General features: G+C 72.7%; 57 protein-coding genes and 1 pseudogene (2 of these 58 running past the window's edge). 19 read left to right on the forward strand and 39 right to left on the reverse strand.

What is annotated here, in order from left to right; all coding sequences use genetic code 11:
• Nucleotides 1–502 carry the 5' portion of a helix-turn-helix transcriptional regulator gene (locus K7472_RS12830; protein WP_222977289.1) on the reverse strand. 404 nt of this gene lie to the left of the window's left edge, so the window shows 502 of its 906 coding nt (coding positions 1–502); its start codon is at nt 500–502; its stop codon lies beyond the left edge, outside the window.
• A 158-nt stretch (nt 503–660) separates the two neighbouring features.
• Between K7472_RS12830 and K7472_RS12835 the strand changes: the two genes are divergently transcribed.
• Genes K7472_RS12835 through K7472_RS12845 form a run of 3 tightly spaced genes read left to right on the forward strand, consistent with a single transcriptional unit; the run spans nt 661 to nt 2656 of the window.
• Nucleotides 661–1443, forward strand: coding sequence for an SDR family oxidoreductase (locus K7472_RS12835; RefSeq protein ID WP_222977290.1), 783 nt, complete (start codon nt 661–663; stop codon nt 1441–1443).
• Between the two features lie 41 nt (nt 1444–1484).
• Nucleotides 1485–2396 carry an SDR family NAD(P)-dependent oxidoreductase gene (locus K7472_RS12840; RefSeq protein ID WP_222977291.1) on the forward strand — a complete coding sequence of 304 codons (912 nt, stop codon included), beginning with the start codon at nt 1485–1487 and terminating at the stop codon, nt 2394–2396.
• A 29-nt stretch (nt 2397–2425) separates the two neighbouring features.
• The gene (locus K7472_RS12845; protein WP_222977293.1) at nt 2426–2656 is read left to right on the forward strand and encodes a tautomerase family protein; all 231 of its coding nucleotides are present in this window, start codon (nt 2426–2428) and stop codon (nt 2654–2656) included.
• A gap of 149 nt (nt 2657–2805) precedes the next feature.
• Here the strand turns inward: K7472_RS12845 and K7472_RS12850 are convergent, their stop codons facing one another.
• The 6 genes from K7472_RS12850 to K7472_RS12875 form a co-directional block, all read right to left on the reverse strand.
• Entirely contained in the window at nt 2806–3579 is a 774-nt protein-coding gene (locus K7472_RS12850) for an aminoacyl-tRNA hydrolase (protein WP_222977294.1), read from the reverse strand.
• 92 nt (nt 3580–3671) lie between these two features.
• Nucleotides 3672–4148, reverse strand: coding sequence for a hypothetical protein (locus K7472_RS12855; protein WP_308013886.1), 477 nt, complete (start codon nt 4146–4148; stop codon nt 3672–3674).
• A gap of 198 nt (nt 4149–4346) precedes the next feature.
• Nucleotides 4347–4754: a peptide-methionine (R)-S-oxide reductase MsrB gene (gene msrB, locus K7472_RS12860; RefSeq protein WP_222977296.1), complete on the reverse strand. Its 408-nt coding sequence runs from the start codon at nt 4752–4754 to the stop codon at nt 4347–4349.
• A gap of 10 nt (nt 4755–4764) precedes the next feature.
• A complete protein-coding gene (gene murC / locus K7472_RS12865) occupies nt 4765–6162 on the reverse strand; it encodes a UDP-N-acetylmuramate--L-alanine ligase (protein WP_222977298.1) in 1398 nt (465 codons plus the stop codon).
• A 73-nt stretch (nt 6163–6235) separates the two neighbouring features.
• Nucleotides 6236–6868 (reverse strand): response regulator, encoded by a 633-nt coding sequence (locus K7472_RS12870; protein ID WP_222977300.1) that lies wholly within the window; start codon nt 6866–6868, stop codon nt 6236–6238.
• Nucleotides 6865–8100 (reverse strand): sensor histidine kinase, encoded by a 1236-nt coding sequence (locus K7472_RS12875; protein ID WP_372457955.1) that lies wholly within the window; start codon nt 8098–8100, stop codon nt 6865–6867. Before K7472_RS12875 ends, K7472_RS12870 begins: the two co-directional genes overlap by 4 nt.
• Before the next feature lie 171 nt (nt 8101–8271).
• On the opposite strand from K7472_RS12875, the gene K7472_RS12880 reads away from it, so the two are divergent.
• Both K7472_RS12880 and K7472_RS12885 read left to right on the forward strand, forming a co-directional pair.
• Nucleotides 8272–9330 carry an ABC transporter permease gene (locus tag K7472_RS12880; RefSeq protein ID WP_222977302.1) on the forward strand — a complete coding sequence of 353 codons (1059 nt, stop codon included), beginning with the start codon at nt 8272–8274 and terminating at the stop codon, nt 9328–9330.
• 118 nt (nt 9331–9448) lie between these two features.
• Nucleotides 9449–10132 (forward strand): ABC transporter ATP-binding protein, encoded by a 684-nt coding sequence (locus tag K7472_RS12885; protein ID WP_222977304.1) that lies wholly within the window; start codon nt 9449–9451, stop codon nt 10130–10132.
• Nucleotides 10133–10135: 3 nt separating this feature from the next.
• On the opposite strand, the gene K7472_RS12890 is transcribed toward K7472_RS12885, so the two are convergent.
• Nucleotides 10136–10603 (reverse strand): indole-3-glycerol phosphate synthase, encoded by a 468-nt coding sequence (locus tag K7472_RS12890; RefSeq protein ID WP_222977306.1) that lies wholly within the window; start codon nt 10601–10603, stop codon nt 10136–10138.
• Nucleotides 10604–10827: 224 nt separating this feature from the next.
• The gene (locus K7472_RS12895; protein WP_222977308.1) at nt 10828–11616 is read right to left on the reverse strand and encodes a pyrimidine reductase family protein; all 789 of its coding nucleotides are present in this window, start codon (nt 11614–11616) and stop codon (nt 10828–10830) included.
• Here K7472_RS12895 and zapE point away from each other — a divergent pair.
• Nucleotides 11615–12763: a cell division protein ZapE gene (gene zapE, locus K7472_RS12900; protein ID WP_222977310.1), complete on the forward strand. Its 1149-nt coding sequence runs from the start codon at nt 11615–11617 to the stop codon at nt 12761–12763. The two genes, K7472_RS12895 and zapE, sit on opposite strands and share 2 nt — an antisense overlap.
• A gap of 61 nt (nt 12764–12824) precedes the next feature.
• Here zapE and treZ read toward each other — a convergent pair whose 3' ends face one another.
• The 3 genes from treZ to K7472_RS12915 form a co-directional block, all read right to left on the reverse strand.
• A complete protein-coding gene (treZ, locus tag K7472_RS12905; protein ID WP_372457956.1) occupies nt 12825–14636 on the reverse strand; it encodes a malto-oligosyltrehalose trehalohydrolase in 1812 nt (603 codons plus the stop codon).
• A 76-nt stretch (nt 14637–14712) separates the two neighbouring features.
• The gene (locus K7472_RS12910) at nt 14713–16254 is read right to left on the reverse strand and encodes an ABC transporter substrate-binding protein (protein WP_308013887.1); all 1542 of its coding nucleotides are present in this window, start codon (nt 16252–16254) and stop codon (nt 14713–14715) included.
• Nucleotides 16255–16314: 60 nt separating this feature from the next.
• Nucleotides 16315–18402 (reverse strand): hypothetical protein, encoded by a 2088-nt coding sequence (locus tag K7472_RS12915; RefSeq protein WP_308013888.1) that lies wholly within the window; start codon nt 18400–18402, stop codon nt 16315–16317.
• 208 nt (nt 18403–18610) lie between these two features.
• Here K7472_RS12915 and K7472_RS12920 point away from each other — a divergent pair, with 208 nt between their 5' ends.
• Nucleotides 18611–19174 carry an FHA domain-containing protein gene (locus tag K7472_RS12920; RefSeq protein ID WP_222977653.1) on the forward strand — a complete coding sequence of 188 codons (564 nt, stop codon included), beginning with the start codon at nt 18611–18613 and terminating at the stop codon, nt 19172–19174.
• A gap of 3 nt (nt 19175–19177) precedes the next feature.
• On the opposite strand, the gene K7472_RS12925 is transcribed toward K7472_RS12920, so the two are convergent.
• A complete protein-coding gene (locus K7472_RS12925) occupies nt 19178–19693 on the reverse strand; it encodes a DUF402 domain-containing protein (RefSeq protein ID WP_222977314.1) in 516 nt (171 codons plus the stop codon).
• A gap of 301 nt (nt 19694–19994) precedes the next feature.
• On the opposite strand from K7472_RS12925, the gene K7472_RS12930 reads away from it, so the two are divergent.
• A complete protein-coding gene (locus K7472_RS12930) occupies nt 19995–20828 on the forward strand; it encodes a PIG-L family deacetylase (protein ID WP_222977315.1) in 834 nt (277 codons plus the stop codon).
• A gap of 332 nt (nt 20829–21160) precedes the next feature.
• Here K7472_RS12930 and K7472_RS12935 read toward each other — a convergent pair whose 3' ends face one another.
• From K7472_RS12935 to K7472_RS12945, 3 genes are all read right to left on the reverse strand, one after another.
• On the reverse strand, nt 21161–21445 hold the full coding sequence (locus K7472_RS12935) for a hypothetical protein (RefSeq protein WP_222977316.1): 285 nt from the start codon (nt 21443–21445) through the stop codon (nt 21161–21163).
• Between the two features lie 29 nt (nt 21446–21474).
• A complete protein-coding gene (locus K7472_RS12940) occupies nt 21475–22194 on the reverse strand; it encodes a polymorphic toxin-type HINT domain-containing protein (protein WP_222977317.1) in 720 nt (239 codons plus the stop codon).
• 130 nt (nt 22195–22324) lie between these two features.
• A complete protein-coding gene (locus tag K7472_RS12945; RefSeq protein ID WP_222977321.1) occupies nt 22325–23230 on the reverse strand; it encodes a LysR family transcriptional regulator in 906 nt (301 codons plus the stop codon).
• Between the two features lie 304 nt (nt 23231–23534).
• Here K7472_RS12945 and K7472_RS12950 point away from each other — a divergent pair, with 304 nt between their 5' ends.
• Nucleotides 23535–24593, forward strand: coding sequence for a YncE family protein (locus tag K7472_RS12950; protein WP_222977323.1), 1059 nt, complete (start codon nt 23535–23537; stop codon nt 24591–24593).
• A gap of 102 nt (nt 24594–24695) precedes the next feature.
• On the opposite strand, the gene K7472_RS12955 is transcribed toward K7472_RS12950, so the two are convergent.
• A complete protein-coding gene (locus K7472_RS12955) occupies nt 24696–25439 on the reverse strand; it encodes an SDR family oxidoreductase (protein WP_222977325.1) in 744 nt (247 codons plus the stop codon).
• Between the two features lie 135 nt (nt 25440–25574).
• Here K7472_RS12955 and K7472_RS12960 point away from each other — a divergent pair, with 135 nt between their 5' ends.
• Nucleotides 25575–26510 (forward strand): LysR family transcriptional regulator, encoded by a 936-nt coding sequence (locus K7472_RS12960; protein ID WP_222977326.1) that lies wholly within the window; start codon nt 25575–25577, stop codon nt 26508–26510.
• On the opposite strand, the gene K7472_RS12965 is transcribed toward K7472_RS12960, so the two are convergent.
• The gene (locus tag K7472_RS12965) at nt 26507–27379 is read right to left on the reverse strand and encodes an aldo/keto reductase family oxidoreductase (RefSeq protein WP_222977327.1); all 873 of its coding nucleotides are present in this window, start codon (nt 27377–27379) and stop codon (nt 26507–26509) included. The two genes, K7472_RS12960 and K7472_RS12965, sit on opposite strands and share 4 nt — an antisense overlap.
• A 178-nt stretch (nt 27380–27557) precedes the next feature.
• Here K7472_RS12965 and K7472_RS12970 point away from each other — a divergent pair, with 178 nt between their 5' ends.
• The 3 genes from K7472_RS12970 (at nt 27558) to K7472_RS12980 (ending at nt 29648) form a co-directional block, all read left to right on the forward strand.
• Nucleotides 27558–28013 (forward strand): winged helix-turn-helix transcriptional regulator, encoded by a 456-nt coding sequence (locus K7472_RS12970; protein ID WP_222977328.1) that lies wholly within the window; start codon nt 27558–27560, stop codon nt 28011–28013.
• A 172-nt stretch (nt 28014–28185) separates the two neighbouring features.
• Nucleotides 28186–29034, forward strand: coding sequence for an oxidoreductase (locus K7472_RS12975; RefSeq protein WP_222977329.1), 849 nt, complete (start codon nt 28186–28188; stop codon nt 29032–29034).
• Nucleotides 29031–29648, forward strand: a complete 618-nt coding sequence (locus K7472_RS12980) for a TetR/AcrR family transcriptional regulator (protein ID WP_222977330.1) — start codon at nt 29031–29033, stop codon at nt 29646–29648. Before K7472_RS12975 ends, K7472_RS12980 begins: the two co-directional genes overlap by 4 nt.
• 37 nt (nt 29649–29685) lie before the next feature.
• Here K7472_RS12980 and K7472_RS12985 read toward each other — a convergent pair whose 3' ends face one another.
• Complete coding sequence (locus K7472_RS12985; protein ID WP_308013889.1) at nt 29686–30252, reverse strand: TetR/AcrR family transcriptional regulator; 567 nt, start codon at nt 30250–30252, stop codon at nt 29686–29688.
• Between the two features lie 102 nt (nt 30253–30354).
• Here K7472_RS12985 and K7472_RS12990 point away from each other — a divergent pair, with 102 nt between their 5' ends.
• Nucleotides 30355–30747: a nuclear transport factor 2 family protein gene (locus K7472_RS12990; protein WP_222977334.1), complete on the forward strand. Its 393-nt coding sequence runs from the start codon at nt 30355–30357 to the stop codon at nt 30745–30747.
• A 47-nt stretch (nt 30748–30794) separates the two neighbouring features.
• Here the strand turns inward: K7472_RS12990 and K7472_RS12995 are convergent, their stop codons facing one another.
• From K7472_RS12995 to K7472_RS13005, 3 genes are read right to left on the reverse strand one after another with little or no spacing between them, the layout of a single operon-like run.
• Entirely contained in the window at nt 30795–31025 is a 231-nt protein-coding gene (locus K7472_RS12995) for a DUF397 domain-containing protein (protein ID WP_222977336.1), read from the reverse strand.
• Nucleotides 31026–31040: 15 nt separating this feature from the next.
• On the reverse strand, nt 31041–31262 hold the full coding sequence (locus tag K7472_RS13000) for a DUF397 domain-containing protein (RefSeq protein ID WP_222977338.1): 222 nt from the start codon (nt 31260–31262) through the stop codon (nt 31041–31043).
• Nucleotides 31259–32089 carry a helix-turn-helix domain-containing protein gene (locus K7472_RS13005; RefSeq protein ID WP_222977339.1) on the reverse strand — a complete coding sequence of 277 codons (831 nt, stop codon included), beginning with the start codon at nt 32087–32089 and terminating at the stop codon, nt 31259–31261. The genes K7472_RS13000 and K7472_RS13005 overlap by 4 nt, the downstream gene beginning before the upstream one ends.
• Nucleotides 32090–32254: 165 nt before the next feature.
• On the opposite strand from K7472_RS13005, the gene K7472_RS13010 reads away from it, so the two are divergent.
• The gene (locus K7472_RS13010; RefSeq protein WP_222977340.1) at nt 32255–32509 is read left to right on the forward strand and encodes a hypothetical protein; all 255 of its coding nucleotides are present in this window, start codon (nt 32255–32257) and stop codon (nt 32507–32509) included.
• Nucleotides 32506–32685, forward strand: coding sequence for a hypothetical protein (locus tag K7472_RS13015; RefSeq protein WP_222977341.1), 180 nt, complete (start codon nt 32506–32508; stop codon nt 32683–32685). The genes K7472_RS13010 and K7472_RS13015 overlap by 4 nt, the downstream gene beginning before the upstream one ends.
• Before the next feature lie 54 nt (nt 32686–32739).
• Here K7472_RS13015 and K7472_RS13020 read toward each other — a convergent pair whose 3' ends face one another.
• A complete protein-coding gene (locus K7472_RS13020; protein WP_222977342.1) occupies nt 32740–33138 on the reverse strand; it encodes a hypothetical protein in 399 nt (132 codons plus the stop codon).
• A 444-nt stretch (nt 33139–33582) separates the two neighbouring features.
• Here K7472_RS13020 and K7472_RS13025 point away from each other — a divergent pair.
• Nucleotides 33583–35844: pseudogene (locus K7472_RS13025) on the forward strand (ATP-binding protein); the annotation flags it as partial.
• 109 nt (nt 35845–35953) lie between these two features.
• Here K7472_RS13025 and treY read toward each other — a convergent pair.
• Together treY and glgX are read right to left on the reverse strand one after the other, a co-directional pair.
• Nucleotides 35954–38317 (reverse strand): malto-oligosyltrehalose synthase, encoded by a 2364-nt coding sequence (gene treY / locus K7472_RS32625; RefSeq protein WP_252395531.1) that lies wholly within the window; start codon nt 38315–38317, stop codon nt 35954–35956.
• Nucleotides 38318–38442: 125 nt separating this feature from the next.
• Nucleotides 38443–40575 (reverse strand): glycogen debranching protein GlgX, encoded by a 2133-nt coding sequence (gene glgX / locus K7472_RS13030; RefSeq protein WP_222977344.1) that lies wholly within the window; start codon nt 40573–40575, stop codon nt 38443–38445.
• 299 nt (nt 40576–40874) lie between these two features.
• Between glgX and K7472_RS13035 the strand changes: the two genes are divergently transcribed.
• A complete protein-coding gene (locus K7472_RS13035) occupies nt 40875–42131 on the forward strand; it encodes a DUF5919 domain-containing protein (RefSeq protein ID WP_372457961.1) in 1257 nt (418 codons plus the stop codon).
• A gap of 66 nt (nt 42132–42197) precedes the next feature.
• On the opposite strand, the gene K7472_RS13040 is transcribed toward K7472_RS13035, so the two are convergent.
• The 13 genes from K7472_RS13040 to K7472_RS13095 form a co-directional block, all read right to left on the reverse strand.
• Entirely contained in the window at nt 42198–43076 is an 879-nt protein-coding gene (locus tag K7472_RS13040) for a phosphotransferase enzyme family protein (protein WP_222977346.1), read from the reverse strand.
• A 187-nt stretch (nt 43077–43263) separates the two neighbouring features.
• Nucleotides 43264–44013, reverse strand: a complete 750-nt coding sequence (locus K7472_RS13045; RefSeq protein WP_222977348.1) for a sirohydrochlorin chelatase — start codon at nt 44011–44013, stop codon at nt 43264–43266.
• On the reverse strand, nt 44013–45005 hold the full coding sequence (locus tag K7472_RS13050; RefSeq protein ID WP_222977350.1) for an ABC transporter permease: 993 nt from the start codon (nt 45003–45005) through the stop codon (nt 44013–44015). Before K7472_RS13050 ends, K7472_RS13045 begins: the two co-directional genes overlap by 1 nt.
• On the reverse strand, nt 44992–45786 hold the full coding sequence (locus K7472_RS13055; protein ID WP_222977352.1) for an ABC transporter ATP-binding protein: 795 nt from the start codon (nt 45784–45786) through the stop codon (nt 44992–44994). Before K7472_RS13055 ends, K7472_RS13050 begins: the two co-directional genes overlap by 14 nt.
• Before the next feature lie 28 nt (nt 45787–45814).
• Nucleotides 45815–46939, reverse strand: coding sequence for an aliphatic sulfonate ABC transporter substrate-binding protein (locus K7472_RS13060; protein WP_222977353.1), 1125 nt, complete (start codon nt 46937–46939; stop codon nt 45815–45817).
• Nucleotides 46940–47235: 296 nt separating this feature from the next.
• Nucleotides 47236–48585: a sulfate adenylyltransferase subunit 1 gene (locus tag K7472_RS13065; RefSeq protein WP_222977354.1), complete on the reverse strand. Its 1350-nt coding sequence runs from the start codon at nt 48583–48585 to the stop codon at nt 47236–47238.
• Nucleotides 48586–48587: 2 nt separating this feature from the next.
• Nucleotides 48588–49523 carry a sulfate adenylyltransferase subunit CysD gene (gene cysD, locus K7472_RS13070; RefSeq protein WP_222977355.1) on the reverse strand — a complete coding sequence of 312 codons (936 nt, stop codon included), beginning with the start codon at nt 49521–49523 and terminating at the stop codon, nt 48588–48590.
• The gene (gene cysC / locus K7472_RS13075) at nt 49520–50122 is read right to left on the reverse strand and encodes an adenylyl-sulfate kinase (protein ID WP_372457957.1); all 603 of its coding nucleotides are present in this window, start codon (nt 50120–50122) and stop codon (nt 49520–49522) included. The genes cysD and cysC overlap by 4 nt, the downstream gene beginning before the upstream one ends.
• Nucleotides 50122–50850 carry a phosphoadenylyl-sulfate reductase gene (locus tag K7472_RS13080; RefSeq protein ID WP_222977357.1) on the reverse strand — a complete coding sequence of 243 codons (729 nt, stop codon included), beginning with the start codon at nt 50848–50850 and terminating at the stop codon, nt 50122–50124. Before K7472_RS13080 ends, cysC begins: the two co-directional genes overlap by 1 nt.
• Entirely contained in the window at nt 50847–51029 is a 183-nt protein-coding gene (locus tag K7472_RS13085; RefSeq protein WP_222977358.1) for a hypothetical protein, read from the reverse strand. Before K7472_RS13085 ends, K7472_RS13080 begins: the two co-directional genes overlap by 4 nt.
• Nucleotides 51026–52723: a nitrite/sulfite reductase gene (locus K7472_RS13090; protein ID WP_222977366.1), complete on the reverse strand. Its 1698-nt coding sequence runs from the start codon at nt 52721–52723 to the stop codon at nt 51026–51028. Before K7472_RS13090 ends, K7472_RS13085 begins: the two co-directional genes overlap by 4 nt.
• A 134-nt stretch (nt 52724–52857) precedes the next feature.
• Nucleotides 52858–52941 (reverse strand): putative leader peptide, encoded by an 84-nt coding sequence (locus tag K7472_RS33695; protein WP_342673503.1) that lies wholly within the window; start codon nt 52939–52941, stop codon nt 52858–52860.
• A 93-nt stretch (nt 52942–53034) separates the two neighbouring features.
• Nucleotides 53035–53634 (reverse strand): GNAT family N-acetyltransferase, encoded by a 600-nt coding sequence (locus tag K7472_RS13095; protein ID WP_222977368.1) that lies wholly within the window; start codon nt 53632–53634, stop codon nt 53035–53037.
• Between the two features lie 237 nt (nt 53635–53871).
• Between K7472_RS13095 and K7472_RS13100 the strand changes: the two genes are divergently transcribed.
• On the forward strand, nt 53872–55335 hold the full coding sequence (locus K7472_RS13100) for a carbohydrate binding domain-containing protein (RefSeq protein ID WP_222977370.1): 1464 nt from the start codon (nt 53872–53874) through the stop codon (nt 55333–55335).
• A gap of 10 nt (nt 55336–55345) precedes the next feature.
• Here K7472_RS13100 and K7472_RS13105 read toward each other — a convergent pair whose 3' ends face one another.
• Nucleotides 55346–55665 carry the final stretch of a GAF domain-containing protein gene (locus K7472_RS13105; protein ID WP_308013890.1) on the reverse strand. 985 nt of this gene lie beyond the right edge of the window, so 320 of the gene's 1305 nt are visible here — the last part of the coding sequence; the start codon falls outside the window, past its right edge; the stop codon is at nt 55346–55348.

Here is a 55665-nt window from a genome sequence, read left to right on the forward strand (position 1 = left end):
TCTCGCGCGCCCGCGGGTCGGTGAACCAGCGGTACACGAAGCTCGCCGCCGGGCCACGATGCGCCGGTGACGCGCCGAGCAGGGTCAGGGCCAGGTCGTTCTCCACCAGGGTTTCGTGCAGGTCGGTGATGACGCGCGCGGGGGTGTTGGACAGCCGGTCCAGGAGCCCGAGGAGCGCGGGCTGCACGTGTGCCGACGGCCCGTGCGCCGACGGGGGGACCGGTCGTTCGGCCAGGTGGAACAGGTGGTCGCGCTCGTCGCCGTTCAGGCGCAGGGCCCGGGCGAGGGCGGCCAGGGTCTGGGTGGAGGGCTGCACGCCGTTCTTCGCGCTGCCGCGTTCCAGCTCGGTGTAGTAGTCGGCCGACAGCCCTGCCAGCTGCGCGACCTCCTCACGGCGCAGCCCGGGGACGCGCCGGCGCGGGCCGTGGGGGAGACCGACCTCGGCAGGGCGGATGCGGTCGCGGCGTGTCCTGAGGAAGGCACCGAGTTCTGGAAGGTTCACCCCTTCATGGTCGCTCGCACGGCCAAGGCGTAGCCAGGGGGTGGCATCCCCTGGGTGGACACAGCCCTGGCTAGGGGTGAGAGACCGGCCGATCGTGGAGGACGCAGCAGGGCAACGGCCAGGCCGCAGCCCGACGCCCATCCACCACAGGAGCCAGCATGCCCATTCCCACACCCCTCGACGGGCCCACTGCCACGGCCCAGCCCTCCGCCTCACCCCGTGTCGTGGTCGTCACCGGCGGCTCGCGCGGCATCGGCCGCCGGACCGTCGGCCGGCTGGCCGCCGACGGGTACGCCGTCGTGGTCGGCTACGCCGGCAACCAGGCCGAGGCCGAGGCCGCCGTGCGGGAGGCCGTGGACGGCGGCGGCCGGGCGATCGCGGTACGCGCCGACGTCGCCGACGAACAGGCGGTCGCAGCCCTGTTCGATGCGGCCGAGGCAGAGTTCGGCGGCGTCGACGTCGTCGTGCACGCGGCCGGGCGGATGCACCTGGCGCCGATCGCCGAGCTGGACCTGGCCGCCCTGGACGACCTGCACCGCACCAACATCCGCGGCACGTTCGTCGTCGTCCAGCAGGCCGTACGCCGTGCGCGCCCCGGGGGCGCGATCGTGACGTTCTCCACGTCCGTGGTGGGGCTGGCCTTCCCGGGCTACGGCGCGTACAGCGCCAGCAAGGGCGCGGTCGAGGCGCTGACGCTGATCCTGGCCCGGGAGCTGCGGGGCCGGGACGTCACCGCTAACACCGTCGCGCCCGGCCCCACGGCCACCGACCTGTTCCTGGACGGCAAGGACGAGGAGACCATCGCCCGCCTGGCCGCCCAGCCCCCGCTGGAGCGCCTCGGGACCCCGGCCGACATCGCCGAGGTCGTCGCTTTCCTCGCCTCCCCGGCCGGTCACTGGATCAACGGACAGGTCGTCCGCGCCAACGGCGGAATCGTCTGAACCGTCCCCGGCCACCCCATCGAGCAACGAAAGGCCCTGTCATGAGGAACGACGAAACAGGGAAGGTCATCCTCGTCACCGGGGCTTCCAGCGGCATCGGGGCGCTGTCCGTGCGTGCTCTGGCTCTCGCCGGTCACACCGTGTACGCGGGCATCCGCCGGATCGCGACCCGCAACGCGACCGCGGTGGCCGACCTGACACGCTATGGCGCCGACCACCAGGTCGACGTGCACGCCGTCGAGCTGGACGTCACCTCCCAGGACTCCGCCGACACCGCGGTCGACCGGATCCTCGGCGAGCGCGGCCGGCTGGACGTGGTCGTGCACAACGCCGGGCACATGGTCCTGGGCCCCGCCGAGGCCTTCACCGCCGAACAGTTCGCGGACCTGTACGACGTCAACGTCCTGGGCACCCAGCGCGTCAACCGCGCCGCCCTGCCGAAGCTGCGTGAGCAGGGCTCGGGGCTGCTGGTGTGGATCGGCAGCTCCAGCACCCGCGGCGGCTGCCCCCCGTTCCTGGCCCCGTACTTCGCCGCCAAGGCCGCGATGGACGCCCTGGCCGTCAGCTACGCCGCCGAGGTGCTCCCGTTCGGCATCGACACCGCGATCGTGGTGCCCGGCGCGTTCACCTCCGGCACCAACCACTTCGCCAACGCGGGTGCCCCCGCCGACATCGCGTGTGCGGAAGCCTACGACCAGCGCCACCGATCCCTGACGGGTGATCTGGGCCAGCGCCTGGCCGCGCTCATCCCTTCGGACGCCGATGTGACCGAGGTCGCCGACGCCGTCGCGCGCCTGGTCGCGATGGCGCACGGCACTCGGCCTCTGCGCACTCACATAGACCCCAGCCGGGACGGCAGCGAAGTCGCCTCCGCGGTCTCCGACCGCCTCCGCGCCGACTTCTTCCGCCGCATCGGACTGGACAGCCTGCTCACCGCGGGCAGCTCCCTGTAACACCCCCCTGAGAAAAGGAACAACCAGTCATGCCTTTCGCCAACTTCAAGGTCCCCGAGAAGACCCTCACCCCGAAGCAGAAGGAAGAGATCGTCACCCGCACCACGGAGCTGTACGTCGAGATCTACGGCGAGCGGGCCCGCGACAACACCATGGTTCTGGTCGAAGAGGTCGCCGACGGCGGCTGGGGCATCTCCGGCAACGTGCTCACCCTCGCCATGCTCGGCGAGGCGACACCGACCGACACCAGCGGCGCCTGACCGCACCGGCTGTCATCCGGCCGGGACAGCACCGTGAAACCGAGGGCCGCCGGTTCGCGCGTGTCCCCCGCACCCCGGCGGTCCGCCGGGGTGCGGGGACGGAGCACGGCCGCGGTCAACCCCGGGTCGAGCCGCTTGACGTGGTGCGTTCACGGGCGTCGTAGGCCCGGGAGGGAGCAGTAGCGTTCGCCCCCTTCGACTGCGACGGTCAGCCCGGGGGCGATCTCCGTGAAGCCCGCGTCTCGTACCACCGGCAGCCCGCCGGCCACCAGTTCGGGCCAACGGTCCGTGTCGGCCGTGCGTACCGACAGCGTGAAGCCCGCCTCGCGCCACGCAGCCCGGGCCGCCTCCGGCAGCTCCCACCACGCGAGTTGGGCCGCGTGGCCGGTCTGCGCCATGGTCTTGCCCGCCGACATCTCCACCCCCGGGTTGAGCCACAGCACGGGTGCCTGCGGGTCCGGGGCCCCGGGCTCGCGCGGGTCGTCCAGCTCGGTCCCCGACACCTGGAGCTTGGCCAGGTCCTTCGGCCAGCCGTCCAGCGGCACCGGCGGGTAGACCCGCACCTCGGCCTCGCGGCCGGTCACGGTGATCCCCGGCAGCTTCGCCGCGCGCCGCCACTCGGCGCCGCGCGCCCGGCGCACCACCTTGCGGATACGCGCGTCCTCCCAGTCCCGCCGCGCTCGCGCCCACTCGCCGTCGCCGGTGGCGCGCTCGTCGGCCAGGAACGTCAGCACGGCCCGCGCCGAGGTCTCCAGCGCGTCGGTGCGCGCCGGGAGAGCGTCGCGTTCCATGCGCACCACGAGCGGAAGCACGAACTGCGGCGCGGCGTCCCGGTCGTCGGCCCGCTCGGTCCGGGCGGGACCGTCGCCGTCACCGGTCGCGGCGGCGTTCGTGGGGGCGCTGAACGGATCGGAGCTGGTCACCGCACCAGCATCCCACGCCGTGAACGGGCGACGGCGGTGGGCGGGAACGGCCCGACGCCGCCCCGCCCACCGCCGTCGGTGGGCCGTTCGTCTCAGGAGCGGCCGGTGGCCGGGCGGGGACGGGGAAGGGACGCGCGCGTGCGGGGGAGCGCCGGGCGGCGCCTGGCGGTGGCCAGCGCCGTGGTCAGCGCCTCCTCGATCAGCTCCACCTGATCGCGCATGGCGCTGGCCCAGGCATGCTCGCGGGCGTAGACGTCGCTCGCGTCGGCCGGACGGTGGCCGAGCAGCGAACCACGCAGCCCGCGCAGGCCCGCCTGCATGGCGGCGATGTCCGCCTCCAGCCGCAGCCGCACCATGCGGGCCAGCTCCAGCGGATGCTTGTGCAGCAGTTCCTCGTACCGCCAGCGGGCCGGGGCGAGGTCGAACAGCCACGCCTTGGCGGACTGCTCGAAGCCCGGTGAATCCGGCAGGCGCACGGCTCCCGGCCAGCGGGCGGGCGGAGTGGGGGTCGGGCCCGGCTCACGGTGCCCGCCCACGGTGGGGTCCGGTTCAGGTGTCGTTGGTGCCACGTGTGCTCCCTTGCCTGTTCCCGTCTGCCCGCAGGGGGTGCCCGGTGAGAACCGAAGGCCAGTACGCGCTGGTCGGGGCCCTCGCGGCCGACCCGTGAGGGGGTCCTAATCGGGCAGACTGGCCGAACAGTACCTACTCACCGGTATGCGCACAAGGGGTCGGAACAAGGGGCTCATACACCTATCCCGCCCTCGCCGTCACTCCCCGCCCGGGGTCAGGCGCAGCGAGATCGAGTTGATGCAGTAGCGCTGGTCGGTGGGGGTCGGATAGCCCTCGCCCTCGAAGACGTGGCCCAGGTGCGAGCCGCAGCGGGCGCAGCGCACCTCGACGCGGACCATGCCGTGCGACCGGTCCTCGATCAGCTCGACCGCGTCGGAGTCCTTCGGGTCGTAGAACGACGGCCAGCCGCAGTGCGACGCGAACTTCGTGTCCGACCGGAACAGCTCCGCCCCGCAGGCCCGGCAGGAGTAGACGCCCTCCGTCTTCGTGTCGGTGTACTCGCCGACGAACGCGGGCTCCGTGCCCGCCTCGCGCAGCACCGTGTACTCGGCGGGCGTCAGCTCGGCCCGCCACTGCTCGTCCGGCTTGTCGACCTCGTACGGCATGAACCGCTCCTCAGCTCTCCACGGTGGACAGGCGGGCCAGGACGCGCGGACCCAGGTCCGTCACGTCTCCCGCCCCCATGGTGAGAACGAGATCACCCGGCTTGGCCATTCCTGCGACCACCCCGGGAACGGCGTCCTTGTCGTGCTCGGCGGTGACGTCGGCGCCGGCCGCGCGGGCGGCGTCCACGATCAGCGCACTGGTGACACCCGGGATCGGGTCCTCGCGCGCCGGGTAGATGTCCAGCACCACGGAGGCGTCGGCGAGCGCCAGCGCCTGGCCCATCTCGGTCGCCAACCGCTGGGTGCGGCTGAACAGATGGGGCTGGAAGACCACCAGCACCCGGCCCTCGCCCGCCCCGCCGCGGATCGCCTCCAGGTCGGCGGCGATCTCCGTCGGGTGGTGCGCGTAGGAGTCGATGACCTGCACCCCGGCGGCGGTGCCCTTCAGCTGGAGACGCCGCTTGACCCCGGTGTACGAGCCGAGCGCCTCGGCCAGCGCGTCGGCCGGCAGCCCCATCGCGTGGCCCGCGGTCAGCGCGGCGACCGCGTTCAGCGCGTAGTGGCGGCCGGGTACCGAGACGGTGAAGACCCGCTCGGCGCCGTCGAGCACCACGGCGACCTCGCTGGTCAGGCCGTGCGGCGTGATCCGGGTGACCCGTACGTCCGCGTCGTCGGCCTCGCCGTAGGTCACCACCCGCACCCGGTCGCGCACCCGCGCCGTCAGCTCGCGCGCCCCGGCGTGGTCGGCGGAGACCACCAGCGTGCCGCCCACCGTGATCCGGTCGGCGAACGCCTCGAAGGAGTCGTGGATCTCGTCCATCGACGCGTAGTTGGCGTGGTGGTCCAGCTCGACGTTGAGCACGATCGCCACCTCGGGCGCGTACTTGTGGAAGCTGCGGTCCGACTCGTCCGCCTCGGCCACGAAGACCGTCCCGGCGCCGTGGCGGGCGTTCGACCCCGGCGCGTCCAGGTCGCCGCCGATCGCGTACGACGGGTCGAGCCCGAGCTTCGTCAGCGCGACCGCCAGCATCGAGGTCGTCGTGGTCTTGCCGTGCGTACCGGCCACCGCCAGCGCCCGGGTGCCGTCCATCAGCGCCGCCAGCGCGTCACTGCGGTGCACCACCGGCACGCCGCGCTCCCGGGCGGCCACCAGCTCCGGGTTGTCCTGGCGGATCGCGCTGGAGACGACCACGCAGCTCGCGTCGTCCGGCAGGTGCGCGGCGTCGTGGCCGACGTGCACGGTGACGCCCAGCTCGCGCAGGGCCGCGCAGGTCGCCGAGTCCTTCGCGTCGCTGCCGCTCACCGTGGCGCCGCGCGCCGCGAGGATCTTCGCGACGCCCGACATCCCGATGCCGCCGATGGCGATGAAGTGCGGTCGGTCCATGGCGGGGGGGAGGGCGTGGGCCATGCGCGGTTCTCCTCGGCGTGAGCGGTGTGCGGCGGTGGGCGGGCGGTAATGACAAGTGCTCCGATTCTCGCACTCACCCCGCGCGGATCAGGCCTGCCGCCAGGCCCGCGGCGATCGCGGCGGTACGGCTGTCGACGCCCAGCTTGTCGTAGATGTGCACCAGATGCGTCTTCACGGTGGCCTCGCTGATGAACAGCCGCTTGGAGATCTGCCGGTTGGCGAGCCCTTCCGCCAGCAGCCCGAGGATCTCCGTCTCGCGCGGCGACAGCGTCGGACGGCCGGACCGCATCCGGCCCAGCAGCCGTGCCGCGACCGGCGGCGCCAGCACCGTCTCGCCGCGCGCCGCCGCCCTGACCGCCTCCGCCACGTCCTGAGGCGGCGCGTCCTTGAGCAGGTAGCCGGTGGCGCCCGCCTCGACCGCCGCCAGGATGTCCGCGTCCGTGCTGTACGTGGTCAGGATCAGCACCGCGGGCGGGTCGGGCAGCGCGGTGATGCGGCGGGTGGCCTCCACCCCGTGCATCCCCGCGCCCATCTGGAGATCCATCAGCACCACGTCCGGCGCCGGGTGGGCATCGGAAAGCAGCGCGAGCGCCGCCGCGCCGTCCGCCGCCTCGCCGACCGCGGTCAGCTCCGGCAGGTCGTCCACCATGGCCCGCAGCCCCCGCCGCACCACCGGGTGGTCGTCCACGATCAGCACCCGGATCACGCCGTCACCCCCGCGTCACGCACCGGCAGCGACGCGGCGACCGCCGTCCCCTCGCCCGGGGCGGACTCGACGGTCAGCGTGCCGCCGAGCCCCGCGATCCGCTCCCGCATCCCGTGCAGCCCGAAACCGCCGCCCGCGCGCACCGCCGCCGGGTCGAAGCCCACGCCGTCGTCGTAGACGTCCAGCGTCACCTGCCCGTCGAGGAATCCCAGCGTCACCGCGACCTGCCCCGCCGCGGCGTGCCGGGCGGCGTTGGCCAGCGACTCCTGGGTGAGCCGCAGCAGCGCCACCTCCGCCTCGACCGGCAGCGGGAACGGCTCCCCGTCGATCCGGAACGTGGCCAGCCTGCCGTATCCGCCCGTCACCCGGCGCAGGGCCTCCGGCAGCGGCGCGTCCTGGAGCGCGGGCGGGGTGAGGGCGTGCACGAAGCGGCGGGCCTCGGCGAGGTTGTCGGCGGCGGTGCGCCCGGCCTCGCGGATGTGCTCGCGCGCGGTCCCCGTCCCGTCAGCGGTCGGCAGCGCGCTGTCGGCGGCCCTGGCCAGCAGCACGATGCTGGACAGGCCCTGCGCCAGGGTGTCGTGGATCTCCCGGGCCAGCCGCTGCCGTTCGGCCAGCCGCCCCGCCTCGCGCTGTGCGGCGGCGAGTTCGTCGCGGGTGGCGACCAGGTCGTCGATGAGCCGCTGGCGGGCCCGGCTCTCCCGGTACAACGCGGCGTAGCCGTACGCGGTCAGCACCGCCACGGCGGCCCCGGCCAGCGGCCCGATGACCTTCGCCGCGGTCAGCCCGCCCGGCCCGGCGGCCTGCGTGACCACCACCGCCGCGGTCACCACCGCGACGCACGGCAGCGACCAGCGCACCGGCATCAGATGCAGGTAGAGGAAGAAGAGCGGGAACGCCAGGTAGCCGAAGTCCGGATCACCGGCCAGCGCCGCCGCCCACAGCAGCGTCAGCGTCGCCAGCCACACCGCCGTACCGCCGCGCCCGCGCCGCAGGCCCAGCGCACCGGCCGGGTAGACCGCCGCGAGCAGCAGTCCCGGCAGCAGCACCCACCGGTCCGCCGCACCGCCGAACGCCCGGCCCAGCGCGATCGCCAGCAGCACGAAGAACATGCCGTGCAGCGCGACGCGCGTCAGCCGCAGCGCACGGGTGTCGTCGGGCACGTGCCCGGGCGGGGCGGCGGTCGGATCGGAGTCGCGCCCCGGCGGGGCGGCGGTCGGGTCGGGGGCGTTCACGCTGTACGAGGGTACGGGCGCCGAGGCGGCCGAAAGCGGGCACCGGCATCGATCGTTCGGTGGATATCGCACCGCGCCGAAGGGACGACGCCGCGACCGACCGCGTCCCCGATGGCGCCGGGGTCCCGCCCGGGCAGGCTTGCCGGAGTCCAACTCCCCAGGAGGAAACCGGTGTTCGTCGCCCTGCGCGACATCCGCTTCGCCAAGGGCCGCTTCGCGCTCATGGGTGCGGTCGTCGCCCTCATCACCACCCTCGTCGTCTTCCTCTACGGCCTGACCGGCGGCCTGTCGCGGGCGGCGTCGTCGGCCATCACGCACCTTCCGGCCGACCTGATCGTCTTCGCCGGGCCCGGCAGCGCCGCCCCGCCGGTGTCGTTCAGCGGCAGCACGGTCGCCGCCGGGCAGGCCGCGGCGTGGGCGTCGACGCCCGGCGTCACCCGTGCGGAACCACTCGGCGTGGCCATGACGCGGATCGCCTCGGGCGGCGGGTCCGGCTCGGTGAGCGCTTTCGGCGGTCCGGCGGACCTGCTGCCACCGCTGCGATCGGGGGCCGCGCCGCACGACGGGCAGGTGGTCCTGAGCCCGCAGGCCGCCGCCACGTACCACGCCCCGGTCGGCGCCACCGTGAGCCTCGGCGGACAGCGGCTGACGGTCAGCGGGATCGGCCAGGACCTGTCGTACGCGCACGCCCCCGCGGTCTGGACGACGACGGCGACCTGGGAACGGGTCAGCGGGCAGCGGCAGCCGACCGTGCTCGCGGTCGACGGCCACCCCACGGGCACGCCCGCGCCGGGCACCCACGCGGTGAGCCGGGCCGGCGCGCTCGCCGGGATCGACGGCTACGGCGCCGAGCAGGGCAGCCTGCGCCTGATCCAGGGCTTCCTGTTCGCGGTGAGCGCGCTGGTCACGGGGGCGTTCTTCACCGTGTGGACGGTGCAGCGCGGGCCGGACGTCGCGGTGCTCAAGGCGGTCGGCGCGAGCAGCGGCTACCTGGTGCGCGACGCGCTCGCGCAGGCGCTGGCCGTGCTGGCGACCGGGGCGCTGGCCGGGGGAGCGGTCGGCGCGGCGGGGGGCGCGCTGGCGTCGTCGGCGGTGCCGTTCGCGGTGGGCGCCGGGACGGTCGCGGTGCCGGTCGCGGTCATGGTCGTGCTGGGCCTGGCGGGCTCGGCGCTCGCGGTGCGGCGGATCACCGCGGTCGACCCGCTGACGGCGCTGGGGGCGGCGCGATGAGACCGCGGAAGCCACGAAGAAGCGCGACGAGGCCGCGCCGTCCGTCCACGCCCGCCACGCCCGCCGCCCTCGCCGCGCCCGCCGCGCCCACCACCCGACACCGGACCGAAGGCCCCCGATGACCCCGCCGCCCCTCGTCCTCGACGACGTCCTGCTCACCTACCCCGACGGCGACCGCCGCCTCACCGCGCTCGACCGGGTCTCGCTCGCCGTGCCGGCCGGGGAGTTCACCGCCGTCGCCGGGCCTTCCGGATCCGGCAAGTCGAGCCTGCTGGCCGTCGCCGCCACCCTGCTGCGCCCGGACACCGGACGCGTGGTGATCGCGGGGCGGGAGACGGCCGGGCTGAGCCCCCGGGCGCTCACCTCGTTGCGGCGCGAGGCGGTCGGCATCGTCTTCCAGCAGTCCAACCTGCTGCCCTCGCTGACCGCCGTCGAGCAGCTGCTCGCGGTGGAGCACCTGCGCGGCGGCAGCCCCCGGGCGGCCCGGGCCCGCGCCGGGGAACTGCTGGAACGCGTCGGCCTGGACGCGGCCAAGTGGCGCCGCAGACCGCACCAGTTGTCCGGCGGCGAGCGTCAGCGCGTCAACATCGCCCGCGCGCTCTTCCCCGGCCCCGCCGTCCTGCTGGCCGACGAGCCGACCTCGGCCCTGGACCACGAATGCGGCGAGCGCGTGGTGGACCTGCTGGCCTCGGTGACGCGCGAACACCGCACCGCGACCGTGCTGGTCACCCACGACCGCGCGCTGCTGGCCCGGGCCGACCGGGTGCTGCTGATGCGCGACGGCGTGCTGAGCGCCGGGTGAGCGTCACTCGTTGTGGGCGTAGAGCTTGAGGACCGGGACGCCCACCGTGTGCCGGGCACGCGAAGCCCAGTCGCGGTGGAAGAACTCCTCGACCAGGTGCGGCGTGGTCAGCACGATCACCTCGTCGGCGTGCGTCTGCTCCACCACCGACCTCAGCAGGTCTAGCGGGTGTTCGCCGACGATTTCGCCGACCGCCTGGGCGCCGGTGGCCCGCAGCGCCTTCAGACTGTGGTCCAGCGAGTGCATCGCGGGAGCGAGCGCGTTGTCGCCCTCCGGTTCCTCCTCCTCGCGGGTGGCCTCGCGCAGTTCGCCCAGCGCCACGTCGTCCAGGGCGCGCAGCAGCCGCTCCTGGTCGCCGCGCGGCTGCATCAGAACGACGAAGGAGACGGTCTCGCCCGTGTGCAGGGTGGTGACCAGTTGCACGTCAACGGGGGCGAGCGGCTTCTCGATCATGAGTACGGTCGTGATCACGGATCTCGTCCTTCTTCCTCACGGGCCACTCGGCCCCCACGGAATCCATCCTGCCCCGCATCGGCCGGGGCAACGCGAGAGAAGCTTTCCCTCGCGACAATAAACGGAACGAGGCATTCCGGGGTGGTGAAACGACGAGTACGGACGGTTGTTCAAGGCGTGGTACGCACGAGTCGTGACCCGGTCCTACGGCGCGAAGCGGGGTCGGGGACGGCCTCGCCCGGTCAGCGGCGCTCGCGCACGTAACGGGTGAAGAGGAAGCCGTCCTCCTCCAGGACGCTCGCCGGAGTGAAGCGTTCCGGAACCTCCACCACCGGGCCGTTCATGATCCGCGGCGCGAGTCCCGAGGTGATCAACGGCGCGATGGTCAGGCACATCTCGTCCACCACCCCGGCCGCCGCGAACTGGCCCAGCAGCCGCGGCCCGCCCTCGGTCAGCAGCCGCCGCAGCCCCATGCCGGCCAGCGCGCGCACCGCCGCCGCCGGGTCCACGCGCTCGCCCGCTCCGGCGATCACGACCCGGGCCCCGGCGGCCTCGGCGGCCCGCATCCGCCCGGGGTCGGCCTCGGCGCCGGTCAGCACGACCGTCGGCACCACCGGCGAGGTGAACAGCGGTGTCGAGAAGTCCAGGTCCAGGCCCGCGCTGACCACCGCGATCACCGGCGCCGGGGTCTGGCCCAGGGCGGCCCGGCGTTCCGCGAACGCCTCGCGGGCCTTCGCGGGCCGGTAGCCCTCCTGGCGCACCGTCTCGGCGCCGACCACGACCGCGTCCGCCAGCGCCCGCAGCACCCCGAAGATCCGCATGTCCGCGTCGGACGACAGCGGCTGGGAGCGGCCGTCGTGCCGGGCGGCGCCGTCCAGCGAGGAGACCATGTTGGCCCGCACCCACGCCGTCCCCTCCGGCAGCGGAGCCGGGTAGGCGTAGGCGTCGGCGAGCGCGTCCAGGGTGTCGGGCGGAGCGGCGGGCGTGGCGAACGTCTCATCGCCTTCGGGCGTGGGGAACAAGCGGCGCATGGAGCGCAGTGTGGCACGGCCCGTAGGCTGGGTGACTGTGCCATCGCCATCATCGTCGTCATCGCCTGCCTCGTCCCCCCGGCCGCACCCGATAGCCGGTGCGGCGGACGCCGAGCCCGTCTCGCTGTGCGACCGCGAACCGCACGTGCCCGCCGACCGGCTGGTCGCCGAGATGGTGCCGCCGCCGCGCTTCGACGCCGTACGGTTCGAGACCTACCTGCCGGACCCGGGGCAGCCCAGCCAGGCGGAGGCGGTGACCGTGCTGAGCGGCTTCGCGGCCGGCCTCGGCGGCGCGACGGCTGCGGGGGGCGGCAGGCGCCGGTGGTTCCGCAAGGAGGCCCCCGCGGCGACCGGGCCCAGCGGTGTCTACCTCGACGGCGGCTACGGCGTCGGCAAGACCCACCTGCTGGCCTCGCTGTGGCACGCCGCGCCCGCGCCACGCGAGCAGAAAGCGTTCGGCACCTTCGTGGAGCTGACCAACCTCGTCGGCGCGCTCGGCTTCCAGCAGGCGGTCACCGCGCTCAGCGGCCACCGGCTGCTGTGCATCGACGAGTTCGAGCTGGACGACCCCGGAGACACCGTGCTGGTCTCCACGTTGCTGGGCAAGCTCGCCGACGCCGGGGTGAAGCTCGCGGCGACCTCCAACACGCTGCCGGGCAAGCTCGGTGAGGGCCGGTTCGCCGCCGCCGACTTCATGCGGGAGATACAGGGCCTGTCCGCCCGGTTCCGCTCGCTGCGCATCGACGGCGAGGACTACCGGCACCGCGGCCTGCCCGAGGCGCCGCCGCCGTACGCCGACGAGGAGGTCACCGAGGCCGCGCACCGCACGCCCGGCGCCTCGCTGGACGACTTCGGGCCGCTGCTGGGGCACCTGTCCCGGGTCCACCCCAGCCGCTACGGCGCGCTGTGCGACGGGGTGGACGCGGTCTTCCTGCGCGGGGTGGAGCCGGTCGACGACCAGGCGACCGCGCTGCGCCTGGTGGTGCTCGCCGACCGGCTCTACGACCGCGAGGTGCCGGTGATGGCGTCGGGCACCGCGTTCGACCGGATCTTCAGCGACGAGATGCTGGCGGGCGGCTACCGCAAGAAGTACTTCCGCGCCATCTCCCGGCTCACCGCCCTGGCCCGCGACGCGAAGCGGGTCTGAGCGGCAGTCCGAGCGGGCCTGAGCGGCGGTCCCGAAGGCCGCCGGAGGCTGTGTCGCGGCGTCAGGCGTGGTCGCCGCTGTCGCCCCGCAGAACGGCCGCCGTGCCGCCCGGAAGCAGCAACTCCCCGCCCGCGTGGTCCAGTTCGGCCGAGGCCGCCAGCACCGCGGGGTCGGCCAGTGGCACCTTCCAGGCGGACTCGCCGAAGTTGACGGCGACGTGCAGCCCGCCTCCGCGCGTCACCAGCATCCACCGCTCGTCCTCGTCGTACGCAACCCGGGTGAGCGTCAAGTCCGGTTCGACCAGCGCCGGTTGGGCGGTACGCAGCGCCAGCAGGGCCGCGTACCAGCGCGCCAGCGAGGCGTGCGGCTCGCGGTCCCGCTCGTCCCAGTCCAGGCAGGACCGCAGCCGGGTCGCCGGGTCCTGCGGGTCGGGCACGTCGGACTCGGCCCAGCCGTGCTCGGCGAACTCCCGCCGCCGCCCGGTCCGCACCGCCTCCGCCAGCTGCGGATCGGTGTGGTCGGTGAAGAACTGCCACGGCGTCGACGCCCCCCACTCCTCGCCCATGAACAGCATCGGGGTGAAGGGCGAGGTCAGCACGAGGGCCGCCGTCAGGGCGAGTTGATCGGGCGTCAGGCGGTCGCCGACCGCGCGGTTGCCGATCTGGTCGTGGGTCTGCGCGTACCCCAGCAGCCGGTGGCCCGGAGTCGTGCGCGGCAGCGGACGCCCGTGGACGCGCTCGCGGAACGAGGAGAACGTGCCGTCGTGGAAGAAGCCTCCGGTGAGCGTCTTGGCGACCGCGGCCAGCGGTGCCCGCGCGAAGTCCGCGTAGTAGCCGTGGGCCTCGCCGGTCACCGCGGCGTGCAGCGCGTGGTGGAAGTCGTCGCTCCACTGCGCGTGCAGGCCCAGGCCGCCCGCCTCCCGGGGCGCCGTGGTGCGCGGGTCGTTCAGGTCGGACTCGGCGATCAGGAACAGCGGGCGCCCGGTCTCGGCGGCCAGCGCGTCCACGGCCGTCGACAGCTCCTCCAGGAACGTCAGCGCGCGCGAGTCGGCCAGCGCGTGCACCGCGTCGAGCCGCAGCCCGTCGAGCCGGTACTCGCGCAGCCACGTCAGCGCGCTGCCCAGCAGGAACGCCCGCACCTCGTCGGAGCCCGGCGCGTCCAGGTTGACCGCCGAACCCCACGGCGTCCAGTGGCGGTCGGTGAAGTACGGGCCGAAGCGCGGCAGGTAATTGCCGGACGGGCCCAGGTGGTTGTGCACGACGTCCAGCACCACGCCGAGCCCCAGCCCGTGCGCGGCGTCCACGAACCGCTTCAGGCCCTCCGGCCCGCCGTACGGCTCGTGCACCGCCCACAGCGAGACGCCCTCGTACCCCCAGCCGTGCGTGCCGGGGAACGGGCAGACCGGCATCAGCTCGACGTGGGTGACGCCCAGCTCGACCAGATGGCCCAGGCGGCGTGCGGCGGCGTCGAAGGTGCCCTCGCGGGTGAACGTGCCGACGTGCAGCTCGTACAGGACGGCGCCGGGCAGCGGGCGGCCCCGCCACGGATGGGTCCAGGGGAAGCGGGCGTGGTCCACGACCGCGCTGGGGCCGTCCGGGCCGTCCGGCTGCCGCGCGGAGCGCGGATCGGGCAGCGGCTCCCCGCCGTCCACCCGGAAGGCGTACCGCGTGCCGTCCTCCTCCGGCAGGCCCTCCGGGGCCGTCCACCAGCCCGGGCGGGCCGGGTCGGGACGCATCGCGATGCGGCCGCTGGTTCCGGTCCGGCCCCCGTCCCCGGTTCCGCCTCCGGCCTCGGTTCCTTCCCCGTCCCCGGCTCCCGTGATCTCGACCTCGACGGTCCGCCGGGCGAGCGGTGCCCACACCTCGTACCCCACGCGGTCCTCCTCGTGACGACTGGCGCCGCTCCCGACGCGTATGCCGGACATCTGCCCACGCGCCCGCGCCGGACGCCTACGGATGCGCGTTCGGCGGATCACCGTCGCGTGACGACACCGCGACCGTATGTACCGAACCGTCCTGGCTCAACTCGACGATCGGTATCGCCTTGTTCTTCGGACCGCCCCCGGAGTCCAGCGAGATCAGCCCGCTCGCCCCCGACACCGCCCGCGCCCCGTACAGCAGCGTCGTCATCTGGACCACGTCCGCGCCGGTCACCGTGTCCGCGCCGGTGCCGCCCGAAGCCGCGTTGCGGATCGCCGTGACGGCGGTCAGCGTCGCGTCGTACCCCATGATCGCCTGGCCGTCGTCCAGCGCCTCGCGGGGGAACGCGGTGCGGAACTCGCCGCCCGGCTGGAACGGCGCGATCGCGGTGGCGTCGAAGGACTGCGGGCGCAGCGTCCAGGCCCCCGGATGGGCGAGCCCGGTGTACAGCAGCTTGATGTTGCCCAGCCGCAGCGCGTCCTTGACCTGGCCGACCCCGGCGGACTGCTCGACCTGCGAGGCGTCGTCACCGGAGACCACGGTCAGCGGCTTGTCGGCGCACTGCCGGTGCGACAGCGGCGCGAGGAAGCGCGGCAGGTCGATGCCCCGGCCGGCGAAGTACACCACGTCGGGCGCGTCCAGGCACACGTTGGCCATCTGCTGCGTGAAGTACGTCGAGACGTCCGACTTCGACGAGTCGTACGCCATCGGCTGGTCGACCAGCAGCCCGGCCGGATAGCTCTTGCGGAACGAGGTGGCGAGCGTCGAGGTGTACAGGTCGTCCGAGCGGGTGTCCTCGACCAGCAGCACCTTCGCCTTCGGCGCCGTCCTGAGCAGGTACTTCGCCGCGGCCGCCGCCTCGTCGGAGTTGGACGGCGCGACGCGCACCAGGCCGGGGATGCCGATCAGGTCGTCGGAGGTGATGACCGAGCCGAACGCGGCGAGGTCCTGCCGGGTCAGCTGCTCGATGCTGGAACGCGTCGCCAGCGTGCTGGTGCCCAGGCCCGCCACCGCGACGATGTGGTCGGCGGCGCGGTACTTGCCGATCTGCGCGAGGGTGTAGTCGCGCTGCGCCGTGGTGTTGCCGGTGTGCGCCAGCAGCAGCTGGATCTGCGGCGAATCGCCTTGCGTGTCGGTGTGGTTGGCCTCCCACTGCGCGGTGTACGCGCCCTCCAGCTCGTGCCGGATCGAGTCGGTGGTGTTGGTGCTGCCCGGGCCCTGCACCATCGACATCAGGTAGACCACCCCGACCCACGGCGCCCCACCCGGCCTGGCCGCCGCCGCCCGCACCCGCTCGTTCTCCGTGTGGATCAGCCCGGACAACGAGGCCAGGTCGGGGGAGTACGCGTAGGAGCCGTCCGTCAGCCCCACGCAGGTGTGGTCCGGGCCCACCTTCGCGACGCCGTCGGCGCACCGCGTGCTCGCCGGACGCGCCAGCGCGTAGACGCCGCCGCCCAGCGCGACCAGGGCGACCACCAGCGCCAGCACCCCGAGCCGCCCCCGCCACCACGGGCGCGGCGGATCCCAGGTGTCGTCGGAACCGGGGGAACGGGCCGGTGAGCGGGACAACACGATCGACCTCCTACGGAACGGTGCACCGCACGCGGCCACTTCGGGCCGCACGGCACGTCCTCACGTCGTACGGGCCTCGTAGCGGGCGGCCTCCGACCGCAGCACGGCGCTGTTGGCGTCGGCGTGCAGCGCGAGGTCGCGGAACGAGGCGCTGATGGTGAAGTTCAGCTCGGGGCGGGCGCTGGGCAGCCGGTTGCGCGGATCGACCGCCAGCCACAACGAGGTCACCAGCAGCGCCAGCGAACGGTGCTTGCCGTACGCCTCCGGCGCCAGGTCGCGGGCGAGCCGGTCGGCGCGGTGCGAGGCGGGCTCGGTCAGCACGACCGGCTCGCGCATCGGCGCCGCGGTGACCGCGTACAGCTCGTACAGCCACGCCTCGGTCGGCAGCCCGCCCAGCGAGAGCCGCAGCGCCGTCACCACCTCGTCGACCCGGCCGAGCGCCAACGTGTGGTGTGGTACGGCCAGTTCGTGGCCCGGGCGGTCCGCGTGCCAGGCCAGCATCCGTTGGTGCGCGGTGTCCCAGTCCGGGTGCGGACCGCCCTCCTCGCGGGCGGCCAGCTCCCGGGTCAGCAGCAGCCGCAGCCACGGTTGCAGCACGTGGGACCCCGGCAGCCGCCGCGGGTGCGCCGCGGGGCCGTCCGCCGGCAGGTAGCCGGAGCCGCGTCCGCCGCGGGTGCCCGCGTCCTCCGACAGCGGCGGCACCATCCACAGCCGCTCCGCGGTGTCCTCCAGCAGCGTCTCGCGCAGCCGGGGCGAAAAACCCTCCAGCAGACCGGAGTTGACGGCCGACTCCATGTCCCGCGCGGCCGCGCACGTCACCAGGCCCGCCAGCTGCTCGGCGTCCATGCCCTGCGTCAGATAACGCAACGCCTCCTGGCCCAGCGTCGGCGGCGCCGGGGAGCCGCCCGCGCCGCCCGGGTCGCGCACCAGCGGACCGGAGTCGAGGATGCCGCGCAACCGGTCCTGGGCGTCCGGGCGTTCCAGCAGCCGGGCCGCCGCCCGCTGCGTCCGCAGCACGCTCCACGGATGCCCGTACGTCAGCCGGTGCACCAGCGGCGTCGCCTCCGGCAGCCTCGGCGCGATCGCCGCCCCCAGCTGCGACACCTGACCCGCTGTCAGGTCCGGCAGCCGCACGGCGTACCACCACCAGGACGCGTCCGCGGGCGAGGCGGGCACCGCGTCGTGCCAGTCGTCGTACGACGCCCGCTCGCCCGGGCTGATCCGCAGGCCCGCGGGGCCCGGGTCGAACGGCCCCGGCACCGCGCGCGCCGTCGACGACGCGGCGACCACCAGCAGCGGATCGCAGCCGCCGTCCGGCGCGGCCTGGATCAGCGCCTCGCGCAGCTCCAGCAGCAGGGTGAGGAAACGCGTGCCGTCACCGCGGTCGATGTTGTCCAGCACCACCAGGCAGTTGCGGTCCCGGCCCAGGCCCTGCCGCCCGGCGTGGGCGGCCCGCAGATCGGCGAGGAACGCCTCGCACAGCAGCCGGTCCACCCGCTCCGCGTCCGCCGGATCCTCGCTGCGGCTGCGCTCGTTGAGGGCCACCAGCGCGGCCAGCGGCTCCGCCGGGCTGCCCTCGCCGTACCACTCCACGCCGGAACGCGACACCGTCGACAGCAGCCTCGGCCCGATGCCGCGCAGCAGCAGCGAGGCGAGCAGCCCGGCGCCCGGCACCGGGATCACCCCGATGTCGTTGAGCAGCCCGACGGCCTCCGACAGCGCGTCCGCCGCGGGCCCCGCGGCGCGCTTGCGGGCCGAGCGCATCGCCTTGGACAGCTGGTGCTTGGCGTGCTCGGGGTTGTTGGCGTCCAGCCGCAACTCCGGGTCGACGGCGACCAGGCCGTGGGTGAGGCGGGGGAAGTGCAGGGGCCGCTGGTGCGGCGCCTTGAGCGACAGGCGGAACGCCAGCCGGGCCGCGACCTCGTGCGGGCGCAGCGTCGCGGCGGCGAAGTCGTGGCCCGCGGTGGGCGCGGTGGACGCGCGGTGCGCCAGGTGTTCCAGCGCGGCGGTCTTGCCGCTGCCGTGCCGCCCCAGCAGCACGACGACCGGCAACGGGCGGTCCGCCCGTCGCGTCCCCTGCCGGGCGCGCACCCAGCAGTCGCGGACCAGCGTCTCGACGGCCTCCAGGCCGAGCGGACGGATGGGCACGTCGGGCACAGTGCTGGTCCCCCTTCGCAGCAACGTGATCGCGCCGATCCATCGTGGCACGGATTCCTTTACCCGGTACAGGAGTTGGCTTTACGCGGTAAGGGAGCCGAACGCTCCGCCTGTCGCCCCTCGGCGGTCGCCGCCCCGGGCTCGTGCGGTCGGCGGCAACTGGACACCCCTGGTCGCGCCCCGGAGAATTCGTGTCGTGATGTCATACGAGTTCCAGACGCGCTCCGGTCGGCCGTCCGACGCCGAGCGGGACCGGGTCGTCGAGGTGCTCAAGGACAATGCGGTCCGCGGCATGCTGTCGCACGACACGTTCCTGCGCCGCATGGAACTCGCGCTCGCCGCCGAGGACCGCGAGGCGCTCGACGCGCTCACCGCCGACCTGCCCTCCGGTGGCCGCCTGAGTCGCTGGACGCTCGGCGTGGTCGGCGCCTGCTCGGCGTTCGGCGTGCGGGTGCGCAGGGCCTGGCGGGTCGAGCGGCTGCCGAGGCTGATGCTGCCGGAGCCGGGTCCGAGCCCGTTGCGCATAGGGCGCGACTACGCGTCGGGCCTGCGCGTCCACGACGACTCCGTCTCCCGGATCCACGCCGAACTGGCCTGCGAGGGCGGCGTGTGGATCCTGCGCGACCTGGGCTCGATGAACGGCACGTGGGTCAACGGGCGGCGGGTGATGGGCGCGACGACGGTCCGCCCGGGGGACGTGGTCACCTTCGGCGCGGTCGGCTACCGCCTGGCGGCCGAGCCCCCCGGGAGCCTGCCCGCGTGACGGTCACCCCGTCACGCGGGACAGCCACGCCTCGTGCGCGCCGTCGAAGGGGCCCTCGCGGCGGGTGACCGCCTCCTCGAGCCGGTCCGCCGTCGTGCGGGCACCGGAGACGACGTCGGGCGGGTAGCCGTAGCGCACCTGGTGCTCGGCGAACTCGTCCTCGTCGTCCACGAACACCGAGCCGTCCCGGCGCCGGATCACGTCCAGGTCGAGATCGGCCATCGTCACCCGGTCCTCGGTCGTCCAGCGGGGGAGCGAGGTGATGTCGCAGTAGATCTCGTACTTGTGCGGCGAGCCGTTGAAGGATGCCGTCCACCACGCGTCGCGCGGCACCAGCAGCACGAACCCCACGCTGCACGCGATCGGCGGCTCCTGCCCCCGCTGCATCCGGTCACCCCGCACACACCCCAGCCAGGTCCCGAACCGGTCCTCGCCGAGCCGTCGCGCGTGGTGATGCCAGTGCAGGGACCCGTCGTACTTGGTGTAGACGACCTCGACGTTCTCCAGTTGACCACCCATCCCTCGAACCTACGGCCGGCCGTAGGCCGCGCGCACCCGAGTTCCGGTCAGGGGGCGGGGAGATCCCGGCAGCGGGCCCGGGGCGGCGACCGTGCCCGACGTGGCCGAATGGTTGTCGCATCCGTGTCGAGGACAAGCGTTCTGTGCGGGAACAGCCGAGGTGGCCGACACTGTTGCATCGACCGAGCGAACCGAACCGCCCTGACCTGACCTGACCTGACCTGATCCGGCCCGGCCCGGCCCGGCCCGGCCCGGCCCGGCCCGGCCGGGCCGGGGCACTCCCCGCACGGAGGAATCCTTCATGAACGACCGGCCCTTGACGCTGATGGCCGTGCACGCCCACCCCGACGACGAGGCCACGGGAACGGGAGGGATTCTCGCGCGGTACGCGGCGGAGGGAATCCGCACGGTGCTCGTGACGTGTACCGACGGTGGTTGCGGTGACGGGCCGGGGGGCGTCAAACCGGACTCCCCGGAGCACGATGCGGCGGCCGTCGTCGCGATGCGGCGCCAGGAGCTGGAGGCGAGCTGTGACGTCCTGAAGGTGGCGCACCTGGAGACGCTGGACTACGCCGACTCCGGGATGATGGGCTGGGCGGCCAACGACGCCCCCGGTTCGTTCTGGCGCACCCCCGTGGCGGAGGCCGCGGCCCGGCTCGCGGAGCTGATGCGGCGCTACCGGCCCGACGTGGTCGTGACGTACGACGAGAACGGTTTCTACGGCCACCCCGACCACATCCAGGCGAACCGGATCACGATGGCGGCGCTCGACATGATCGACTGGACGCCGAAGGTGTACTGGACGACGGCGCCCCGCTCGATGATGCAGCGGTTCGGCGAGGCGATGCGGGAGTTCGACGCGGACTGGCAGGAGCCGGACCCCGCCGAGGCCGCCGCGATGGCCGAGATCGGGCTCCCCGACGAGGAGATCACGACCTGGGTGGACGTCACCGACTTCGGCGCCCAGAAGTTCGACGCGCTGGCCGCGCACGCGAGCCAGGGGGAGAACATCTTCTTCCTGAAGATGGGCCAGAAGAGGTTCACGGAGTTGATGGGCGTGGAGACGTTCGTACGGGTCCGGGACACGACGAAGGCGGCGGTCCCGGAGAACGACCTCTTCGCGGGTTTGCGCTGAGTGGTCGGCCGCCCAACGTGACGTCGTACGGCGGCGGTTGCTGTTCCGCGCCTCCGCCGCCGATCCGGCATGGGTCGCCGCTACGAGAAGGCGGGGTGCTCGTCGCCCTGTGGGGTGTTCGCGGTGACGACGTATCTCACCGTCTCGCTGGTGGTGGCCGTGTCCCTGACGACGGTCGGCTCCAGGAGAGCGGGAACGCGGCGACCCTTCCAGAGCGGGCCGGAAGTCTTCTGCCGTCGAAACGCTGAAGGCTTCCCCTCCGGGAGCCGACCCGGGGGGGAAGCCTTCATGCGTCAATCGGCAACCAGGAAGCCAGTGGCGGGATTCCGCGACTAGTCGCCTACGAAGTAAAGGTATCCGCGACTTCTGATTGCCGCATGCGCAGCTTCCTCCAGCCGCTTCACGGTGCTCGACGACAAGCCTTCTGGCAGCGCACGGAGCTCATCGATCAGCATGCGCAGCTGGTAGATGTTCAACATCGTGTCACCGTAGCGCGAAATACTCTTCCGGACACTCCCTGGGGGGCCGGACTCGCAAGCCCGCATGAGAGTCTCGTCCTCGTCGTCCAGTAGCTGATCGATGCGTTTGTGGATCTGATTCTCGGTGTAGACCACCATTCCCACGAGGGGGAGCCTCCGTTGCCGTGTTACCGAGGTGGAATCGGGTACATGGTGATCACGCCACCATATTTGTCCTGTACAAGCATGAACCATGAAGTCTGCCGTGCGCCGTCGTTTGCAGATGTCTCCCCAATGGGTTTTCCATAGTTGACTACACGCTCATAGAAACCGCTCTCGTTCGGCTCGGAGGGGGCGACCTCACTAGCCTTTTCCACAAGATGTTCAAGGTCGGTGTCGTCGCTGAACACGCCTTTGGTCCGGTCCAGGTTGGCGCCGCCAGCGAAATGCTTTCCGCGAACATAGGCCTCGCTTACATCATCAAGCATCGGCTCCATGCAGTTGGAATTATGAACGAGTACCGGTGCGGTCCCGGCGAGCACATAGTACGTGTGGAGGTCGTCCACGGTGAGGTTGTACGTGCGTGCTCGTTGGTCGAAGGGGTGGTTGGTCAGCACGCGGACCGTGGCACCGTGAGTGCTCTGAAGGCTCGTACCAGGGGTGAGGTCCTTCGCCTGGAGCCATGCGTGCGCCGTCGGGTTCCAGAAGGGGTGTTCGTACGTTGCGACGAGCTTCGCCGTTTGCCTTCCGCCACTTGTGACGGTCAATTCGTCGAAGTGCTTGTCGCCGTCGGTGATGATCGGCTGGATGACGCGCCGTGGCCCTGTGCGGCCCGACACCGGGTCCGTGGCGAGGACCATGTCTCCGGCCTTGACGTCCTCGATGGTCCGGGTCGAGCCGTTCGCCATCAGGACCTTCGTACCGGCGGGGAAGCACTGCTCGCACACCTTGCGGAACCAGCGCGCCCCCTTCAGCGCCTCCTCTGCATCGTGCAGGGCCTTCAGCTTGGTGCGCGAACGGGCTGTTCGGCCCCCGTGATCACGCTGACGGCTTGCCCAGGGGGTTCAGGATCGCTGACGCCAGGGTCTCGCGGAACCAACGGTGGCCCGGATCGGCCGAGTTGCGGGGATGCCAGGCCAGGCCCAGGTCCAGTGGCTCCAGGTCCAGCGGGATGGGGAACGTGCGCAGGCCCAGGGCCTCGATCGTCTCCGGCAGCCAGTCGGCGAGCGTGAGGGCGACGAGGTCGGCGCCCCGGGCCAGCATCATCGCGCTGGTGTGACTGGGCACGACCACCGCGATCCTGCGCCGCAGCCCGAGGCCGGCGAGCGCGGTGTCGATGGGCCCGAGCCGCTTGCCCAGCCGCGAGATGCCGATGTGGTCCGCCTCCGCGAAGCGCCGCGCGTCGATCGGCCCGTCGAAGAGGGGATGGCCGCGCCGGGCGACACCGACCACCGGCATCCGGGCCAGCGGCCGCGTCAGGATCTCCGGGTCGAGGTGGCCGAGCACGCCGAGTTCGACGTCCACCCAGCCCTGCCGCAGCGCCGGGCCGCCCTCGATCGCCTCCGGCAGGAAGACCACGTCCACGTGCGGGGCCCGGGCGTGGATGCGTTCGGTCAGCGTCCCCGCCAGCCCGACCAGCAGCAGTTCCGCGGCCTGCACGGTGAAGGTGCGCTGGAGGTGCACCGGGTCGAAACCGGCCCCGGGCCGCAGCACGTTGTCGCAGCCGCGCAGCAACGCGGCGACTTCCTGCTTGAGTTCGAGGGCGCGCGGCGTCGGCACCATGCCCTGGCCCGCCCGGACCAGCAGCGGATCCCCGACCGCGCGACGCAGCCGGGCCAGGGTGCGGCTGGCGGCGGCGGGCGAGGTGCCCAGGCGCTCGGCGGCACGCGTCACGCTGTTCTCCTGGAGCAGGGCGTCCAGTGCGCGCAGCAGATTGAGATCCATCGGCGCTCCCGAGCTGGGCTTTTGCGTTTGCGGCAAGTAGGGCCTGCCGATCCTTGCATTGTCGCGGAACGGCGGCGCGCGGAGAGTGGAACGTGTCGGCGAAGCGTGACGTGTCCGCGGAGCGGAGCGTGCGCCCGACGCGGAACGTGTCCGCGACGCGGTGTCGCGTGACGTTCCGGTCGTTGCGATCAGTTCCGATCGGCCTGATCCCGTACGACCCGCACAACCGCCCGTACACAACCCGTACAACCGCCCGTACACAACCCGTACAACTCGCCGTACCACCCCGTACAAGGAGCCCTCCATGCAGCAGCAGTCACCCCGTGCGGGCCGCGAAGGCGACGTCCTGGCCGTCGTCAGCCAGAGCGGGCCCACCGTCTCGTTCTTCGACGCCGCGTCCGACCGGCACCTGGAGACGCTCGAAGTCCTCGCCGAGCCGCACGAGTTGCTCTTCGATCCCACCCAACGCCTGCTGTGGTGCACGACCACGTACGACTCGGGCTACTACCACGCCAACAGCGGCCGCCGCACCGAGGTGACCGTCATCGACGCCGACACCCGCCGGATCGTCGAGGTCATCGACCTCGCGCCCGAACACGGCCCGCACGGACTCGCGTTGGACGCCGGTCGCGGGCGGCTGTACGTCAGCGTGGAGGGCGGGGCGGGCCGGCCCGGCGGTGTCGTGGTGATCGACACCGCGACGCGCAAGCCGGTGGGCCGGATCGACACCGACGCGCCGGGGCCGCACTGGTTCGCCATCGACCCGTCCGGCACGACCGGGTACGCCACGAACAAGGAGGCGCCGTTCGTCTCCGTCGTGGACCTGGAACGCGGGACGCTCACCGCGAAGATCGAGGTGCCGGGCAGCGAGGGGCTGGCGGTCTCCGCCGACCACGCGTTCGTGGCCTCGCCGTACGGCGGTTCCTTCTTCGACTTCGCCGAGGGAGAGGACCGGCCGGCCACCGGGATCCGGATCGTCGACCGCCGGACGGCGACCGTCGTGGACACCCTGCCCACCGAGAACGTCGTCCTTCCGATGCACCTCACGTCGACAGGCCTCGTGCTGGCGGGCCAGGCGCGCATCGAGCCCGACCCCGACTCCCGGCTCGGCCGCCAGGCCCCCGGCCGCCTGTCGGTCTTCTCCGCGACGACGCGCGAGCGGGTGGGCGAGGTGGAGGTCGGCCTGTGCCCGCTGACGATCAGCTCGTCCCCCGACGGGCGCCTCGCGTACGTGGCGTCCGTCGTCTCCTCGACGGTCGACGTGGTGGACCTCGACACACTGGAGCCCCTGGCCCGCATCGACATCCCCCGCAAGGGCGAACCCGGCGCGCACGGCCTGGCGTACGTGCCCCGGGCGGTCTGACGGCCGGGGACGGCGCTTCGGCGTGGCGGCGGCGCCGCCGTGAACGACCCGGCGCCGCCGTACGGCCTACGGCTTACGGCTTACGGCCTACGGTCGGAGCGGCTAGAGCTGCGAAGCGCCTCCGTCGACAGGGAACTCGGTTCCCGTCGAGAAGGTCGCGCCGAAGGCCAAGTACGCCACTGCTGCGGCGACTTCCTCCGAAGTGCCCAGCCGCAGCATCGGGTTGGTGCTCCGGTAGGTGTCCTTCATCGTCTCGACGGCGTCGGCGGGGAAGGAGCGGTCCAGGATGCCGGTGTCGATCGGGCCGGGGCTCACCGCGTTGACGCGTACCCTGCGGGGCAGCAGCTCACGGGCCAGGGTGCGCGTCATCGACCGCAGGGCCGCCTTGGTCGCCGAGTAGACGCTGAGCGCGTCGAGGCCCAGGACGTTCGCCACCGACGTGGTGAGGACCACGCCGCCTCCCTCGCGCAACAGCGGCGCCAACGCCCGCACCGTGAAGTACGGGCCCTTGGTGTTGACGTCGAACAGCGCGTCGTACCTTTCCTCCGTCACCGCGTCGAACGGCGCGGACGCGGTGACACCGGCGTTGACGAACAGCGCGTCCACCGCGCCGAACCGCTCCCGTACCGTTTCGGCCAGCGCCGTGATGTCTTTGAGGGACGCGGCGTCGCTGCGGACGGCGACCGCCTTGTCCCCCAACCGTTCCAGCGCGGCGTCCAGGGTGGACCGGGTGCGGCCGGTGATCAGCACGTGCGCCCCGCCGTCCGCGAACAACCGGGCCGCGGCCAGGCCGATACCGCTGCTTCCGCCCGTGATCACGATCTTCTTGCCGTCATAAGTGGTCATGCCGTCAAGCCAAATGCCCGCCCGCACACCCTGTCCAAGACCTGTTCCGCATGCCGTCATGCGCCAGGCGCATGACGGCTCCAGGCCCGCGTGACGTCCCTCGGCGTACGCCGACGCGCGACGTAACCTGGGCGAATGGACGTCGACCTGCGGCTCGTGCGGTACTTCACGGTCGTGGCGGAGTACGGCAACTTCGGCCGGGCCGCCACCAGGCTGCACCTGGCGCAGCCGTCGCTGAGCCGCCAGATCCAGCGGCTGGAGGCTCACCTCGGTGTCCGGCTCTTCGACCGCTCGCCGCAGGGCACCAGCCTCACCGACGCCGGGCGGGCGTTCCTGCCCCGGGCCCTGTCCCTGCTCCAGGAGGCCGAGCGAGCCGCCCGTACGGCCAGAGCCGCCGCCCAGCCCTTCGCCGTCACGGTCGGCTGCGCGGAGGGACTGGTCATCACCGCCTGCGTGCAGGAGCTGCGCCGCCGCCATCCCGACGGCCAGGTCCGCACCCGGCACCTCGACTGGCGGGACACGCGCGCCCTCGCCGAGGAGCGGGTCGACGCCCTCGTGGCGTACCGGCCCCTGCCCTTCCCCACGGACGGCCTCCGGGTGACGAGACTCCGTGAGGAATCACGGGTGTTGGTCACGTCGGCGCGTCACCGTCTGGCGCACGAGAAGGCCGTCAGTCTGCGGAGGGACCTGCCGGACGAGGAACTGGTGGCCTGCGTCAGCACTCCGGTGCTCTGGAGCACGCCCCGGCCGGTCGGCGGCCGCCCGGCACCGCCGCCGCCCGCGAGCGACGACAGCTACGAGGACAAGCTCGAACTCATCGCCACCGGCCACTGTGTCGCGATCTTCCCCGCCGGAGACCGCCGCGCCGCGGTGCGCGAGGACGTGGCCCTCGTGCCCGTCACCGACATCGACCCCTGCGAGGTCGTCCTCGTCACGCGCGCCGACGACCCCAACCCGCTGCTGGATTCACTGGAACGCGTCGCCCGCACCGTGCTCGGCGCGACTCCCCGCCGGGAGAACGACGAACGGCCCGAGGGCCAGCTCGGTGACCTGATGCGGTCAGAGCACTAGCGGCCGATCTCCTCCAGGTCCGCCAAGTCCCGCTCTGAGAGCGGGAGTCCCGCACCCGTCACGTTCTCGCGCAAATGCGCTACCGACGACGTGCCCGGGATCAGCAGGATGTTCGGCGACCGTCGCAGCAGCCACGCCAGGGCCACCGACATCGGGGTCGCGTTCAGGCGGGTGGCCACGGTCGTGAGGGCCGAGGACTGCAACGGGGTGAAGCCGCCGAGGGGGAAGAAGGGCACGTACGCGATGCCCTGACCGGCCAGCTCGTCGATCAGCTCGTCGTCCTCGCGATGGGCCAGGTTGTACATGTTCTGCACGCACACGATCGGCGCGATCGACCGCGCCTCGGCGACCTGTTGCGCCGTCACGTTGCTCACGCCGAGGTGCCGGATCAGGCCCTGCCGCTGGAGTTCGACCAGCGTCCCGAACGCCTCCGCCAGCGAACCGGCCACGGTGCCCCGGGCGTCGCCGAGGCGTAGGTTGACCACGTCCAGCGCGTCGAGACCGAGGCGGGCCAGGTTCTCCCGGACCGCCCGGCGCAGGTCCTGCGGCTCGCGCGCCGGAGGCCAGCCGCCCTTCTGGTCGCGGATCGCGCCGACCTTGGTCACGATGTGCAGCCCGTCGCGGTACGGGTGCAGCGCTTCGCGGATCAACTCGTTGGTGAAATGCGGTCCGTACGCGTCGGCGGTGTCGATGTGGGTGATGCCGAGGGCGGCGGCCTCGCGGAGCACGGCGAGTGCGGCGGCGCGGTCGGCCGGCGGGCCCATGACCCCGGGGCCGGCCAACTGCATGGCGCCGTAGCCGAACCGGGTGACGGTCAGATCTCCCAAGGGCCAGGTGCCGCCGGGGAGTGAGGGGGAGGGGGTGGTCATGGAGTGCCTTCCGTGAAGGATCAAGGGGTGGTGTTTTTCAGTGCCTTGCCTCATTTTTGGTGAGTAACTTTCTGAAGGGAAGCAAGCACTTCGGAGTGCCTAAGGAACCAAGCGCGTAAGGCGCCACGTGTCTGAGACACCAAGTGCGTACGGCGCCGACGGGAGAGGGGAACGGCCGATGGGGACGACGACGGCGGCGCAGCGGAGAGCGCGGGCCAAGGTGGAGTACGACGCCTTCCTGGCGGTCTGCCCCAGTCGCAAGCTGCTCGACCGGCTCTCCGACAAGTGGGTCACGCTGGTCCTGGCCGCCCTCGGCAGCGACGGCACGCATCAGCCGGGTACCGCCTGCGCCGGTGAGCCGCGGGCGATGCGCCACTCGGAGCTGCTGCGCCTGCTGGCCGGCGTCAGCCAGAAGATGCTCACCCAGACACTGCGCGCCCTGGAGCGCGACGGCCTGGTCACCCGCACCGTGACGCCGACCGTGCCGGTCACGGTCACCTACGAACTGACCGAACTCGGCCTGTCACTAAACCAGTTGACGCGCGGCCTCAAGACGTGGGCCGAGACGCACATGGACGACGTGCTCGCCCACCGCGAGTCCTACGACAGTCGCGTCCCGACCGTTGCGCCATAGGACCGCTCGGTGGTGCCGCCGAGCCCTGCCGGAATCTACGGTGCGGCGGTAAAAATCGACACTGTGTAGACTTTCTGGCGAGGGGAGCACTCCGGCCCCTTCGAAGGGGGAGCGCTCCGGCTTCCCCAAGGGGAGCGCGTCAGCTCCCCGCCGCATCGTCCCTGGAGGGGTAATGGAGAAGCGGAACTGGCTCATCACCGGCGTCAGCACGGGCCTCGGACGGGCCTTCGCCCAAGCCGCCCTGGCCGCCGGGCACACCGTCGTCGGCACTGTCCGCTCCGAGCCGGACCTGCGGGACTTCGAGCAACTCGCCCCCGGGCGCGCGCACGGCCGCCTTCTGGACGTGACGGACGACGACGCCGTCGAGAGCGTGGTCGCCGAGGTGGAACGGAACGTCGGGCCGCTCGGCGTGGTCATCGCCAACGCCGGGTACGGCCTGGAGGGCACCTTCGAGGAAACCCAACTCAACGAAGTGCGGCGGCAGTTCGAGGTCAACGTGTTCGGCGCGATGGCCACCCTGCGGGCCGCGCTGCCCGCCATGCGCCGACGCCGCCGCGGACACCTGATGGCCGTCACCTCCATGGGCGGCCTCATGGCCGTTCCCGGCATGTCCGCGTACTGCGGCAGCAAGTTCGCCCTGGAGGGTGTCCTGGAGGCGCTGGGCAAGGAGGTCGCGCAGTTCGGGATCCACGTGACCGCGATCGAACCGGGCTCCTTCCGCACCGACTGGGCCGGGCGGTCCATGACCCGCGCCGAACGGACCGTCGACGACTACGACGAGCTGTTCGCCCCCCTCCGCGACGCACGGCGCAAGGCCAGCGGGAACCAGCTCGGCGATCCGGCCAAGGCCGGGGAAGCCGTCGTGCGGATCACCTCAGTCGAGCGGCCCCCGGCCCACCTCGTCCTCGGCTCGGACGCGCTGCGCCTCGTCGCCGCCGCCCGCACGGCCGTGGACGACGACATCCGCGCCTGGGAGACGCTCTCCCGCACGACCGACTTCCCCGAAGGCGCTCAGCTGTGACGCCCGACCACCACCCCGCCAAGAGCCGCCGCCCCGCCGAACGCAAGGGCGACGTCCGGGAACGGGCCATCCTCGACACCTGCGAAACCCTGCTGGCCCGCAAGGGCTACGAGGCCATGACCGTCGGCGACATCGCCCAGGGCGCCGGCATCACCCGCGGCGCCCTGTACTTCTACTTCGGTTCCAAGCAGGACGTCGTCACGGCGCTCGTGGCCCGCACCGTCGAGCACCTGTGGGAACGGTCCCGGGCCGCCGCGCAGGCGGAGGAGCCACGCCAGGCCATCGCGACCGCCATGAAGCGCACGGTCGAGCTGTGGAACGAGCACGGCCTGGTCATGCGCACCGCGATCGACCTCTCGTTGACCGTGCCGGAGATCGGCGAACTGTGGGACCGCACGGCCGACTTGTTCATCACGGCCATCACCGCCGTCCTCGAACGATCCGGCGTCCCGGCGGGCACCGGACCGGAACACGCCGCGGCGATGGCCCGCGCGCTGTGCTGGATGATCGAGCGCACCTTCTACCACGCGTCCCAGGAATCCCGCGAGGCGCTGCGAGCGGCGTCCGCGACCTGCGAACACATCTGGCTGACCACCGCCGGACTGACCGCCTGAGGCGTCCGGCGGCGGTCGTGCCGCGCGGGGAAGCCGGTCAACGAGCCTCGTGCGCCGCGCCGTTGATCACCGCCCGGACGAACTCGCCCTGCGCACGCCGGATCTGCTCGCGAGTGCGCCCGCTCGCGAGGAGTTCCTCGATGAGGTCGATGTCCAGCGCCGCGAGGAGGGCGTGGGCGGTGTACGCGGCGTCCCGTGCCGTCGCCCCCGGGTCGGCGTCCGTGATCAACCGCTCGACGAGGCCGTGGGTCCACCGGTAGTTCTCCGACTGGCGCACCCCGGCGATCGAGTGCTCCCGGGCGCGGATCAGATGGCGGTTGTCCATCTTGAACGTGAGCATCGCGTCGAGGAACGCCACCGCCCGCTCCCGTGGCGGCGCGCTCGCGCCGAGCGGCCCCCGCTCCGCCTCCACGGCCTCCCGCACGCCGCCGAGCCGGTCGCTCCACAGGGCGTCGAGCAGCTCGCGACGGCTGCCGAAGGCGCGGAAGAGCGTTCCCTTCCCCACCCCGGCCGCCGCCGCGATGGCGTCCATGGTCACCGTCCGGGGATCGTCGGCCTCGGCGAAGAGGGTGTCGGCGGCGGCGAGGATGCGCCCAGGCGGCACCGGCGGGCGGCCCCGACGGGCGACCGCTTTTACGGACTCCGAGTCCGGAAAGGTGTTAGAGTTTTCAGGACTCATAGTCCGTAATCCTATCCGGAGGATGCCATGACATCGTCTTCCACACTCCCCACCTCGCTCGCGGCGGCGCTCGACTCCCTCAAGGACGGCGACGTCGACGGATGGCTGGACCTGTTCGCCCCGGACGGCGTGCACGAGTTCCCGTGGGCGCCCAAGGGTTGGGTGTCCCGCCTGGAGGGTCACGACGCGATGCGGGCGTACATGGGCGGGCTCGGCGACAACATCGTGTTCGGGCACCTGGACGACATACACGTCTACGAGTCCGGCGCGGACACGGTCGTCCAGGCCACCGGCCACCACCACCGCCCGGACGGCACCCCGCGCGACCTGCACTACATCTGGTTCCTCACCCGCCGCGACGACGGCAAGGTGACGCGCTTCCAGGACTACATGAACCCCGAGGAGCTGTCCGCACTCTGACGTCCGCGCGCGCGCTCGCCTCCGGCGGCACGCGCGCCGCCGAGCGGTCAGCCGGCGTCGGCCGGGAACGCTCCCGACTTCACGGCTCCGATGAAGGCGTTCCAGGCGTGCGTGGGGAAGGCGAGGGCCGGACCCTGGGGGTCCTTGCTGTCGCGTACGGGGATGACGCCGGTGGCGGCGGCGTGGGCGGGGGCCCACTCGATGCAGTCGCCGCCGTCGCCGTTGCTGTGGGTGGACTTGACCCAAGTCGCTTGGGTCAAGTCCGGGGTGGTGGACATGGGAGAGGTGTCTCCTCAGTCGGTGGTCGGGAGTTCCCCGGACTTCACCGCGCCGATGAACGCGCTCCAGGCGTGCGGGGTGAAGAGCAGCGCGGGGCCGTGGGGGTCCTTGCTGTCGCGTACCGGTACGACGCTGGTGGCGTGGGCGGGGGCCCACTCGATGCAGTTGCCGCCGTTGCCGTTGCTGTAGCTGGACTTGACCCATGCGGCCCGGGTGAGGTCCGGGGTGGTGCTCATGAGGGAAGCGCCTCCATGACGGATCCGATGAACGTCGCTGTCCTGCTTGGCGACAAGGCGTACGCCCTCAGCAGATCGTATACCCGTCGATGGGCCGAGACCGTGTCCGAATCTTCGATCAGAGTGCCGGTGCCAATGCTCTCCTCGTACGCCACGGCGGTGCGGTCTTCCAGAGTGACGAGCTTCAGCGAACCACCCGCCAGGGCGTGCTCTCCATGGTCGAACGGGAGGACCTGCACCACGCTGGTCGGCGTGTCGACGATCTCGATCAGCGCGGCCAGTTGAGTGCGCATGACCTGTGGTCCTCCCACGGGTCGTCGCACGGCCGCCTCGTCGAGGATGACCGACAGGTGTGGGGGAGGTTCGGCCCGAAGCAGAGCTTGTCGGCTCATTCGTGCCGCGACCTTCTCCTCGATCGCTTCGGGCGACGCCGCTGGATTGCTCACGCGAAAGAGCGCTCGCGCGTAGTCCTCCGTCTGCACCAGCCCGGGCACGAGTTGACCGCCGTACTCCTCGATCTCCCGAGCTCGCGCCTCCAGTTCCATCAGGCGCCGGTACTGGTCCGGATGGACCTCCCGCTTCGCCAGCTCGTACACCTTCCCGAAGATGCCGTCCGTCCCGAACGCCGCGTCCAGCAGCTCCGCCAAGTCCGGCGGCGGCATCACCTCCGCGATCTCGATGCGGGACAGGTGACTCCTGCTGTACTTGACGATCGCCGCGAGGCGTTCGAGGCTCAGGCCCGCCTGCTCGCGGTGGCGGCGTAACTCCGCCCCGAAAAGATGACGTGCGGACACGAACGGGGTCAGCTCGCGCGGACGCTGGGCCATGGTGCGTAACTCCTCGTCTCCCAAACCCGCTTGGGACATCGTTCGCTTGGAGAGCCTAGCTCCGCAACGCGACGATGGGAATACGCAGCGTGATGGAACGCGCGTACCCCCGTGACCGATGCGACCGATCACGGGGGCTTCACCGACCTGAGGAGACAGGCCGACATGGAAGACGGTACCGAGAAGTCGGGGCAGGGTCAGCCCCGTTCCGCGCCAGAAGTGGGCGCGGTGGTGCGCGACAGCGTGCGGGAGCGGCTCGGCGTGCTGGTGGAGGTGGACGGGCCCGTGGCGCACGTGCGGCCGCCGGAGGGCGGGACGCCGTGGCTGGCGCGGCTGGCGGACGTGTACGCCGCGTGCCCGATGGACGAACTGCGGGCGAAGGTGGCCGAGTTGAACGCGCGCAGGAGGTTCACCCCGTGAGCGTGGTGAGGCTGCCGTACGTGGACGGCTGCGCGGAGTGCGCGCGGCTGCGGGAGGCGGAGGAGTCGGCGCGGGCCGCGTACGACCACAGCAAGGCGGGCGACTACCGCGTACTGGCGCGACGGCACCTGCGCACGGAGCACGGAGTGGAGGCGTTGGTGGTGGAACGCGCCTAGGCGCACATCCCCGCACGTTCCGGGGCGCGGTGGACGCGCCCCGGAACGCTCACGTCAGTAGTCGTCCCGGGAGATCGGGTCGGTGCCGAAGGACCACAGACTGCCGGAGCTGGCGAAGACCTGGATGGAGTCGGTGCCGCGCTCGTCGCCCTGGAGGTAGCCGTTGTAGTCGGAGTAGCACTGGCCCGGCTGCAGCACGGGGGTCGTGGTGGACGCGAGCTGCTCGCCGTCGACGTCCTTGATCCACAGGCGGAAGCTGTTGGCCGAACTCTGGTGGTTGCACAGGTCGGCGAAGACCCAGGGCCCGTCGGACGTGTGGTTCAGCCCCAGGATCGTCACGCCGTGGAGGGTGTAGGAGTCGCTGCCGGACGCGGCCGACGCGTTGGTGCTGAGGCCGATGACGGCGGCACCCGCGAGGGCGGCCACACCGAGGGCGGCACGGACGTTGCGCATGTGGTCTTGTCCTTGTCTCTCATCGCCTGATGGCGTTGTCGGTCGGTTCGAGGCGGACGCTCGCCCCGGGGAGTCAGTCGCGGGCGGACGCCTGGAGGCCCTTGCGTGAGGCCGCACGACCACCGTGGGCCCGTGCGAAGTCCCGTTTCCCACACGAATCCGCACAGCCCACTCCTAGACTCGGGCTGTCGGGACACACCGCACCGTGACGCGGGGGGCGCAGTGGTGGTGCAGCGGGGCGCGATGCCGGATCCGGGCGGTGCGGCCGACCTGGCCGAGTTCATCGGCCTCCTGGGTGAGCTTCGGGCCTGGGCGGGGATGCCGTCCTACCGGGCGCTCGCCAAGAAGGCCGGAACCGTGATGCGACCGCCGCGCGTCGTGTCGCCGTTCACGGTCGTGGACGTGTTCAAGCCGGGGCGCCGCCGCCTCGACGTGGACCTGGTGATGGCGATCGTCCGCGCGCTGGGTGCGGACGAGCCCACGGTCGGCCTGTGGCGGGCGGCCTGCCTCACGGCGCACGGGCTGGCGAAGACCGGCGGCCCGGCCGGGGTGTTGTGCCAACTGCCCACCGACCTCGCGACGTTCACCGGACGCCGCGAGGAACTCGCCCACCTGCTCGCGGCGGCGACGCGCCCCTGTGACGGCGGCGGCGCACGCACCGTCGTGGTCTCCGCGATCGAGGGCATGGCCGGTGTCGGCAAGACCCGGCTCGCGGTCCACGCCGCCCACCAGCTCGTCCGCGCCGGTCACTTCACCGACGTCCAGCTGTACGTGAACCTCAGGGGCTTCGACGCCGAACTCCCGCCGGCGGATCCGTCGACGGTCCTGGAGGCGTTCCTGCGGCAACTGGGCGTGCCCGCCCGGCACATCCCCGCCGCCCGCGACGAGCGCGCGGCGATGTACCGCGACCGGCTGCGGGACCGCGACGCGCTGGTCCTGCTGGACAACGCCGCCGACGAGCAGCAGCTCCGCGACCTGATCCCCGCGGGCCCCGGCTGCCTCGTGCTGATCACCAGCCGCCGCAGCCTGGTCACGCTCGACGGCGCCGCACCCCACCAGCTCGACGTCTTCACCGAGGCCGATTCCCTCGCCCTGCTCGCCCGGATCGCCGGCCACGAACGCGTGGCGGCCGAACCCAAGGCCGCCGCGCGGATCGCCGAGTACTGCGGCCACCTGCCCCTGGCCGTCTCCCTCGCCGCCGCCCGCCTGCGCTCCCGCCCCACCTGGACCCTGCGGCACCTCTCCGACAAGCTCCAGGCGGGACGCCTGGCCGCCCTGCGGTCCGGCGACCGCGCCCTGCGCCAGGCCTTCCACCTCTCCTACCAGGAACTCGACGAGCCCCTGCGCCGGATCTTCCGCCTCCTCAGCCACCACCCCGGCCCCGACACCACCCCCGGCCAGGTGGCGGCCCTGGCCGACATTCCCGCCGAGGAGGCCGAGGACGCCCTGGAGGAACTCCAGGACGAACACCTCGTCACCCAGCCCACCCCCGGCCGCTACGAACTCCACGACCTGCTGTGCATGCTGGCCGTCGAGCTGGACGACGCCTCACCGGAACCGGAACCCGGCGCCCCGCTCGCCCGGCTCCTCGACTACTTCGAAGCCGCCGCGCGCAGAGCCGACCAGCTGCTGGCCCACCAGAGGACGCCGTTCCCGGACGCTCCGCGACCGGCGGCGGCCGACCTGCCGGACCGGGGCGCGGCCCTGTCGTGGATGCGCCTGGAGTGCGAGAACATGCTCACGCTCGCCCGTGTCGCCCGCGACCTCCAGCCCCGGCGCTGCCTGTCACTCGCCCTGGCCATGAGTTCCTTCCTCCAGCAGGACGGGCCGTTGCCGCGCGGCATCGCACTCCAACGCGACATGGTCGCCCTGGCCCGCGAACGCGGTGAGGCACTCACCACGGCCAACGCCCTGTGGTGCCTGGGCCGCCTGTACTACGTCAACAACGAGTACCCGCGGGCCGTCGAGCCGCTGCGCGAGGCGGTCGCCGCCTACCGGCGGATCGGGGAACGCCGCGGCGAGGCGAATGCCCTCCTGGACCTCGGACGCACCACGCAGTTCACCGCCGGACTGCGGCGATCGGCCGAGTTCTACGAGCAGGCCCGGCCCCTGTACCGGGCGTTGGGCGAACACGGCAGTGAGTCCCACGTGCTCCACGACCTGGCCCGGGTCCGCTACCTCAGCGGCGACCGGCACGCCGCCCTCGGCCTCCAGCAGGAAGCACTCGACGGCTACCGCCGGGCCGCGAACCCGCTCGGCGAGGCCAACGCCCTCGTCGGGCTGGCCCGGATCCGCCAGGCCGACGACCGACTCCCGCTCGCCGCCGAGCTGTTCGAGCAGGCGTTCCGCGTCTACCGCGAGATCGGCAACCCGCTGGGACAGGCCAACGCCCTGGCCGGTGTCGCCCGCGTCCGCCACCGCCTGGGACACCGCGACAGCGCCATGGAACTCTACGAGTCCGTGCTGAAGCGCTACCGCGACATCGGAGCCCGCCAGGGCGAGGCCAACACCCTCTACGACCTCGGACGCGTCCGGCAGGACCTCGGCGACCCGGACTCCGCGACGGACCTCTACCGGCAGGCCAAGGACCTCTTCGACCAGCTCGGCGACCCGCACGGAGCCGCCCAGGCGCTCAACAGCACCGGCACACTCCTCACCGGCACCGGCGACCCCCGCGCGGCCCTGCCCCTCCACCGGCAGGCCCTCGACCTCGCGCGCAGGGCCGACACCCCGGCCGAGGTGGCCAGGGCCGAGGAGGGCATCGCCCGCGCCCTCGACCTCACCGGGCCGCCCGCGTCCCCGGCCGGGCAGCGTCTCAGCCCCGGCGCAGGAGAGCCACCGGGCCGTCCGCGAACAGCCGGGCCGCTTCGGCGACTTCGCCGTACACGCGGCCGGTCAGCACATCGGTCCACTCGTCGCCGTCAGGCAGCGGCAGCGTCGTGTCGTGCCAGCCGCCCGGCGCGTCCAGCGCGTGGCTGAGACGGGTCACCGCCGTCACCACCCGCCCGCCGCGCGAGAAGGCCAGCAGGTGGGACGCCGACGCGCCGCGCGGCGTCAGCGGCTCGTACGTGTCCGGCGCCGCGAACGCCTCGGGGAGTTCGCCCCGCAGCCGCAGCGCGTGGCGGGTCAGGACCGTCTTGCGGTCCTCGCGGGCGGGGAGGCGCGCCGGGGGGCGGTTGTCCGGGTCGACCAGCGCCTCGTACACCGACTCCGTGCCCTGGTAGACGTCCGGCACGCCCGGCATCGTCAGGTGGAGCAGGGCCGCGCCCAGGCGGTTCGCCTCGGTGTGCGGTGCGAGCCGGGCGGCGAACTCCGCGAGCGCCGACCACCCCGCCCCGCACACCGTCTCCCGCACGAAGGCCGCCACCGCGTCCTCGTACCCCTGGTCGCCCTCCGTCCACGACGTGCGCAAGCCCGCCTCGCGCACCGACTTCAGCACCGCGGGCACCAGCCGATCCGGGTCCGGTGTGCCCAGGCCCAGCGCGGTCTGCCACGCCACCCAGGCGACGTGCCGGTCCGGCGCGCCGCCCGACGGCAGCCGAGACACCAACGCCTGCCATTCCGCGGGCACTTGGGACAGCACCGCGAGCCGCGCCCGGACGTCCGCGCTGCGCTTGGTGTCATGGGTGGACAGCGCCGTGCCGCCGTCCGGCCACTGCGCGGACTGCCGTACGCAGAAGTCGTGGAAGGCGTCCGGGGTGACGGCCGGGTCGCCCGGCTCGCCGCCGACCTCGTTCGCCGACAACAGCGGCACGTAGCGGTAGAACGCCCGGTCCTCCTCCGCCTTCGCGTGCAGCGCCGACGCCACCTGCGCGAAACGCACCGCGAAGTCCCGCACGTCGGGCTGCGCGTCGCCGTACGACGAGGCCAACTCCCGTACCACGTCCACCGCGTGGGCCTCCTCCGACACGGCGAACGCCTCCCGCGCGCCCCGCGCCGCCCGCTCCAGCTGCCGCGCCGACTCCGCCTCGCCCTCGTACGGCCGGTAGACCGGGAACCTGACCAGCGTCTCGCGGATCGCGGTGCGCAGGGCCCACGGCGCGTGGTCGGCCAGCTCCGGGCGGGCGGCGCAGGCGCGGTCCGCCGACCGGCCGAGCCGCTCCACCTCGGCCGTCAGATCGCCCTCGACCACCTCGTACGCGGCACGCCGCGCGGTCACCGCCCACTCACCGCCCGCGTCGGCCGCGCAGCCGGTGAACTCCCGGTAGACGTCGGCCAGTTCACGTACCCCGTCGGCATCGACGAAGACGCCGTCCACGCGGCGCAACGCGTCGTAGCCCGTGGTCCCGGCGCAGGCCCAGCCGCGCGGCAGCCGCTCCCCGCCGCACAACACCTTCTCCACGACCGTCCAGCGGCCCCCGGACGCCTTGCGCAGCCGCGCCAGATAGCCCGCCGGGTCGGCCAGGCCGTCCGGGTGGTCGATGCGCAGGCCGTCCACCACGCCGTCGCGCAGCAGGCGCAGCACGGTCGCGTGGGTGGCCTCGAAGACCTCCGGGTCCTCCACGCGGACCGCGATCAGCTGCGAAATGGTGAAGAACCGGCGGTAGTTCAGCTCGGTGCGGGCCAGCCGCCACCACGCCAGGCGGTAGTGCTGGGCGGCCAGCAGCTCGGGCAGCGGCAGCGCCTCGGTCCCGGGGCGCAACGGGAACGCGTGGTCGTAGTAGCGCAGCTCGCCGCCCTCGACCCGCAACGCGTCCAGCTCGTCCGGGAGCCGCCCGCCCAGCACCGGCAGCAGCAGCCGCCCGCCCCCCGCGGCCCAGTCGACGTCGAACCATCGCGCGTACGGACTCCCGGGACCGTCCCGCAGCACCTCCCACAGCGCCCCGTTGAGGCGTTCGGGCGCGGGCACCGCCATGTGGTTGGGCACGAGGTCCACCACCAGCCCCAGCCCGTGCGCCCGCGCCGCCGCCGCGAGCGACCGCAACCCCTCCTCGCCGCCCAGTTCCTCACGCACCCGGTCGTGACCGGTGACGTCGTAGCCGTGCGTGGAACCGGGGCCGGCCTCCAGCACGGGCGACAGGTGCAGATGGGAGACGCCGAGCCCGGCCAGGTACGGCACGGCGCGCTCGGCTGCGGCGAACGGGAACTCCGGCTGGATCTGGAGCCGGTAGGTCGCGGTCGGCACGGCGGGCGGGGGAACGGGCGGCACGGCGGGCTCGGGGAGCGGCGGAAGGCTCATGAGCGGTCCTCGGGTCGGGGGAGGGGCGTGGGCCGGACGGCCGGGGGATCGGGCCCGGGGGCCGCCGCCGGGGCCCCGGCACCCCGCGACCGCCGTCGAGAGGCACCCCGTGGGCGCCTCCCACCTCACATGGGACGTTGCAGCACGACCACGCTGCGGTCGGTGAGCGTCAGACGGTCACCCGCGCGGACCTTGCGGCCGCTGCCGGGCGGCACGCCGTCGGCGCGGGCGGTGTCCACCACGACCTGCCACTCCTTGCCGTGGTTGACCGGGACCACGAACTCCAGCTCCTCCGGCGCCGCGTTGAACATCAGCAGGAAGGAGTCGTCGGTGATCTGCTCGCCGCGCTGGCCCGGCTCGCTGATGGCGTGACCGTTGAGGAAGACCACCAGCGCGCGGGCGTGCGCGGCCTGCCAGTCCCGTTGCGTCATCTCGTCGCCCTCGGGCGTGAACCACGCGATGTCCGACAGGTCGTCGTGGGTGCCCTCGACCGGGCGGCCGTGGAAGAAGCGGCGGCGGCGGAAGACCGGGTGGTCGCGGCGCAGCCACACCATCGTGCGGGTGAAGTCCAGCATCCGCAGGGCCTCGTCGTCCTGCCCGCCGTCGCCCGGCTTGGGCCACGGCACCCACGTCAGCTCGGAGTCCTGGCAGTAGGTGTTGTTGTTGCCGCGCTGGGTGCGGCCGAACTCGTCGCCGTGCGCCAGCATCGGCACGCCCTGCGACAGCATCAGGGTGGCGACGAAGTTGCGCATCTGCCGGCCGCGCAGCGCCAGCACCTCGGGGTCGTCGGTCTCGCCCTCGTCGCCGCAGTTCCACGAGCGGTTGAAGCTCTCGCCGTCCCGGTTGCCCTCGCCGTTGGCCTCGTTGTGCTTGTCGTTGTACGAGACCAGGTCGCGCAGGGTGAAACCGTCGTGGCAGGTGACGAAGTTGATGGAGGCCAGCGGCCGGCGCCCGTCGTCCTTGTACAGGTCGGACGAGCCGGTCAGCCGGGAGCCGAACTCGGCCAGCCGCGCGGGCTCTCCGCGCCACACGTCGCGCACGGTGTCGCGGTACTTGCCGTTCCACTCGGTCCACAGCGCCGGGAAGTTGCCCACCTGGTAGCCGCCCTCGCCGACGTCCCACGGCTCCGCGATCAGCTTGACCTGGCTGACCACCGGGTCCTGCTGCACCAGGTCGAAGAAGGACGACAGGCGGTCCACCTCGTGGAACTGCCGGGCCAGCGTGGACGCCAGGTCGAAGCGGAAGCCGTCGACGTGCATGTCGGTGACCCAGTAGCGCAGCGAGTCCATGATCATCTGGAGGGTGTGCGGGCTGCGCATCAGCAGGGAGTTGCCGGTGCCGGTGGTGTCCGTGTAGTAGCGCGGGTCGTCGGCCAGCCGGTAGTACGAGGCGTTGTCCAGGCCGCGGAACGAGAGCGTGGGACCCATGTGGTTGCCCTCGGCGGTGTGGTTGTAGACGACGTCGAGGATGACCTCGATGCCCGCGGTGTGCAGCGCGCGGACCGCCGTCTTGAACTCCAGCACCTGCTGACCCCGGTCGCCCATCGAGGAGTAGGCGTTGTGCGGGGCGAAGAAGCCGATGGTGTTGTAGCCCCAGTAGTTGGCGAGCCCCGCGTCCACCAGCCGGTTGTCGGTGACGAACTGATGGACCGGCATCAACTCCAGCGCAGTGACGCCCAGTTCGACCAGGTGCTCGATGACGGCGGGGTGCGCCAGCGCCGCGTACGTGCCGCGGATCTCCTCCGGCAGGCCCGGGTGGAGCATCGTCAGGCCCTTGACGTGCGCCTCGTACAGCACCGTGCGGTGGTAGTCGACGCGCGGCGGACGGTCGCTCGCCCAGTCGAAGAACGGGTTGACCACGACCGACGCCATGGTGTGCGGCGCCGAGTCCAGGTCGTTGCGCGCCTGCGGGTCCTCGAAGCGGTACCCGTAGACCGACTCGTCCCAGTCGATGGCACCGCTCATCGCCTTCGCGTACGGATCGAGCAGCAGCTTGGCCGAGTTGCACCGGTGGCCCTGCGCCGGGTCGTACGGGCCGTGCACCCGGAACCCGTAACGCTGGCCCGGCATCACCCCGGGCAGGTACGCGTGCCGCACGAACGCGTCGGTCTCGCGCAGTTCGACGGAGGTCTCCGACCCGTCGTCGTGCAGCAGGCACAACTCGATCCGCTCGGCCGCCTCCGAGAAGACGGCGAAGTTGGTCCCGGCGCCGTCGTACGTGGCGCCCAGGGGGTACGTCTGTCCCGGCCAGACCTGCATCTCGTCGACTCTCCCGCTCGGTCGTGCGCTTGGGCTGGCGGGACATCCGGTGGCCGCCATACCCGCTGCATCCTCGCCCACATCAGTCTCAGGATGCCCGTTTTCGCAAGATCTTCCCCTGAACGGGTGCCCGAACGAGGCACGGAACTATCCTCCGAGGCGGGTGGCGATGCCGTGAAACTCCTTGGCCGCGTGCGTCGTTCGGGTGCACCCGGTCCCGCGCCCGCAGTAGTCTTCCTTGATCGTGGACCGGGGGCGGGAACGCGGCGGGGCGAAGGGGGACGAGAGGCGGTGCGGTGGTGACGTCGGGAGGACTGGCGCTGCCCGGCGGGGGCGACCAGGAGAGCCTGGGCGGCGTCGCCGACGGCCCGGCCGGTACGGTATCCCTCGCACAGCCTATGGAGATCGGAACAGAACTGGACTGGGGCGCCGACGCCTGGGCCGAGGTGCGCACCCGCGCCCGGCGGGCCGGGCGGGCTTACGTATGGCTCAATCTCGTCGAACAGCGGCTCAGAGCCGTGGTCGACGCCGTGCTGCGTCCGGTCTACGAGCCGGTGCACGGCGAGGAGTGGGTGGTCGCCGCCGCCGGACCCGCCGGCCACGAATGGGTGCAACGGGCCGCCGCGGTGCGCGAGGTCAGCCGCCGCAAGGGCTACCTGCTCGACCCCGCCGACGACAACATCATCTCCTTCCTCACCCTGCCGCAGCTGCGCGAACTCGTCGTCCAGCACTGGCCCTGCTTCGAGCCCTATCTCGACGAGCGGCGCGAACTGGAGCTGGTGCTGGATGAGTTGGAGGTCGCCCGGCACGTCGTCAACCGCAACCGCGCGCTGTCCGAGACCGTCCTCGCGCAGGCCGAGCGCGCCGCGGGACGGCTGCTGGACATGCTCGGCGGCGACCACACCGGGCAGGCCCGCGACCGGGTGCCGGTCGACGCGGTCGAGGAGATCGTCGGCGACCGCTACGCCGACGTGATCGGCGTCCACCCGGACCGGGTGCGGCTGCTGCGGCGGCTGCCCGCGGAGGACCTGTTCGGCGGGGCGCGGCGGCTGGACGCGATAGGCATCGGACTGAACCTGCTGGTCCAGAACTACTCGGGCCGCCGCCTCGTCCAGCTCGCCGCCACCGGCTGCCGCACCCGGCTGCTCTTCCTCAACCCGGCCAGCAGCGCGGTGCGCCGCCGCGAGCGCGAACTCGGCCTGAGCCGCGGGGAGATGAGCCGCGCGGTCGAGATGAACATCATGCACATGCGCCGGGTGCGCTCCCGGCTGCGCGACCCCGACGCGTTCGAGATCCGGGTCTTCGACGAGACGCCGCGCTTCAGCGCCTACCTGGTCGACGGCGACGGCGCGGACGGGCTCGCCGTCGTGCAGTCCTATCTGCGCAAGGCGCGCGGCATGGAGGCGCCGGTGCTGGTGCTGCGCGGCGGCAACCGCCGCATCGTGCAGCCGCAGCCCGGCGACGGCCCCGCCGACCGGCAGGGCGAGGGCGGGCTCTTCGAGATCTACCGCGAGGAGTTCGAGGGCGTGTGGACGGATTCACGGCCGGTGTCCTGAGGGCGGCGGTCTTGCCGGCGGCCGGTTTCCCAAGGGCGCAGGTACCCTCTCCGGTGCCCGTGCCGCTCAGAACGCGTGCCAGCGCACCGTCGGGTCGTCCGCCCGCAGCGACGCCACCCTGCGGGTGAACTCCGCCCGGGCCGCCGGGTTGCCGGGGGCGTGCTGGGCCACCCACGCGCAGCTCGCGGTCTCCCGGGCGCCGCGCAGCACGCGCCAGCCGTCCCACTCGCGCACGTCCCACCCGTACCGGCTCGTGAACGCCTCGTACTCGGCCGGGTCGAGCCCGTAGCGGTCGAGGGACAGCGCCATCACCACGAGGTCGTGCTCGCGCAGGTCGTCCGCGAAGGTCTCCAGATCGGTCAGCACGGGTCCCTCGGGGCCGACGAGCACATTGCGCGGCAGCGCGTCGCCGTGCACCGGGCCGGGCGCCAGACGCGGCGTCAACTCCCCTACGGCAAGCGCGATGTCGTCCCGCCGCCCGCGCAGGAACGCCGCGTCCGCCGGGTCGATCGCGTCGCCCGCCAGCCGCAGCCACCGCTCCACGCCGTCCAGCAGATCACGCGGCGGCAGACCCTCCGGCAGGACGTCGGCGTCCGGGCGGGGCAGCGTGTGCACGCGACGCAGCAGGTCCGCCAGATCGGCGCCGGTGGCCGGGCGGACGGGCTCCGGCAGCGGTCGCCAGTACGTCACCGGCAGGCCGTCGGTCAGCCCGGCGTCCGGCCGGGCGGGGTGGACGGCGGGGACGCCCGCCTCGGCCAGCCACGTGGCGACCCGCACCTCGCGCCGCGCCCGCGCCAGCAGGCCCGCCTCGCGGCCCACCTTGAGCACCAGGTCCCCGGCGCGGAAGACCGCGTTCTCGCCGAGGGCCAGCAGGCGGGCGTCCGCGGCGCCCGGCACACCGGTGCGCGCCAGCACGGCCCGCGCCCGCTCCTCGGTGAACGCCACGCCCTCTCCCTCGCACTGGGTACGCCGATGGTGGCGAGGCCGCCGGAAACGGGTCCGGCGACCTCGTACCCGGTCTCCGTACCCCCGTGACGGAGTCCAGGCACGGCACCGACGCTACGCGATCGCCCCCACGCGTCTCATCCGACTTTTCGGTGGGCGGCCCGGCGCACGGCCGCGCACGACAGGCTCAGGCCGCCGCTCCGGCGAGCGACGAGGCGGCCGCCTCGTCGTAGCGGCGCAGCACCGCGCGCGCCACCTCCGGGCAGGCCCCGAGCACCGGGGCCAGCACGTCCGCCCCCGCCTCGCGGGCGCCCGCCGCGATGCGGTCCGGCAGGCGGCCGGGGGCCAGCACGTAGGGCGCGACGGCGATCCGGCGCACCCCTTCGGCCCGCAACGCGCGCACCGCGTCCTCGGTGCGCGGGCCGCGGGCGGAGGCGAACGCGGGTCGCACGGCACACCAACCGGTGCGCCGCCACTCCCGCGCGACATCAGCGATCACCGCGATCGCCTCCGGGTCACTGGAGCCCGCCGAGGCCAGCACGACCCCGGTCGAGGCCCGGTCGGCGGGGTCGAGCCCCGCCTCGTACAGCCGCCGCTCCAGCGCGTCGAGCAGCAACGGAGACGGCCCGAGCACCCCGGCCTGACGGAACGTCAACTCCGGGTGCCGCGACGACGCTTCGCGCAGGACGGCGGGCAGGTCGGACTTGGCGTGGAAGGCCCGCGTCAGCAGCAGCGGCAACGCCACCGCCTCGCGCACGCCCTCCGCCGCGAGACGTCCGGCGAGCCCGGGCACCGAGGGGGCGCAGAAGTCCAGGAAGGCGGTCTCCACCCGCACCCCGGGCCGCAGCGCCCGCACCCGCTCGCACACCGCGTGCACGGTCGCGGCGTGCCGGGGGTCCCGGCTACCGTGCGCCACCACCATCAGGACCGGCCGCATCACGCGCCCCCGGGCTGCAGGCCGCGGCTGCGCAGCACCCTGCGCTCCATCGGGCGGAAGACCAGCAGCTCGATGCCGATGCCGACCACCAGGATCAGGCCGATCGCGGCGAGCACGCTCGGCATGTCCTGGTTGGTGCGGGCGTTCTCCAGCAACTGGCCGAGTCCGGTGCCCAGATCGGGCGAGGTCGCGATGATCTCGGCGGCCATCAGCGACCGCCAGGAGAACGCCCAGCCCTGCTTGAGCCCCGCCAGGTACCCCGGCAGCGCGGCCGGCAGCAGCACGTGGCGCACCCCGCGCAGCCCGGTCGCCCCGATGGTCCGGCCCGCCCGCAGGAACAGCGGCGGCACCTGGTCGACGCCGGACACCAGCCCGTTGGCGATCGAGGGCACCGCGCCGAGCAGCACGACCGCGTAGATGGTCGAGTCGTTCAGCCCGAACCAGATGATCGCGGCCGGCACCCACGCCACCGACGGCATGGACTGAAGACCGGACAGGATCGGCCCGATCGCCGCCCGCACCGGCGCCACCCGCGCCACCAGCAGACCCAGCGGCGTGCCGATCAGCACCGCGACCACGAAGCCCAGCGCGCCGCGCGAGACGGAGGTCCAGATGTAGCCGAGCAACTGGCCCTGCAACCACATCTGGTGCAGCGACCCGGCGACGTCCGCCGGGCTCGGCAGGTCGTAGTGCGGCTTGACCTGGAAGTGGTACGCGAGCTGCCAGACCACGATCACCAGCGCGACGGCCAGCACCGGCGGCAGCGCCTTGGTGCGCAGCAGCTGCCAGACCGGCACCTTGGCGGCGGCCCGGGTCTCCAGCGCGTCGAGCCCGGCTTCGAGCCCCGCGAGGTGGTCCGGCCGGTCCGCGCCGGAGGTGGCCTTCCCCGCGTCCTTCGAAACGGCCTTCGCGGTCGCCCCGGTCGTGTCCTTCGCGGTGTCCTCGGCCGCGGCCGTCGGCGGTGTCGCCGTCGTCGTCTCAGTGCTGGCCATGTCGGCGGATCTCCTCCCGCAGTTGTTCGGTGATCTCCACGGACAGGTCGGCCACCGCCGCGTCCTCGATCCGGCGCGGCTGCGGGAAGTCCACCGTCCACTGGTGGGCGACGCGGCCCGGCCGGGACGACAGCAGCACGACGCGCTGCGCGAGCCGCACCGCCTCGCGCACGTTGTGGGTGACGAAGAGCACCGAGACTCCGGTCTCGGCCCAGATGCGGGTGAGCTCCTCGTGCAGCACGTCGCGGGTGATGGCGTCCAGCGCCGCGAACGGCTCGTCCATCAACAGCAGTTGGCTGTCCTGGGCGAGCGCCCTGGCCATCGCCACGCGCTGCCGCATGCCGCCGGACAGCTCGTGCACCCGCTTGCCGTGCGCGCCCTTCAGCCGTACCAGCTCCAGCAGTTCCTCGGCGCGCTCGCGGCGTTCCGCGCGGGGCACGCCGCGCATCCGCAGCGCGAGTTCCACGTTGCGGCCCGCGGTCAGCCACGGGAACAGGGCGTGCTCCTGGAACATCAGGGCGGGCCGCCCGCCGGGCGTGGCGATCGCCCCGGCGGTCGGCTCGTCCAGCCCGGCGACCAGGTTCAGCAGCGTGGACTTGCCGCAGCCGGACGCCCCCAGGAGGCACACGAACTCACCGGGCGCCACGTCCAGCGTGATGTCGTCCAGCACCTGCTGGCGTGCGCCGGGACGCCCGAACGACTTCGAGACGTGCTCGATGCGCGCCGCGTACGCGGGATCCGAGTCGTGCCGTACGGCCTGCTCGGTGACGGGGGTCGCCATGGTGTCACCTCCTGGGGACGTCGAACGGTCACAGGCCCGCGTCGGACACGGCGGGCCTGCCCTCGGACTTCAGGACTGCGTCGAGCGGTGCCAGGTCGTAGATGCCGGACAGGTCGGGCTTCTGGAGCAGTCCGGCCTTGACCGCGTGGTCGGCCTCGCTGCCGAGGGTGGAGGCCAGCGGGTCGTCGGTCGTCTCGATGTTGGCGAAGGCCGAGTCGAGGACGGTGTCCGGCAGCTTCTTGCCGCCGAGCTTCAGCAGCTGCTCGTTGATGGCCTGCTTGGCGCCGGACGGGTTCGCCTTGATCCAGGCGTTGGTCTCGACCGAGCCCTTGAGCACGGCCCGCACGACGTCCGGGTGGGCCTTGAGGAACGACTGCGAGACGACGACGTTGGTGGTGACGAACTTGGCGCCCGGCCACAGGGAGTTCTCGTTGATCAGCCTCTTGCCGCCCTCGGCGACCAGCTGCGAGGCGGTCGGCTCCGGCACCCAGGCGCCGTCCACCTGGCCCTGCTTGAAGGCGCTCACCACGGTCTTGTTGTCGATCCGGTCGACCTTGACGTCGCCCTTGCCGGACTGGGCGTTCTCCTTGTAGCCCTTGCCCGCCAGGTAGTTGAGCAGCGCCACGTCCTGGGTGTTGCCCAGCTGCGGGGTGGCGATGGTCTTCCCCTTGAGGTCGTCGACGCTTCCGATCTTCTTGGGGTTGACGACGAGCGAGGCGCCGCCCGAGGTCGCACCGGAGATGATCTTCAGGTCCTGGCCGTGCGACTTGGTGTAGCCGTTGATGGCGGGGGAGGGGCCGACCCAGGCGATGTCCACGGCGCCCGCGTTGAGCGCCTCGATCTCGGTGGGACCGGCGTTGAAGACCTGCGTCTTGACCTGCGTGCCGCCCAGGTCCTTCTGGAAGATGCCCTGCTGGAGGCCGACCAGCGCGGTGGCGTGGGTGACGTTGGCGAAGTAGCCGATCGTCACGGAGTCGGCGGACAGCTTCTTGCCGCTGGCGGCCGGCTGGGCGCTCGCGGAGTCGTCGGACTTGGAGCCGTAGCCGCAGGCGGCCAGGGTGCCGGCGAGCAGCGCCAGCAGGGCGGCGGTGGCGGGGACGCGGCCGAGGCGTCTGCCCGCGGAACGTGCGGTGGTGGAACGAGCGGCGGTCACGGGTGAGGGTGTCCTCTCGATGGCCCGGCCTGCGCGCTGCGGCGCGACCGGGTCAGGGGGATGATCGGGGGTGGTACGGGGCGGTGCACGGCAGGTCTCGCGTGGTCATCGCGCACATCGCGCCACCCCGCCCTGCCCGCTGCCGATTCGGCCGCCACCGATTCGGCCGCCTTCCTTGGCGAACCCGGAGAACCGTTCCGTCCCGGCGAACCTGGAGAACCGTTCCGCCGCAGCGAGGCCGGAGAACCGTTCCGTCCCCGCGAGGCCGGAGAACGGTTCCGTCATCCCGTTCCTCATCAGAAGTCCCACCCCTCGTCGTCCGCCGCGGCCTGCTCCGCCTTCGTCGCCGGTGCCGCGAACGGCTCGCCGGTCATGCCCGCGGTCAGCGTCGAGCCGTCCGCCGGGTCGATCAGCACGAAGGAACCGGTCAGCCGCGAGTCCGCGTACGCGTCCAGCGGCAGCGGCTCGGCGGTGCGCAGCACGACCGCGCCGATGTCGTTGACGTCCAGCCGCTCCGGCTCGTCCTCGTGCGCCAGGCCCTCGGTCAGGTTGATCCGGTACGGCAGCCGCTTGACGATCGCCTTGACGGTACGGGTGCCGTGCTTGAGCAGCACCCGCTCGCCGACCCGCAACGGCCGCTCGTGCAGGTGGCACACGGTCGCCTCGACGTCCTGGGTGGGCACCGGGGCGGCCGCGGTCGGCGCGATCAGGTCGCCGCGCGAGAGGTCCACGTCGTCGGCGAGGAGCACGGTCACCGACTGCGGTGCCCACGCCGCGTCCACCCGCTCGCCCAGCGCGTCGATCGCGGCGATCGTGGAGGTAGCGCCGGACGGCAGCACGGTCACCGGGTCGCCGACCCGCAGCACACCGGAGGCGATCCGGCCCGCGTAGCCGCGGTAGTCGTGGTGTTCGGCGGTCTGCGGGCGGATCACGTACTGCACGGGGAAGCGCGCGGGGTCGTGCGCCGGGTCGGTGCCCACCGGCACCGTCTCCAGGTGCTCCAGGATCGTCGGGCCGCCGTACCAGTCCATGTGCGCCGACGGCGTCACCACGTTGTCCCCGGCCAGCGCCGAGATGGGGATCGCGGTGATCTCCGGGACGCCGAGGGAGGCCGCGTAGGCGGTGAACTCCTCGGCGATCGCGGCGAAGACCGGCTCCGCGTACTCCACCAGGTCCATCTTGTTGACGGCGAGCACCACGTGCGGCACCCGCAGCAGCGCGGCCACCGCGGCGTGCCTGCGGGTCTGCTCCACCACGCCGTTGCGCGCGTCCACCAGCACCACGGCCAGCTCGGCGGTCGAGGCACCGGTGACCATGTTGCGGGTGTACTGCACGTGGCCGGGGGTGTCGGCGAGGATGAACCGCCGCCTGGGGGTGGCGAAGTAGCGGTAGGCCACGTCGATGGTGATGCCCTGCTCGCGCTCGGCGCGCAGCCCGTCGGTGAGCAGCGCCAGGTCCGGCGCGTCCTGCCCGCGGCGCAGCGACGCCGCCTCGACGGCCTCCAACTGGTCGGCGAGCACCGACTTCGAGTCGTGCAGCAGCCGTCCGACGAGCGTGGACTTGCCGTCGTCCACCGAACCGGCCGTGGCGAAACGCAGCAGCGAGGTGGCCGAGACGTCCAGGGTGTCGGTCAGGGTTTCGGTCATGGCTAGAAGTACCCCTCGCGCTTGCGGTCCTCCATGGCGGCCTCCGACAGCTTGTCGTCGGCCCTCGTCGCACCGCGTTCGGTGAGCCGCGACGCGGCGATCTCGGCGATGACCTGCTCGATGGTGGCGGCGTCCGAGTCGACCGCGCCGGTGCACGACATGTCGCCGACGGTGCGGTAGCGGATCAGCCGCCGCTGCACCGGCTCGTCGTCCTTCGGCCCGCCCCACTCGCCCGCGGTCAGCCACATGCCGCTGCGGGAGAACACGTCGCGCTCGTGCGCGTAGTAGATCTCCGGCAGTTCGACGCCCTCGCGGGCGATGTACTGCCACACGTCCAGCTCGGTCCAGTTCGACAGCGGGAAGACGCGCACGTGCTCGCCGGGCGCGTGGCGGCCGTTGTAGAGCTGCCACAGCTCCGGGCGCTGGCGGCGCGGGTCCCAGGCGCCGAACTCGTCGCGCAGGCTGAACACCCGCTCCTTCGCCCGCGCCTTCTCCTCGTCGCGCCGCCCGCCGCCGAACACCGCGTCGTAGCGGCCCTCGTTGATGGCGTCCAGCAGCGGCACGGTCTGCAACGGGTTGCGGGTGCCGTCGGGGCGCTCGCGCAGCCGCCCGTCGTCGATGTAGTCCTGCACCGACGCCACGTGCAGCCGCAGGCCGTGTTGCTCCACCGTGCGGTCGCGGTACGCGATGACCTCGGGGAAGTTGTGCCCGGTGTCCACGTGCAGCAGCCCGAACGGCACCGGCGCGGGCGAGAAGGCCTTCAGCGCCAGGTGCAGCATGACGATGGAGTCCTTGCCGCCGGAGAACAGGATCACCGGCCGCTCGAACTCGCCCGCCACCTCACGGAAGATGTGCACCGCCTCGGACTCCAGGGCGTCGAGGTGGCTGAACGCGTACGGGCTGCCGGTGTCCCCGGCACGCTGGGTCGCGGTGGTCACGCCAGTCCCCTCTCCGTGAGCAGCGCGTGCAGCGCGGCGGCGGATCCCGACACGTCCTGGGTGTGCGTCTCGATGCGCAGGTCCGGCGCCGCGGGCGCCTCGTACGGGTCGTCGACGCCGGTCAGGCCGGACAGCTGCCCGGCCGCCTGCTTCGCGTACAGGCCCTTGACGTCGCGCACCGAGCAGACCTCGACCGGCGTCGCCACGTGCACCTCCAGGTACCGGGTGCCGGCGGCCTCGTGCCGCTTGCGGACCGCCTCGCGGCTGTCGGCGTACGGCGCGATGACCGGCACGAGCGCCTTGACCCCGTGCGAGGCCAGCAACTCGGCGACGAAACCGATGCGTTGCACGTTGACGTGCCGGTCCTCGCGGCTGAAGCCGAGGCCCGCGGAGAGGAACTCGCGGATCTCGTCGCCGTCGAGCACCTCCACCCGGTGGCCCTCGCCGCGCAGCCGGTCCGCCAGCGCGTGCGCGATGGTGGTCTTGCCCGCGCTCGGCAGACCGGTGAGCCACACCGTGGCCCCCTGGTCCGTCACGCCCATGGGTATCTCCTGTGCCGTCGCGGCCGCCGTCGCGGCCACGTGTCGTCCGGTGGTCATCAGCCGTGCAGTCCGCACTCGGTCTTGGTCCGCCCCGCCCAGCGCCCCGCCCTGGCGTCCTCGCCCGGAAGCACCCGGCGGGTGCACGGCGCGCAGCCGACCGACGCGTAACCGTCCATCAGCAGCGGGTTGGTGAGCACGCCGTGCTCGGTCACGTACGCCTCGACGTCTCCTTGCGTCCAGCGCGCGATGGGGGAGACCTTCACCTTGCGGCGCCTGGCGTCCCAGCCCACGACCAGGGTGTCCGCCCGGGTCGGCGACTCGTCGCGGCGCAGTCCCGTCGCCCACGCGTCGTACCCGGCCAGCCCCTCTTCGAGCGGCCGGACCTTGCGCAGCGCGCAGCACAGGTCCGGGTCGCGGTCGTGCAGCTTCGGGCCGTGCTCGGCGTCCTGCTCCGCCACCGACTGACGCGGCGTCAGGGTGATGACGTTCACGTCCATCACGGCGGCCACCGCGTCGCGGGTGCCGATGGTCTCGGGGAAGTGGTAGCCGGTGTCCAGGAAGACCACGTCCACGCCGGGCGCCACCCGGGAGGCCAGATGTGCCACGACCGCGTCCTCCATCGAGGACGTCACGCAGAACCGCGCGCCGAAGGCCGTCGTGGCCCAGCGCAGGATCTCCAGCGCGTCCGCGTCCTCCAGCTCGCGTCCCGCCCGCTCGGCCAGCTCCCGCAACTCCTCGTCGGTGCGCGGGTATTGACGCTCGACACCTTGCTGACTGCTCGTCATGATGCTTCGCCCCCTTCGCCGTTGCCGTGCCGCAGGCCCTTGGCCAGAAGCCCCAGGAACGACAGCCGGAACGCGCGATTGCACGCGGCGCATTCCCACGCCCCGTGCCCTTCTTCGGACGGGCGCAGGTCCTCGTCGCCGCAGTACGGGCAGTAGAACGGGGCCGCTCGCTCGCTCACGACAGCGCCTCCTCGGAGGCCCGCGCCGCCCAGGTCGCGAAGCGCTCGTCGTCCTCGCGCTCCGCCTGGTACCGGGTCAGCACGCGCTCGACGTAGTCGGGCAGTTCGTCCGAGGTCACCTTCAGGCCGCGCACCTTGCGGCCGAAGCCCGCGTCGAGGCCGAGCGCGCCGCCCAGGTGCACCTGGAAGCCCTCGACCTGCTCGCCGTCGTCGTTCAGCACCAACTGGCCCTTCAGGCCGATGTCGGCGGTCTGGATACGGGCGCAGGCGTTGGGGCAGCCGTTGACGTTGATGGTGATCGGCTCGTCGAAGTCCGGGAGCCTGCGCTCCAGTTCGTCGATGAGCGCGGCGCCGCGCGCCTTGGTCTCCACGATCGCCAGCTTGCAGAACTCGATGCCGGTGCAGGCCATCGTGCCGCGCCGGAACGGGGAGGGGTTCACCTGGAAGTCCAGTGCCTCCAGGCCCGCCACCAGGGACTCGACCTGGTCCTCGGTCACGTCCAGCACGATCATCTTCTGCTCGACGGTGGTGCGCAGCCGGCCCGAGCCGTGCGCCTGGGCGAGGTCGGCGATCTTCGTCAGCGTGGTGCCGTCCACCCGGCCGACGCGCGGTGCGAACCCCACGTAGAAGCGGCCGTCCCGCTGCCGGTGCACGCCGACGTGGTCGCGCCAGCGGGAGACGGGCTGGTCGGGCGCGGGGCCGTCGATCAGCGTACGCAGCAGGTACTCGCGCTCCAGCACCTCGCGGAAGCGCTCCGCGCCCCAGTCGGCGACCAGGAACTTCAGCCGCGCGCGGTTGCGCAGCCGACGGTAGCCGTAGTCACGGAAGATCGAGATGACGCCCTCGTAGACCTCCGGCACGTCCTCCAGCGGGACCCAGGCGCCGAGCCGCACGCCGATCTTCGGGTTGGTGGACAGCCCGCCGCCGACCCACAGGTCGAACCCGGGCCCGTGCTCGGGGTGGACGACGCCGACGAACGAGATGTCGTTGATCTCGTGGGCCACGTCCAGCGACGGCGAGCCGGAGATCGCCGACTTGAACTTGCGCGGCAGGTTGGAGAACGCCTTGTTGCCGATGACACGGCGCTGGATCTCCTCGATGGCGGGCGTGCCGTCGATGATCTCGTCCTCGGCGATCCCGGCGACCGGCGAGCCCAGGATGACGCGCGGGGTGTCGCCGCACGCCTCGGTGGTCGACAGGCCCACGCCTTCGAGGCGGCGCCAGATCTCCGGGACGTCCTCGATGCGCACCCAGTGCAGCTGGATGTTCTGCCGGTCGGTGATGTCCGCGGTGCCGCGGGCGAACTCCTGCGAGACCTCGCCGATCACCCGCAGCTGGTCGGTCGTCAGCCGCCCGCCGTCGATGCGCACGCGCAGCATGAAGAACTCGTCGTCCAGCTCCTCCGGCTCCAGGATGGCCGTCTTGCCGCCGTCGATGCCGGGCTTGCGCTGGGTGTACAGGCCCCACCAGCGCATCCGGCCGCGCAGGTCCGCGCCGTCGATCGAGTCGAAACCGCGGTGGGCGTAGATCGTCTCAATGCGTGTCCGAACGTTGAGACCGTCGTCGTCCTTCTTGGTCTGCTCGTTGCCGTTGAGCGGGGTCAGGTGCCCCGCGGCCCACTGTCCCTCGCCACGGTGGCGGCCTGCCTTGCGGTGGGACGGTGCGGCCTTCGGCTGCTCGGGCGTGATGGCCATGCGGATGCGGTCCTTCGGGCGGCTCGGTACGGGGGCGCGGATCCACGGGGCCGCCCTGACCTGCGAGAACGGCGCAGCGGGGGCCCGCGCGTCAGCGGTGACGGGAGGGCGTGGGGCTCAAGTGGCGCTGGACGTCAGCTCGCCGGACAGATGGCGCTGGACATGCGGCCGAGGTCGACGTGCAGTCGACCTACCAAGGCGATTCCAGCGCGAGACATGACGGAAGCGTGGCACGGCGGTCTCGAGGCAGTCCACCAGTATCCACATAGTGGACTTCTATGGCTCGACAGGTGAGATGGATGTGGTGCCGGTCACGATGCCGCCGTGGTGGTTGACGCGGGGACGGCGGAGTGCCCCGCGGGGCCGGCCGCCGGGGCCGGGGACACCTCGGTGGCGAAGAGGCGGAAGCCGCGCCGCTCGTAGTTGGCCCGTGCGTACGGCCCGTCCAGGCTGCACGTGTGCAGCCACACCCGCTCGGTCGGCGCCTGCCCCGGCCGGCGTCCGGCCAGGTCCCAGGCCCGGGCGGTGCCGTACGACAGCAGATGCCCGCCGATGCCGAGCCCCCGGGACGCGGGCAGCAGTCCGAAGTAGACGATCTCGACCTGCCCGTCGTCCCGCGCCGCCAGCTCGATGTACCCGGCCGGGGTGCCGTGCCGGTAGGCGACCCAGGTCTCCACGCCCGGCTGCTCCAGGTACCGCTGCCACTGCTCGGGCGACCAGGGCAGGCGGTCCACCCAGGAGACGTCCGCGCCGACCGCGGTGTACAGGAACCGGCTGAACGCCGCGCACGGCACCTGCGCCCGGACGATCCGCACGCCCGCGTCCGCATCGGGGACGGCGGCGGGTGCGAGGTCGGCGGGGGAGGTCTGTTCGAGCGACCAGGTGGTCACGGCGGCGGCGCGGCTGTCCATGCGGACCACCCAACCACGGTTCGGGCGCGGGTGTGGCGGTGGCGCGGACGGCGGTGCGGCGGGGGTGCGGACGGCGGCGCGGCGTGGCGCGGACGGCGGGCGCGGCGTAGTGCGGACGGCCGTGCCTGCGGGGCCCGTTCGCATCGTGCCCGAACCCTTGACGCCTCCGTTGGTCTAGTCCAACTTGAGGGGTGCGCTGCCCCGCTCACCCCCACCCCCCTCAGGAGGCGCATCGCCATGCCCACGGAACGCCGACCGCAGCACCGCAGACGGGCGTTGACCGCCGCCACCGCCGTCGCCGCGTTAGGCCTCGCCGGCGCGCTGACCGCCGCGCTGCCCGGCCACGCCCACGCCGACGACGCAGGCATCCAGAACGCGGGCTTCGAGTCCGGCACCCTGTCGCCGTGGTCGTGCGACGGCTCCACCGGTTCGGTCGCCTCGGGCGCCCACACCGGCTCGTACGCGCTGCACGCCACGCCCACCGCGAGCGACACCGCCCAGTGCGCGCAGACCGTCGCCGTCCAGCCCAGGACCACCTACACGCTGGCCGCCTGGGTGCAGGGCTCCTACGCTTACCTCGGCGCGAGCGGCACCGGCGGCACCGACCCGAGCACCTGGACCTCCGGCAGCGGTTCCGGCTGGCAGCAGCTGAGCACCACGTTCACCACCGGCGCGTCCACCTCCAGCGTCAGCGTCTACGTGCACGGCTGGTACGGCCAAGGCGCCTACGCCGCCGACGACTTCACCCTCGCCACCGGCACCGGGGGCACGCCCACCCCGACGCCGACCCCCACCCCCACGCCGACCCCCGTGCCGCCCTCGGTGCCGGTGCACGTCGCCCCGTACGTCGACATGGGCGCCTGGCCGACCCCCACCCTCAGTGACCTGTCCTCCGGCGGCGGCCTGAAGGACTTCACCCTCGCGTTCGTCACCTCCGTCGGCTGCAAGGCGTCCTGGTTCAACGCCTACGACCCGCGCACCGCTTGGGGGAAAGACCAGATCGACGCCGTCCGCGCGGCGGGCGGCGACGTGAAGATCTCCTTCGGCGGCGAGTCCGGCATCGAACTGGCACAGGCCTGCACCGACGTGACCTCGCTGTTCAACGAGTACAACGCGGTGGTCGACGCCTACGACCTCAGTTACGTCGACTTCGACATCGAGGGCGCGGCCGTCGCCGACCAGGCGTCCGTCGACCGCCGTTCGCAGGCCATCGCGATGCTCCAGAAGGCGCACCCGGGGCTCAAGGTGTCGCTGACGCTGCCGGTGCTGCCGGAGGGCCTGACCTCGGACGGAATCAACGTGGTCAAGTCGGCGATCAACGCGGGCGTCGACATTGACCTGGTCAACGTCATGGCCATGGACTACTACCGCAGCGGCGTCGACTACGGCACCGCCGCCACCCAGGCCGCGCAGGCCACCCACGACCAGCTCGCCGCGCTCTACCCGGACAGGACCGACGCGCAGCTGTGGTCGATGGTCGGCGTCACCCCGATGATCGGCCAGAACGACGACGGCAACGTCTTCTCGCTCGACGACGCCCGCCAGTTGGTGAGCTTCGCGCAGAGCAAGCACCTGGGCATGCTGGCCTTCTGGGAGGAGACCCGGGACGCCAACGCCTGCACCGGCGCCCTCTACAAGTGCACCGACGTCACCCAGAACCCGTACGACTTCTCGAAGATCTTCGCGCAGTACACCGGCTGACCCGGCCCCTTCAGCCGCTCCGGGGCGGGCGAGCGCCGGGCCCGCCCGCCCCGGAGCCACCAGCGCCCGCGTCCGCGCGGTGCCGCTCCCGCAGCACCACCGGCGCGGTCGAGAACGGCAGCAGGTCCAACGGGTCGGCGGGACGCCGCAGTTGGACCTCGGTCTCGTCGGCGAAACGGTACGGCCGGTGCGCCAGCACCCCCGCCAACGTCCGCCGCAGCCGGGAGAGTTCGGCCCGTACCGTCACCGTGCGCGTCGCGTCCCCGAACAGGTCGGCGGCCAGCTGCGCCGCGGTACTGCCCTCCCGGCGCAGCGCCAGCGCCAGCAGCA

It is taken from the genome of Streptantibioticus parmotrematis (genome assembly GCF_019890615.1).
GTDB classification, from domain to species: domain Bacteria; phylum Actinomycetota; class Actinomycetes; order Streptomycetales; family Streptomycetaceae; genus Streptantibioticus_D; species Streptantibioticus_D parmotrematis.

Coding starts and splice junctions, on each gene's coding strand:
- K7472_RS12925 (WP_222977314.1), bottom strand. CDS start 19,693: ATGGGTGGTCAACTGGAGAACGTCGAGGTCGTCTACACCAAGTACGAC.
- murC (WP_222977298.1), bottom strand. CDS start 6,162: ATGGCCCACGCCCTCCCCCCCGCCATGGACCGACCGCACTTCATCGCC.
- K7472_RS13050 (WP_222977350.1), bottom strand. CDS start 45,005: ATGGCCAGCACTGAGACGACGACGGCGACACCGCCGACGGCCGCGGCC.
- K7472_RS12920 (WP_222977653.1), top strand. CDS start 18,611: ATGTCATACGAGTTCCAGACGCGCTCCGGTCGGCCGTCCGACGCCGAG.
- K7472_RS12955 (WP_222977325.1), bottom strand. CDS start 25,439: ATGACCACTTATGACGGCAAGAAGATCGTGATCACGGGCGGAAGCAGC.
- K7472_RS12975 (WP_222977329.1), top strand. CDS start 28,186: ATGGAGAAGCGGAACTGGCTCATCACCGGCGTCAGCACGGGCCTCGGA.
- K7472_RS12945 (WP_222977321.1), bottom strand. CDS start 23,230: ATGGATCTCAATCTGCTGCGCGCACTGGACGCCCTGCTCCAGGAGAAC.
- K7472_RS13005 (WP_222977339.1), bottom strand. CDS start 32,089: ATGGCCCAGCGTCCGCGCGAGCTGACCCCGTTCGTGTCCGCACGTCAT.
- K7472_RS12930 (WP_222977315.1), top strand. CDS start 19,995: ATGAACGACCGGCCCTTGACGCTGATGGCCGTGCACGCCCACCCCGAC.
- K7472_RS13045 (WP_222977348.1), bottom strand. CDS start 44,013: ATGCGGCCGGTCCTGATGGTGGTGGCGCACGGTAGCCGGGACCCCCGG.
- K7472_RS13055 (WP_222977352.1), bottom strand. CDS start 45,786: ATGGCGACCCCCGTCACCGAGCAGGCCGTACGGCACGACTCGGATCCC.
- zapE (WP_222977310.1), top strand. CDS start 11,615: ATGGAGCGCAGTGTGGCACGGCCCGTAGGCTGGGTGACTGTGCCATCG.
- K7472_RS13000 (WP_222977338.1), bottom strand. CDS start 31,262: ATGAGCACCACCCCGGACCTCACCCGGGCCGCATGGGTCAAGTCCAGC.
- K7472_RS13100 (WP_222977370.1), top strand. CDS start 53,872: ATGCCCACGGAACGCCGACCGCAGCACCGCAGACGGGCGTTGACCGCC.
- K7472_RS12960 (WP_222977326.1), top strand. CDS start 25,575: ATGGACGTCGACCTGCGGCTCGTGCGGTACTTCACGGTCGTGGCGGAG.
- K7472_RS12935 (WP_222977316.1), bottom strand. CDS start 21,445: ATGGTGGTCTACACCGAGAATCAGATCCACAAACGCATCGATCAGCTA.
- K7472_RS12950 (WP_222977323.1), top strand. CDS start 23,535: ATGCAGCAGCAGTCACCCCGTGCGGGCCGCGAAGGCGACGTCCTGGCC.
- glgX (WP_222977344.1), bottom strand. CDS start 40,575: ATGCAGGTCTGGCCGGGACAGACGTACCCCCTGGGCGCCACGTACGAC.
- K7472_RS12990 (WP_222977334.1), top strand. CDS start 30,355: ATGACATCGTCTTCCACACTCCCCACCTCGCTCGCGGCGGCGCTCGAC.
- K7472_RS13010 (WP_222977340.1), top strand. CDS start 32,255: ATGGAAGACGGTACCGAGAAGTCGGGGCAGGGTCAGCCCCGTTCCGCG.
- K7472_RS13065 (WP_222977354.1), bottom strand. CDS start 48,585: ATGACCGAAACCCTGACCGACACCCTGGACGTCTCGGCCACCTCGCTG.
- treY (WP_252395531.1), bottom strand. CDS start 38,317: ATGAGCCTTCCGCCGCTCCCCGAGCCCGCCGTGCCGCCCGTTCCCCCG.
- K7472_RS12885 (WP_222977304.1), top strand. CDS start 9,449: ATGACCCCGCCGCCCCTCGTCCTCGACGACGTCCTGCTCACCTACCCC.
- cysC (WP_372457957.1), bottom strand. CDS start 50,122: ATGACCACCGGACGACACGTGGCCGCGACGGCGGCCGCGACGGCACAG.
- K7472_RS12940 (WP_222977317.1), bottom strand. CDS start 22,194: ATGGCGAACGGCTCGACCCGGACCATCGAGGACGTCAAGGCCGGAGAC.
- K7472_RS13020 (WP_222977342.1), bottom strand. CDS start 33,138: ATGCGCAACGTCCGTGCCGCCCTCGGTGTGGCCGCCCTCGCGGGTGCC.
- K7472_RS12970 (WP_222977328.1), top strand. CDS start 27,558: ATGGGGACGACGACGGCGGCGCAGCGGAGAGCGCGGGCCAAGGTGGAG.
- K7472_RS12835 (WP_222977290.1), top strand. CDS start 661: ATGCCCATTCCCACACCCCTCGACGGGCCCACTGCCACGGCCCAGCCC.
- msrB (WP_222977296.1), bottom strand. CDS start 4,754: ATGCCGTACGAGGTCGACAAGCCGGACGAGCAGTGGCGGGCCGAGCTG.
- K7472_RS13095 (WP_222977368.1), bottom strand. CDS start 53,634: ATGGACAGCCGCGCCGCCGCCGTGACCACCTGGTCGCTCGAACAGACC.
- K7472_RS12965 (WP_222977327.1), bottom strand. CDS start 27,379: ATGACCACCCCCTCCCCCTCACTCCCCGGCGGCACCTGGCCCTTGGGA.
- K7472_RS33695 (WP_342673503.1), bottom strand. CDS start 52,941: ATGTCTCGCGCTGGAATCGCCTTGGTAGGTCGACTGCACGTCGACCTC.
- K7472_RS13080 (WP_222977357.1), bottom strand. CDS start 50,850: ATGACGAGCAGTCAGCAAGGTGTCGAGCGTCAATACCCGCGCACCGAC.
- K7472_RS12845 (WP_222977293.1), top strand. CDS start 2,426: ATGCCTTTCGCCAACTTCAAGGTCCCCGAGAAGACCCTCACCCCGAAG.
- K7472_RS13090 (WP_222977366.1), bottom strand. CDS start 52,723: ATGGCCATCACGCCCGAGCAGCCGAAGGCCGCACCGTCCCACCGCAAG.
- K7472_RS12995 (WP_222977336.1), bottom strand. CDS start 31,025: ATGTCCACCACCCCGGACTTGACCCAAGCGACTTGGGTCAAGTCCACC.
- K7472_RS12840 (WP_222977291.1), top strand. CDS start 1,485: ATGAGGAACGACGAAACAGGGAAGGTCATCCTCGTCACCGGGGCTTCC.
- K7472_RS12895 (WP_222977308.1), bottom strand. CDS start 11,616: ATGCGCCGCTTGTTCCCCACGCCCGAAGGCGATGAGACGTTCGCCACG.